The sequence below is a fragment of the Nonomuraea glycinis genome (genome assembly GCF_014646515.1).
Taxonomy (GTDB): Bacteria; Actinomycetota; Actinomycetes; order Streptosporangiales; family Streptosporangiaceae; genus Nonomuraea; species Nonomuraea glycinis.
Genome location: NZ_BMNK01000009.1, coordinates 225493 through 279535 on the forward strand (window position 1 = coordinate 225493; position 54043 = coordinate 279535).

60 protein-coding genes, 1 tRNA gene and 1 pseudogene (2 of these 62 running past the window's edge) are annotated in these 54043 nt (G+C 69.4%); 25 read left to right on the forward strand and 37 right to left on the reverse strand.

From position 1 onward, the window contains the following. From IEY87_RS25600 to IEY87_RS25610, 3 genes are all read left to right on the forward strand, one after another. Positions 1-86: the final stretch of a LysR family transcriptional regulator gene (locus tag IEY87_RS25600; RefSeq protein WP_189141313.1), read on the forward strand. 853 nt of this gene lie to the left of the window's left edge; the window shows 86 of its 939 coding nt (coding positions 854-939); the start codon falls outside the window, past its left edge; it ends in the stop codon at positions 84-86. Between the two features lie 310 nt (positions 87-396). Next, positions 397-3603: an AfsR/SARP family transcriptional regulator gene (locus IEY87_RS25605; RefSeq protein ID WP_189141314.1), complete on the forward strand. Its 3207-nt coding sequence runs from the start codon at positions 397-399 to the stop codon at positions 3601-3603. A gap of 150 nt (positions 3604-3753) precedes the next feature. Beyond that, positions 3754-4356, forward strand: coding sequence for a hypothetical protein (locus tag IEY87_RS25610; protein ID WP_189141315.1), 603 nt, complete (start codon positions 3754-3756; stop codon positions 4354-4356). Between the two features lie 19 nt (positions 4357-4375). On the opposite strand, the gene IEY87_RS25615 is transcribed toward IEY87_RS25610, so the two are convergent. The 3 genes from IEY87_RS25615 to IEY87_RS25625 form a co-directional block, all read right to left on the reverse strand. Further along, positions 4376-4765 (reverse strand): hypothetical protein, encoded by a 390-nt coding sequence (locus IEY87_RS25615; protein WP_189141316.1) that lies wholly within the window; start codon positions 4763-4765, stop codon positions 4376-4378. 192 nt (positions 4766-4957) lie between these two features. Beyond that, positions 4958-5695: a hypothetical protein gene (locus tag IEY87_RS25620; protein WP_189141317.1), complete on the reverse strand. Its 738-nt coding sequence runs from the start codon at positions 5693-5695 to the stop codon at positions 4958-4960. 678 nt (positions 5696-6373) lie between these two features. After that, positions 6374-7804, reverse strand: coding sequence for a M20/M25/M40 family metallo-hydrolase (locus IEY87_RS25625; RefSeq protein WP_189141318.1), 1431 nt, complete (start codon positions 7802-7804; stop codon positions 6374-6376). Positions 7805-7865: 61 nt separating this feature from the next. Here IEY87_RS25625 and IEY87_RS25630 point away from each other — a divergent pair, with 61 nt between their 5' ends. Both IEY87_RS25630 and IEY87_RS25635 read left to right on the forward strand, forming a co-directional pair. Next, positions 7866-8738: a hypothetical protein gene (locus tag IEY87_RS25630; protein WP_189141319.1), complete on the forward strand. Its 873-nt coding sequence runs from the start codon at positions 7866-7868 to the stop codon at positions 8736-8738. Between the two features lie 877 nt (positions 8739-9615). Next, positions 9616-10593 (forward strand): ankyrin repeat domain-containing protein, encoded by a 978-nt coding sequence (locus IEY87_RS25635; protein ID WP_225277658.1) that lies wholly within the window; start codon positions 9616-9618, stop codon positions 10591-10593. Positions 10594-10634: 41 nt separating this feature from the next. On the opposite strand, the gene IEY87_RS25640 is transcribed toward IEY87_RS25635, so the two are convergent. The 3 genes from IEY87_RS25640 to IEY87_RS25650 form a co-directional block, all read right to left on the reverse strand. Continuing rightward, complete coding sequence (locus IEY87_RS25640) at positions 10635-11432, reverse strand: hypothetical protein (protein WP_189141320.1); 798 nt, start codon at positions 11430-11432, stop codon at positions 10635-10637. Positions 11433-11899: 467 nt separating this feature from the next. After that, positions 11900-12838: an SDR family NAD(P)-dependent oxidoreductase gene (locus tag IEY87_RS25645; RefSeq protein WP_189141321.1), complete on the reverse strand. Its 939-nt coding sequence runs from the start codon at positions 12836-12838 to the stop codon at positions 11900-11902. Next, the gene (locus tag IEY87_RS25650) at positions 12835-13449 is read right to left on the reverse strand and encodes an NAD(P)-dependent oxidoreductase (RefSeq protein ID WP_189141322.1); all 615 of its coding nucleotides are present in this window, start codon (positions 13447-13449) and stop codon (positions 12835-12837) included. The genes IEY87_RS25645 and IEY87_RS25650 overlap by 4 nt, the downstream gene beginning before the upstream one ends. 100 nt (positions 13450-13549) lie before the next feature. Between IEY87_RS25650 and IEY87_RS25655 the strand changes: the two genes are divergently transcribed. Beyond that, positions 13550-13972, forward strand: a complete 423-nt coding sequence (locus tag IEY87_RS25655) for a MarR family winged helix-turn-helix transcriptional regulator (RefSeq protein ID WP_225277659.1) — start codon at positions 13550-13552, stop codon at positions 13970-13972. A gap of 334 nt (positions 13973-14306) precedes the next feature. Then, positions 14307-14813 carry a DUF2716 domain-containing protein gene (locus IEY87_RS46760; protein ID WP_225277660.1) on the forward strand — a complete coding sequence of 169 codons (507 nt, stop codon included), beginning with the start codon at positions 14307-14309 and terminating at the stop codon, positions 14811-14813. Between the two features lie 378 nt (positions 14814-15191). Here IEY87_RS46760 and IEY87_RS25665 read toward each other — a convergent pair whose 3' ends face one another. Together IEY87_RS25665 and IEY87_RS25670 are read right to left on the reverse strand one after the other, a co-directional pair. Continuing rightward, on the reverse strand, positions 15192-15464 hold the full coding sequence (locus tag IEY87_RS25665; protein ID WP_189141324.1) for a hypothetical protein: 273 nt from the start codon (positions 15462-15464) through the stop codon (positions 15192-15194). Between the two features lie 46 nt (positions 15465-15510). Beyond that, positions 15511-17064: a serine/threonine-protein kinase gene (locus tag IEY87_RS25670; RefSeq protein ID WP_189141325.1), complete on the reverse strand. Its 1554-nt coding sequence runs from the start codon at positions 17062-17064 to the stop codon at positions 15511-15513. Between the two features lie 370 nt (positions 17065-17434). On the opposite strand from IEY87_RS25670, the gene IEY87_RS45980 reads away from it, so the two are divergent. From IEY87_RS45980 to IEY87_RS25685, 3 genes are all read left to right on the forward strand, one after another. Then, complete coding sequence (locus IEY87_RS45980) at positions 17435-17848, forward strand: SDR family NAD(P)-dependent oxidoreductase (RefSeq protein ID WP_225277661.1); 414 nt, start codon at positions 17435-17437, stop codon at positions 17846-17848. Beyond that, positions 17770-18606 carry a hypothetical protein gene (locus IEY87_RS25680; protein WP_189141468.1) on the forward strand — a complete coding sequence of 279 codons (837 nt, stop codon included), beginning with the start codon at positions 17770-17772 and terminating at the stop codon, positions 18604-18606. The genes IEY87_RS45980 and IEY87_RS25680 overlap by 79 nt, the downstream gene beginning before the upstream one ends. 166 nt (positions 18607-18772) lie before the next feature. Beyond that, the gene (locus IEY87_RS25685; protein WP_189141326.1) at positions 18773-19165 is read left to right on the forward strand and encodes a phosphohydrolase; all 393 of its coding nucleotides are present in this window, start codon (positions 18773-18775) and stop codon (positions 19163-19165) included. A 35-nt stretch (positions 19166-19200) separates the two neighbouring features. On the opposite strand, the gene IEY87_RS25690 is transcribed toward IEY87_RS25685, so the two are convergent. From IEY87_RS25690 to IEY87_RS25700, 3 genes and pseudogenes are all read right to left on the reverse strand, one after another. After that, positions 19201-19782 (reverse strand): SMI1/KNR4 family protein, encoded by a 582-nt coding sequence (locus tag IEY87_RS25690; protein ID WP_189141327.1) that lies wholly within the window; start codon positions 19780-19782, stop codon positions 19201-19203. A gap of 34 nt (positions 19783-19816) precedes the next feature. Beyond that, positions 19817-20292, reverse strand: a pseudogene (locus IEY87_RS25695) (NUDIX hydrolase). Continuing rightward, complete coding sequence (locus IEY87_RS25700) at positions 20292-20699, reverse strand: DUF5919 domain-containing protein (protein ID WP_189141328.1); 408 nt, start codon at positions 20697-20699, stop codon at positions 20292-20294. Before IEY87_RS25700 ends, IEY87_RS25695 begins: the two are co-directional and overlap by 1 nt. Positions 20700-20931: 232 nt before the next feature. On the opposite strand from IEY87_RS25700, the gene IEY87_RS25705 reads away from it, so the two are divergent. Next, positions 20932-21930 (forward strand): tyrosine-type recombinase/integrase, encoded by a 999-nt coding sequence (locus tag IEY87_RS25705; RefSeq protein ID WP_225277662.1) that lies wholly within the window; start codon positions 20932-20934, stop codon positions 21928-21930. 86 nt (positions 21931-22016) lie between these two features. Here the strand turns inward: IEY87_RS25705 and IEY87_RS25710 are convergent. The 4 genes from IEY87_RS25710 to IEY87_RS25725 form a co-directional block, all read right to left on the reverse strand. After that, positions 22017-22089 (reverse strand) — tRNA-Thr (locus tag IEY87_RS25710). 21 nt (positions 22090-22110) lie between these two features. Next, the gene (rlmB, locus tag IEY87_RS25715) at positions 22111-23070 is read right to left on the reverse strand and encodes a 23S rRNA (guanosine(2251)-2'-O)-methyltransferase RlmB (RefSeq protein ID WP_189141329.1); all 960 of its coding nucleotides are present in this window, start codon (positions 23068-23070) and stop codon (positions 22111-22113) included. A gap of 43 nt (positions 23071-23113) precedes the next feature. Continuing rightward, a complete protein-coding gene (gene cysS / locus IEY87_RS25720) occupies positions 23114-24505 on the reverse strand; it encodes a cysteine--tRNA ligase (RefSeq protein WP_189141330.1) in 1392 nt (463 codons plus the stop codon). 43 nt (positions 24506-24548) lie between these two features. Next, on the reverse strand, positions 24549-24935 hold the full coding sequence (locus IEY87_RS25725) for a PPOX class F420-dependent oxidoreductase (RefSeq protein WP_189141331.1): 387 nt from the start codon (positions 24933-24935) through the stop codon (positions 24549-24551). Positions 24936-24990: 55 nt separating this feature from the next. Here IEY87_RS25725 and IEY87_RS25730 point away from each other — a divergent pair, with 55 nt between their 5' ends. After that, positions 24991-26379: a DUF2637 domain-containing protein gene (locus IEY87_RS25730; protein WP_189141332.1), complete on the forward strand. Its 1389-nt coding sequence runs from the start codon at positions 24991-24993 to the stop codon at positions 26377-26379. Between the two features lie 127 nt (positions 26380-26506). Here IEY87_RS25730 and IEY87_RS25735 read toward each other — a convergent pair whose 3' ends face one another. The 4 genes from IEY87_RS25735 to IEY87_RS25750 form a co-directional block, all read right to left on the reverse strand. Beyond that, positions 26507-26776, reverse strand: coding sequence for a GlsB/YeaQ/YmgE family stress response membrane protein (locus IEY87_RS25735; protein WP_189141333.1), 270 nt, complete (start codon positions 26774-26776; stop codon positions 26507-26509). Positions 26777-26872: 96 nt separating this feature from the next. After that, positions 26873-27160, reverse strand: coding sequence for a GlsB/YeaQ/YmgE family stress response membrane protein (locus IEY87_RS25740; RefSeq protein WP_189141334.1), 288 nt, complete (start codon positions 27158-27160; stop codon positions 26873-26875). A 159-nt stretch (positions 27161-27319) separates the two neighbouring features. Beyond that, positions 27320-27781, reverse strand: coding sequence for a 2-C-methyl-D-erythritol 2,4-cyclodiphosphate synthase (gene ispF, locus IEY87_RS25745; RefSeq protein ID WP_189141335.1), 462 nt, complete (start codon positions 27779-27781; stop codon positions 27320-27322). 17 nt (positions 27782-27798) lie between these two features. Next, positions 27799-28281, reverse strand: a complete 483-nt coding sequence (locus IEY87_RS25750; protein ID WP_189141336.1) for a CarD family transcriptional regulator — start codon at positions 28279-28281, stop codon at positions 27799-27801. A 240-nt stretch (positions 28282-28521) separates the two neighbouring features. Here IEY87_RS25750 and IEY87_RS25755 point away from each other — a divergent pair, with 240 nt between their 5' ends. Next, positions 28522-29100 carry a copper chaperone PCu(A)C domain-containing protein gene (locus tag IEY87_RS25755; protein WP_225277663.1) on the forward strand — a complete coding sequence of 193 codons (579 nt, stop codon included), beginning with the start codon at positions 28522-28524 and terminating at the stop codon, positions 29098-29100. A gap of 52 nt (positions 29101-29152) precedes the next feature. On the opposite strand, the gene IEY87_RS25760 is transcribed toward IEY87_RS25755, so the two are convergent. Together IEY87_RS25760 and IEY87_RS25765 are read right to left on the reverse strand one after the other, a co-directional pair. Beyond that, on the reverse strand, positions 29153-29851 hold the full coding sequence (locus IEY87_RS25760; protein WP_189141337.1) for a winged helix-turn-helix domain-containing protein: 699 nt from the start codon (positions 29849-29851) through the stop codon (positions 29153-29155). Further along, positions 29848-31020, reverse strand: a complete 1173-nt coding sequence (locus IEY87_RS25765) for a sensor histidine kinase (RefSeq protein WP_189141454.1) — start codon at positions 31018-31020, stop codon at positions 29848-29850. Before IEY87_RS25765 ends, IEY87_RS25760 begins: the two co-directional genes overlap by 4 nt. A gap of 132 nt (positions 31021-31152) precedes the next feature. Here IEY87_RS25765 and phoU point away from each other — a divergent pair, with 132 nt between their 5' ends. Continuing rightward, entirely contained in the window at positions 31153-31797 is a 645-nt protein-coding gene (gene phoU / locus IEY87_RS25770; RefSeq protein ID WP_189141338.1) for a phosphate signaling complex protein PhoU, read from the forward strand. Positions 31798-31839: 42 nt separating this feature from the next. Here phoU and IEY87_RS25775 read toward each other — a convergent pair whose 3' ends face one another. The 4 genes from IEY87_RS25775 to mshA are packed head-to-tail and all read right to left on the reverse strand — an operon-like array spanning position 31840 to position 35125. Beyond that, complete coding sequence (locus IEY87_RS25775; RefSeq protein ID WP_189141339.1) at positions 31840-32583, reverse strand: phosphoglyceromutase; 744 nt, start codon at positions 32581-32583, stop codon at positions 31840-31842. A gap of 10 nt (positions 32584-32593) precedes the next feature. Then, positions 32594-33343, reverse strand: a complete 750-nt coding sequence (locus IEY87_RS25780) for an SAM-dependent methyltransferase (RefSeq protein ID WP_225277665.1) — start codon at positions 33341-33343, stop codon at positions 32594-32596. 11 nt (positions 33344-33354) lie between these two features. Beyond that, the gene (locus IEY87_RS25785; protein WP_189141340.1) at positions 33355-33837 is read right to left on the reverse strand and encodes a type III secretion system chaperone family protein; all 483 of its coding nucleotides are present in this window, start codon (positions 33835-33837) and stop codon (positions 33355-33357) included. Between the two features lie 10 nt (positions 33838-33847). Then, entirely contained in the window at positions 33848-35125 is a 1278-nt protein-coding gene (mshA, locus tag IEY87_RS25790; protein ID WP_225277666.1) for a D-inositol-3-phosphate glycosyltransferase, read from the reverse strand. A gap of 104 nt (positions 35126-35229) precedes the next feature. On the opposite strand from mshA, the gene IEY87_RS25795 reads away from it, so the two are divergent. Continuing rightward, positions 35230-35973, forward strand: coding sequence for an SDR family NAD(P)-dependent oxidoreductase (locus tag IEY87_RS25795; protein ID WP_189141341.1), 744 nt, complete (start codon positions 35230-35232; stop codon positions 35971-35973). After that, positions 35966-36766, forward strand: coding sequence for a class I SAM-dependent methyltransferase (locus IEY87_RS25800; protein WP_189141342.1), 801 nt, complete (start codon positions 35966-35968; stop codon positions 36764-36766). The genes IEY87_RS25795 and IEY87_RS25800 overlap by 8 nt, the downstream gene beginning before the upstream one ends. 46 nt (positions 36767-36812) lie before the next feature. On the opposite strand, the gene IEY87_RS25805 is transcribed toward IEY87_RS25800, so the two are convergent. Then, positions 36813-37331 carry an O-acetyl-ADP-ribose deacetylase gene (locus tag IEY87_RS25805; RefSeq protein ID WP_189141343.1) on the reverse strand — a complete coding sequence of 173 codons (519 nt, stop codon included), beginning with the start codon at positions 37329-37331 and terminating at the stop codon, positions 36813-36815. A 54-nt stretch (positions 37332-37385) separates the two neighbouring features. On the opposite strand from IEY87_RS25805, the gene IEY87_RS25810 reads away from it, so the two are divergent. From IEY87_RS25810 to IEY87_RS25830, 5 genes are all read left to right on the forward strand, one after another. Next, entirely contained in the window at positions 37386-37742 is a 357-nt protein-coding gene (locus IEY87_RS25810) for a BlaI/MecI/CopY family transcriptional regulator (RefSeq protein WP_189141344.1), read from the forward strand. Beyond that, positions 37739-38644 (forward strand): M56 family metallopeptidase, encoded by a 906-nt coding sequence (locus tag IEY87_RS25815; RefSeq protein ID WP_189141345.1) that lies wholly within the window; start codon positions 37739-37741, stop codon positions 38642-38644. The genes IEY87_RS25810 and IEY87_RS25815 overlap by 4 nt, the downstream gene beginning before the upstream one ends. A 59-nt stretch (positions 38645-38703) precedes the next feature. Further along, on the forward strand, positions 38704-39198 hold the full coding sequence (locus IEY87_RS25820) for a helix-turn-helix domain-containing protein (protein WP_189141346.1): 495 nt from the start codon (positions 38704-38706) through the stop codon (positions 39196-39198). Positions 39199-39201: 3 nt separating this feature from the next. Then, a complete protein-coding gene (locus tag IEY87_RS25825) occupies positions 39202-39609 on the forward strand; it encodes a hypothetical protein (RefSeq protein ID WP_189141347.1) in 408 nt (135 codons plus the stop codon). A gap of 115 nt (positions 39610-39724) precedes the next feature. Beyond that, positions 39725-40093 carry a DUF2516 family protein gene (locus IEY87_RS25830; protein ID WP_189141348.1) on the forward strand — a complete coding sequence of 123 codons (369 nt, stop codon included), beginning with the start codon at positions 39725-39727 and terminating at the stop codon, positions 40091-40093. Here IEY87_RS25830 and IEY87_RS25835 read toward each other — a convergent pair. After that, on the reverse strand, positions 40078-40638 hold the full coding sequence (locus tag IEY87_RS25835; protein ID WP_225277683.1) for an SGNH/GDSL hydrolase family protein: 561 nt from the start codon (positions 40636-40638) through the stop codon (positions 40078-40080). The genes IEY87_RS25830 and IEY87_RS25835 overlap by 16 nt on opposite strands. A gap of 174 nt (positions 40639-40812) precedes the next feature. Between IEY87_RS25835 and IEY87_RS25840 the strand changes: the two genes are divergently transcribed. Continuing rightward, the gene (locus IEY87_RS25840; RefSeq protein WP_189141350.1) at positions 40813-41547 is read left to right on the forward strand and encodes an alanyl-tRNA editing protein; all 735 of its coding nucleotides are present in this window, start codon (positions 40813-40815) and stop codon (positions 41545-41547) included. A gap of 93 nt (positions 41548-41640) precedes the next feature. Here the strand turns inward: IEY87_RS25840 and IEY87_RS25845 are convergent, their stop codons facing one another. Beyond that, a complete protein-coding gene (locus IEY87_RS25845) occupies positions 41641-42405 on the reverse strand; it encodes an ankyrin repeat domain-containing protein (protein ID WP_189141351.1) in 765 nt (254 codons plus the stop codon). 68 nt (positions 42406-42473) lie between these two features. On the opposite strand from IEY87_RS25845, the gene IEY87_RS25850 reads away from it, so the two are divergent. Next, positions 42474-44090 carry a DUF2207 domain-containing protein gene (locus IEY87_RS25850; RefSeq protein ID WP_189141352.1) on the forward strand — a complete coding sequence of 539 codons (1617 nt, stop codon included), beginning with the start codon at positions 42474-42476 and terminating at the stop codon, positions 44088-44090. Here the strand turns inward: IEY87_RS25850 and IEY87_RS25855 are convergent. After that, positions 44087-45106, reverse strand: a complete 1020-nt coding sequence (locus IEY87_RS25855; RefSeq protein WP_189141353.1) for an asparaginase — start codon at positions 45104-45106, stop codon at positions 44087-44089. The two genes, IEY87_RS25850 and IEY87_RS25855, sit on opposite strands and share 4 nt — an antisense overlap. Before the next feature lie 59 nt (positions 45107-45165). Here IEY87_RS25855 and dtd point away from each other — a divergent pair, with 59 nt between their 5' ends. After that, the gene (gene dtd, locus IEY87_RS25860) at positions 45166-45591 is read left to right on the forward strand and encodes a D-aminoacyl-tRNA deacylase (RefSeq protein WP_189141354.1); all 426 of its coding nucleotides are present in this window, start codon (positions 45166-45168) and stop codon (positions 45589-45591) included. 47 nt (positions 45592-45638) lie between these two features. On the opposite strand, the gene ygfZ is transcribed toward dtd, so the two are convergent. The 4 genes from ygfZ to IEY87_RS25880 form a co-directional block, all read right to left on the reverse strand. Further along, positions 45639-46577, reverse strand: a complete 939-nt coding sequence (gene ygfZ, locus IEY87_RS25865) for a CAF17-like 4Fe-4S cluster assembly/insertion protein YgfZ (protein WP_189141355.1) — start codon at positions 46575-46577, stop codon at positions 45639-45641. Between the two features lie 9 nt (positions 46578-46586). Next, the gene (locus IEY87_RS25870; RefSeq protein ID WP_189141356.1) at positions 46587-47000 is read right to left on the reverse strand and encodes a Fur family transcriptional regulator; all 414 of its coding nucleotides are present in this window, start codon (positions 46998-47000) and stop codon (positions 46587-46589) included. 284 nt (positions 47001-47284) lie between these two features. After that, complete coding sequence (locus IEY87_RS25875; RefSeq protein WP_189141357.1) at positions 47285-47581, reverse strand: DUF2470 domain-containing protein; 297 nt, start codon at positions 47579-47581, stop codon at positions 47285-47287. Between the two features lie 4 nt (positions 47582-47585). Then, on the reverse strand, positions 47586-48089 hold the full coding sequence (locus IEY87_RS25880; RefSeq protein ID WP_189141358.1) for a heme-binding beta-barrel domain-containing protein: 504 nt from the start codon (positions 48087-48089) through the stop codon (positions 47586-47588). A 44-nt stretch (positions 48090-48133) separates the two neighbouring features. Here IEY87_RS25880 and IEY87_RS25885 point away from each other — a divergent pair, with 44 nt between their 5' ends. Next, positions 48134-48496: a DsrE family protein gene (locus tag IEY87_RS25885; protein WP_189141359.1), complete on the forward strand. Its 363-nt coding sequence runs from the start codon at positions 48134-48136 to the stop codon at positions 48494-48496. Between the two features lie 117 nt (positions 48497-48613). Here the strand turns inward: IEY87_RS25885 and IEY87_RS25890 are convergent, their stop codons facing one another. From IEY87_RS25890 to IEY87_RS25905, 4 genes are all read right to left on the reverse strand, one after another. Then, complete coding sequence (locus IEY87_RS25890) at positions 48614-49327, reverse strand: type 1 glutamine amidotransferase (RefSeq protein WP_189141360.1); 714 nt, start codon at positions 49325-49327, stop codon at positions 48614-48616. Next, on the reverse strand, positions 49317-50546 hold the full coding sequence (locus IEY87_RS25895; protein ID WP_189141361.1) for a MurT ligase domain-containing protein: 1230 nt from the start codon (positions 50544-50546) through the stop codon (positions 49317-49319). Before IEY87_RS25895 ends, IEY87_RS25890 begins: the two co-directional genes overlap by 11 nt. A gap of 83 nt (positions 50547-50629) precedes the next feature. Next, on the reverse strand, positions 50630-53656 hold the full coding sequence (locus tag IEY87_RS25900; protein WP_189141362.1) for an ATP-binding protein: 3027 nt from the start codon (positions 53654-53656) through the stop codon (positions 50630-50632). Between the two features lie 81 nt (positions 53657-53737). Then, positions 53738-54043: the final stretch of a hypothetical protein gene (locus tag IEY87_RS25905; RefSeq protein WP_189141363.1), read on the reverse strand. It continues 1659 nt past the right edge of the window; only the last 306 of its 1965 coding nucleotides appear in the window; the start codon falls outside the window, past its right edge — the gene reads right to left on this strand; the stop codon is at positions 53738-53740.

Genomic DNA, 54043 nt, shown 5'->3' on the forward strand with positions numbered 1-54043 from the left:
GCCGCGAAGACGTCAACCCGCTGGTCGGCCGCTTCCGCCAGTCTGCACAGACCTACCTCACCCGTCATTCGGCCGGCCTACGCTGATCGTTTGGCTCACGGCAAGACGTCCTTCGTCTGCCCCGGATACGACCTGCCCTGACTTCAGCGTTTACCAGAGGGCGGGATCATGGTCGACCCGCCGACGAGAATCACCCGGTCAGTGCCGTTCACGTCCTTGAACGCGCGGCCGAACAGTGCCGCAATCCTGGAATTCGGCCCGGGTGACCTTGCGGCCCAAGTCCGATACGGTCGGGGACGGAGAGCCGGAGGCGAATACTTCCCAACCGTTTCTCCACCCAGTGGACCGCCGGAACAGGCCGTCCGAGTTAACAGTGCGTCCAGCCAAGGGAGCACGATGAGCTTCGGGATATTAGGTCCGCTGACGGTGTGGCGAGAGGGTCAGCCGCTCGATCTCGGCACGCCCAAGGCGCGGGTGCTGCTGGCGGTTCTGCTGTGCCAAGCGGGTAATCCTGTCTCGGAAGATCAACTGGTCGCGGCACTGTGGGGCAGCACTCCGCCGAGGAGCGCCACCAAGAACGTGCAGACCTACGTCCACCGGCTCCGGCGGCACCTGGGCGATCCGGCTCGCGTCGTGCGGCAAGGCTCCGGCTATCTGGTGCCGGTGGCCCGGGATGAGCTGGACGCGGCGAGGTTCGAGTACCTGGCCCGCTCGGGGCTGGCGGTGGAGGCCGCCGACGAGCCGGAGGAGGCGACCCAACGCCTGCACGAGGCGCTGAGTCTCTGGCGCGGGCCGGCTTTCACCGGCATGACCGATGTCCCGATGCTGGCCGCGGAGGCCGCTCGGTTGGACGAGGTCCGCCTGTCGGTCCTGCAGTCGCGGATCGCCGTGGACCTGAGGCTGGGACGCCACGCCGGGCTGCTCGGCGAGCTGACCGCGCTCACCGGCGAGTACCCGCTGCGGGAGCGGCTGCGCGCGCAGCTGATGCTGGCGCTGTACCGCTGTGGCCGGCGCGCGGACGCGCTCGCCGAGTACGCGCGCGCCCGCAGGACCCTGATCGAGGAGACCGGTCTGGATCCGACTGAAGAGCTGCAGGACCTGCATCACAGGATCCTCACCCAGGACCCCGCGCTCGACCTCGTTCCTCGCATCATCACGACGATCACGGGCTCCCTCGGGAGGCCGGACGATGAACCTGCCGCGCGCCTGTCGGATGAGCCGAGCGAGAAAGCGCAACCCGCGTACGCCAACGCCACAACCCCGATGCCCCAACCTCAAGCGGCCCCCACCCCCGCCGAGTTACCGCCGGACATCGCGGACTTCACGGGCAGGGACGGCGAGATGGAGGACCTCACCGAGGTCCTCACGAAGCCACGGCCGGGCACCGTCGCCATGGCCAGCATCGCGGGTCTGGGCGGCCTGGGCAAAACCACCCTCGCCGTGCACGTCGCGCACCGCATCGCGGATCGCTTCCCCGACGGCCAGCTCTACGCGGACCTGCGCGGCGCCTCCGCCGACCCTGCCCGCGCGGAGGACGTGCTCAGCCGGTTCCTGTTCGCGCTGGGCGTCAGCGCCACCGGCATCCCCGATTCCCTGGAAGAACGCGTGGCGCTCTACCGGAGCTGCCTGGCCGGACGCAGAATCCTCATCCTGCTCGACAACGTCGCCGGGGAGGAGCAGGTGCGGCCGCTCCTGCCCGGAGCTCCCGGCACGGCCGTGCTCCTCACCGGACGTGTCCGGCTGATCGGTCTCGAGGGCGCGAGCCTGCTGGAGCTCGACGTCCTGCCGTCGGCCCAGGCCATAGGTCTGCTGAGCAAGATCGTCGGCGACGAACGCGTCCAGGACGACCCGGGCGCCGCTCTGGAGATCACCCGGTTGTGCGGCCGGGTCCCGCTGGCGGTCCGCATCTCGGCGGCCAGGCTCCTCGGCAGAAGGCAGTGGAGCCTGGCCCACCTCGCCGACGTCCTCGGGGAGGAACGGCACCGGCTGGACGAACTCGTGGCGGGCGACCTCGACATCCGCGCGGGATTCGAGATGAGCTACCGTACGCTTCCCGCGGGCGCGCAGCGGGCCTTCCGGCTGGCCGGGCTGCTCGACGCGCCCGATTTCGCTTCCTGGGCGGTGGCGGCCCTCCTGGACGTGCCGGTACGGCAGGCGGAACGCGAGATCGAGACCCTGGTCGACGCCCATCTGCTGACCATCACCAGAACGGACGAGACGGGCGGCCTCAGGTACCGGTTCCACGACCTGCTCCGGTTGTACGCGCGGGAGCGGGCGCAGCGCGAGGACTCCGAGACCGAGCGCCGGGCCGCGCTCCAGCGGGCCCTGGGGGCGTGGCTGGCGCTGGCGGAGGTCGCGGCCGACCACGTGCCGGGCCCCTGCTACGCGCCCATGCACAGCGACGCGCCGCGCTGGCGGCTGCCCGCTGCGGTCTCCGGCCCACTGCTGGCCGACGCGATGGCCTGGTTCGACGCCGAGCACACCGCGCTGCTGGCGGGGTCCTCCCAAGCGTGCGAGGCGCGCCTGACCCAGCTCGCCTGGGATCTCGCGGGATCCACCGAGACGTACCTCAACGTGCGCGGCCTGTACGACGGCTGGAAGCGCACGCACGAGCAGGCGCTCGCGCTCTGCCGGGAGACCGGCGACCGGCGCGGCGAGGCCGTGCTGATGCGCGGCCTCCTGGAGGTCACCACCTGGAACTCGCCGGCGGGCCCCGGACCGGCGATGCTCCGGATGCGGGCCAGCGCTTCGCGGCTCCTCGACCTGTTCACCCTGCTGGACGATCCGGTCGGGGTGGCCGACGCCCTGGCGGTCCTGGCCTGGAGCATGACGGCCGACGGGAACGGCGACGCGCAGGCGCTCGCCCTGGCCGAGCGCGCCCTGCGGACGGCCACCGACGCGGGCTACCTCGGCGGCCAGGCGCGGGCCTACCACGTGATGGCGATCATCCACGGCGAGGACGACCCGCAGGCCGCGCTCACAGTCCTGGAGCAGGCGGTGAAGGTCGCCGAGGCGCTCGGCAACCCTCACTACACCGCGACGGTCACCCAGTTCCTCGGCGCGGCGAAATCGTTCTGCGGTGACTTCACGGGCGGCCAGGAGCTGCTGGAGCGCTCCTTGAGCATGGCCCGGCGGTTGAACTACCGCTACCTGGAGACGTTCACGCTGCTCTACCTGTCGAAGCTGTACGTCTCCATGGGGGACGAGCGGGCCAGGGCGACCGCCGAGCTGACGCTGGCCAACAGCGAGGCCGGGAACTTCGGCCACTACATCGCCGACTCGCTCAGCGTCCTCGGCCAGTTGGACCTGGCCGAAGGGAACGTGCCCGCCGCCATCGCCACCCTCGAACGCTCGGTCCGGGCGTGGCGGACCCGCGGCTCGATCCCCTACCTGGCCCGGACGCTCCGCGCGCTCGGCGACGCCCACGACGCCGCCGGCGACCACCGCACGGCCAGGGCCGTCTGGGAGGAGGCCCGCGAACTGTTCCACGGGATCTCGCACGAGAACGGCATACGAACGCTGGACGCCCGGCTCGCGAAACCCCAGGACCACACGATCGCGTACGACGAAGCCCGGTCGGCCGCGACCGGCGGCAACGCGTGACACCCGGCTCCGCCGACGGTCTCGATCAGCTGATCTCGGCTGTGCTCCCGTGCCGGCAAGTCCGCTGACCTTCCGCTTGCTCCCCTCGAACCTCCAACCTGCCGACGAGCTCCTTTCGCACTCCAGCGCAGTGCCTGGATACTGGCGGCCATGGTCATCGTCGACGTCGTCCTGGAGACCTACGACGCGGTGGACTTCACGGCCTGGCCGATCGCGGAGCCGTCGAGCGACCGCCTTCTCGCCCTGTCCGGCCGGATGTCCTCCGTCGACGTCGGGACGGCCATGGCCGTCATCTTCAGCTACAACAAAATCCCCGTCACCCACGCCGCCGACCTGACCGAGGCCCACCTGGACCAGCATCTCGCCGAAGCGGAAGCCCTGATCGCCCCGGGCGGGCTGCGCTTCCGCGACACCACCACGGACGTCAGCATCGCGCCCGGTTGCTGCTTCGGCCTGGAGAACTGGCGGGACTGGTGGGACGTGACTCGCGGGCAGGAACCATGGCTCGGCCACGACCCCACGCCCCACATCACCCACCTGGGTCAGGTCATCCGGCTCCAGCAGGACGATGGGGACTCCCCGTCCGTCGAGATCACCCGTGGCGAGCTCGCCGGCCTGCTCACCACAGCCCAACAGCACTTCTCCGGGTTCCTCGACCTCGCCCGGCCATGGGCGACGCGCACCACCCCAGGGCTGGCCGACCAGCTCATCACCGCCCTCGACCAATACTTCATGATCACCGTGACGGAGTAGCCGAACGTCAAGGTCGCGATCACTTCGCCTGCTCCAGACCAGGTTCCCCGCTCTGAGCCGCCCTCCGACGGGCCCCGATCCCCACGGCCAGCAGAACTGCCGCGCTGCCGTAGCCAAGCGCTGGGAGAAGCTGCCACAGCAGCCACAGGAGCCTTCCATCCCAGCCCGCGCAGTCGAGCATCCTGGAGTACGACAGCGCGAGGAACACCCAGTCAAACGCAACCACCAGCATGACCGAAACAGCCAGCGTTCCCACCACCGTACTGAGCCGGCGCCCCGCCCAGGCAGCGAACGTACCTGACAGCAGAACGCTCATGGAGGGCAGACCGTTGAAGACCAGAGCCCCCTCGAACGTGACTGCCACGGGCTCGCGCAGACGCTCCCACGTCCGTTCGAGGTCGGACTGCATCTCGGTCGGGCTCAGCGACAGCGGTCCGCCACATGCCACGCTCCCATCACCAGGGATGAATGCCGGCAGCCACAAGGACAGGAAACTCAGGGCGCACACCGCCAGTGCGGCTGACCACCATCGCAAGTAGCGCCACCGGAGCATGACCTGCCTCTCCCGCCAGCGTGGCCACCTATCCGGCCGCAAATCGTTCTAGTACTTCTTTCCCCACCGGCCGTATCTCAACAGGAGGTAAACGACCGGCAGCACGAGCACCAGCAGCCGGGCGGGGTCGTCGCGGATGTCGTCGAACCAGAGCAGGCTCAGCAGGCCGACGCGCAGGGATTCGTCCCCGATGAGGAGCGGGGCGAGGGCCACCAGCCCGTACACCACCAGGGTGTCCATGGCCGCCGTCAGCGCGCGCCGCCCAGAGATCGGTGGCGTCGGGGAGTCGGACGCGAGCAGCACCAGCAGGGCTGCCGCCAGCAGGCACAGCTCCCAGAGCCCCCAGCCGCCGGACAGAGCCTCGAACCAGTCCGGGCTGAACATGGGCAGCGAGCCGGAGCAGATGCCGTCCCCCCGGTAGTCGGCCGAGAGCGGCCGGACAAGCGCGATCAGCGCCAGCACCCAGGCAGCACGCGGTCCCGCCGTCGCCGAATGCCGCCGCACGAGGGCGACCAGCACGGCCAGCACAGGCACGGCCCAGATCATCGCGAGTTCGGTGAGTGCGGTGAGGTCGTCGCGCAACGGCAGAAACGGCGAACGGTCGATCGAGTCGTACAAGCGTACGCAGCCCACGATGCCCTCGGTAAAGCCCCCGTAGTGCTCCTCGGACAGGCTGGACGCCGTGAACAAGGAGGACCAGTCGAACCAGCTCTTCCAGGTGTCCCAGGTGGGGTAGGCCGCGGCGGCGAGGGCCGCCATCCAGGCTAACGGGGCTGAGGGTGACACGTCAGGGGCTCCTTTTGCTTCTGGCGAACCCTACCGGTGATCTTGAGCAGCGAGCGTTGCGGCTGTTGGGCAGCGGCGCGCTCAGCATCTGGACGAAGGGGGCACAAGACCGCAGCAGACAGCACCCTGCATAGACAGGTGGCAAGAACCGACGGAGTCGGCCCGCGGCAGTTCCGAAAAGGATCAAAGAGGCAGCAAGGCCCCCAACAATCTTCATGGGCGTTCGCAGGCGTCCGCCACCTCGCCTGACGACATCCTCGCCATACGTCCCCGTCCGCCGCAGTTCATGATCGTCCGCTCGGGTGGCTCCCACTGAGTCGGCAGTTACGCGCGCCGTTCAGCTCGACGAGCAGGTCGTCGGGGCATAACACGCGGCGGCGCGGCAACCGCGGTCAGAGCGATCGGTCAGTACGGCGCGGCGAGCGTGCGGCGACCGGCCCCGGTGTGCCGCCGCCGTCCGGGACCGGTCCCCAGGCCACACGCCCGGACAACGGGCGGGTCGCCGACTCCGTGCGGACCTGGGAGGCGCGTCTGCTGCGTGACCCTGCCTGGCACGCCGCCTTGGAGCGCGAGGAGGTCGAGGTCGCCAGAGACCGGTGATGCTGACCCCGGATGGCACCGCGAGCGGGACGGGGTGTGAGCACGAATGCCGCCGTTCAGGCGTCATGGCGGATCAGGTCAGGCCTGCCCGCCGGCGCGGGCGTGCGCGTCGAGGAGGTGCGCGACCGCTTCGGTCACCTGTACGGCGAACGGGATGTGCAGCCATTCGTCCGGCACGTGCGCGTTCGAGTCCCCACCGAGCGCGCCCGTGACGACGAACTGCGCCCGTGGGTACCGCCTGCCGAGCATCTCCATGAACGGGATGCCGCCGCCGATGCCCATGCTCTGGCACGGCTTCCCGAACACGCGATCACCGACCTGCCGCAACGCCGAGGCCAGCCAGGGGGCCAGGACCGGCGCGTGCCAGCCGTTCATGACCATGAAGTCGCCGACCTCGACCTGCGCCCCGTACGGCACGTCGGTCGTGAGGATCTTCTCCAGCGCGACCCGCGCCGCCTCGGCGTCGGCCGAGGGGGGCAGGCGGAAGCTCAGCCGGAGGGAGGTCCAGGCCCGCAGCACGGCGCCCGCCACCGCGGGGTCCGGGAGCCCGCCGGCGCCGGTCACGGACAGGGTCGGCCGCCAGGTGTTGTTGAGGACGAGCTCGACGTCGTCGTCGGAGACTCGCCTCATTCCCGGCCGCAACGGGAACCGGGGCACGGCGACCTCCGGATGGAGCGCGACGAGCTCCGCCGCCTCCGCGCGCCGTTCCTCCGGGATGGGCACCACCATCTCGGCCACCTTGACCTCGCCGGTCTCCGGGTCCTCCAGCCGATCGAGCAACTGGCGCATGACACGGAACGAGCTCGGCACGACGCCGCTCCCGAGCCCGGAGTGGACGCCCGTCTCGAGGACGCGCACCGTGACGGTCGCCTGCACCGCGCCGCGCAGGCTGGAGGTCAGCCACAGCCGCTCGTAGTCTCCGCCGCCCCCGTCCAGGCAGACCACCAGCGACACCTCGCCGAGCCGACCGTCGAGATGCTCCAGGTACGCGGGCAGGTCCGGGCTGCCGGACTCCTCACCGGTCTCCAGCAACAGGACCGCCCGGGCGTGTTCGCCGCCTGCCCCCCGTACGGCCTCCAGCGCGGTCGTGGCGGCGTAGCCCGAGTACCCGTCGTCGGCGGAACCGCGGCCGTAGAGCCGGTCGTCGCGGATCACCGCCTGCCACGGGCCCAAGCCCTCCGACCAGTCGCCGAGCGGCGGCTGCTTGTCGAGGTGCCCGTACAGCAGAACGGTCCCGGTCGCCGCCGCGCCCGGCGTCGCGGGCACGTCCACGAGCAGGAGCGGGGCGCGGCCGTCGAGCTGCACGACGTCGCACCGCGCGTCGGGCAGGCCCCGCGACGCCACCCAGCCCCGCACGTGCTCGACGGCGGCCCGCAGATGACCGTGCTCCTCCCAGTCGGCGTCGTATCCGGGCGACACGGCGGGAATCTCGACCAACCCGGAGAGACTGGGCAGCACGTCCGTCGCCCAGGCCGCACTGATCGATTCGCGAAGTTTCTGATGGTCCATGCGGTAATACTGGCAAACTGGACTTCCCCTCCTAGCGTGGAGACCTGACCTAAGGAGAAGGTTGGGTCGTGGAGAGACCAGACGCAGGTTCGATCCGGAGTTCCGGGCGGGCGCGGTGCGCATCGTGCGGGAGACAGGTAAGCCGATCGCGCAGGTCGCGAAGGATCTGGCGGCCGGACCCTGCCCGACGACCGGACACTGCCCCGCTGCTGACATCCTCGGCATGTTGATCACTGGATTCGAGGACTACCCCCTCGTCGATGGCTCCCATCTTTTGGACGATCCGGTGTTCTGGGCCCTGCATGCGCTGCAGATCGGGGTGATCGGGCTCACTGACATCGAGGAAGCATTCGGAGTGGACATCGGCGACGCCGCAGAGATCGAAAATGGTGTGTTCGATCACGACCATTGGCCCGTCTTCACCGTCCCTCTGCGCGGCACAGGCAACATCCACATCATCTACCGGAACCTGGACGGCGACATGGGCCTGGATTACGTCCTAACGCATCCTGACTGGCCCCACGATCTCCACCTCGCCGCAGTCGACGGAGGTTTCATCGGCCCCGGTCTGTCCTGGCCCGAGCTCACCACCATCGCCAGCCACCCACCGACTCCTGGTGCCGGAATACTGTTGGACGCTGCTCGCCGACTGCTCATCCTCCTGCCCGCCCTCGGTGACGCCGACCTACCCGACACCGCTGTCCCGACCGTCGCTGCGGCACTCTCCGCATTGACCAACAGCCCAGACCCCGACCACATCGCGGAGATCCTTCTTCACAGCGCCAAGGCATACTGGCAACCCGCCACCTGGCAGCAACTGAACAACGGCGCGATCATCTGCGACGAGTCCCACAGCCCCCGCTGCCTCGGCGCCCCGGGAGCGTTCACCCCCGCCCAAGCCATCGCCGTCACCCACACCCTCACCGGCACCTGAGGCCGCACCATTGGAAGTACCTGGTGGATAAGGACCCCCTGGACCAGATCCCGTACCAGCTTGTGTCGCGCGATGCTCAGCCACCTTGCTCAACCCCGGACCTTCTGTCACAAGGGCAGGGCAGGTGTCTCGTCTGTGCGCGACAGTCCTGTTCAAGTGAGTGATCGTGGAGCGCCGGCATGTGATCGGGTAAGACGGCGTTGCTGTACAGCACAGCTCATCCCCAGGCTTCGCGGGGAAAACGGTTGGGCCACCGACGAAGGTGATGTCGCGGACCTGGCCACGCTCGCGCATCTCCGTCACCGCAAGACGGCTGCCTATCCGCGCCAGACGGAGCACTCGGCAAGATCCAATCCAAGGACTACCGTACGGCTGCTGGGGACGATGACATCGCGTGGATTCACGTACGCCTCCCCGATGAGTGGGATTTCGTCGCCAGTGAGGTAGATCTGCTGAGAAGTTGGATGGCGGGCCCGCTCACAGAACGCTTCGTGCCGGAGTTCACGATGGCGTCCCTGGACGGGCAGATGAAGTTGAACACCACCGTCTGGGGAAACGGCACAGTCAGCACCATCGTCATACGCCCGCATGACGCCCATACGCAGCACGGTGGTTGAACTGAACGAGAAGCCGCCCAGACCTGGAGCGCTAGGAAAAAACGTCCTGTGAGGAGTGCGCCATACGTTAGCAACGGGAACCTTGCGAGTCCGCGAGTGTCCGATTACTGATTTCGTTCAGCCTCTCACCGCCCGAATCGACTTGGGCTCCGAGGCCGTCGTCCCTGTCGACTCGCCTCCCTTGACCGGCCCGAATCTGTCGGTCTCGTACGCCATCATTGGCGACACCTGTATCCGGTGCGTGCCCCTCAAGGAGTGCCATGGTCGTCGATGACGGACCCGGATCACCCGATGACGGCCGAGACGATCAGACCGATCCTGGCCCCGTCCACACCTGGCCTGAGATCGACGCAGCCCCAGACCCGGAGCAGTATTTCCTGCTGCACGATGCAGCCGAGAACGGCTCGCCCGAGACGGTCGCGGAGCTTGCCCAGCACATCGACGATGTCGACTTCGTTGACGATGATGAGGAGGAGCATCCCGGCCGTACCGCGCTCTGGACAGCTGTCTTCGCCAATCGTCCCGACAATGCGCGCATCCTGGTGGCCGCCGGAGCGGACCCGTGGCGGCCCATGATGAACGGCTGGTCCCCCGGACGGCTCAGCCTGGCCGGCCCCACCCCCACTCTGTTCAGTATCCCGCCTGGACTAACCGGTCTATCTCCAGCCGAGACCGCCGCCGTAACTGAGGCCAGACGTCTGATGGCCGCGCTGAGGGATCTCAGCTATTTCGGGCTGGGTATGGCCTGCGTGGCCAACCTCACCGCGGCCGAGGCGGCACGACGGCTGGAAGCCGTATCGGCCGACGTTGAGGACGTTGCAGCGATCATCGAGAATCTCGGGTCGCACCTCGACAACAGCCCGACCGTCGTCGGCGTCACTGATGTACCGGGCGGATGCGTCGTCAGCCAACCATGGGGACCCGTCCCCAACAAGCCAGGAGTCGCCAAGCGCTTGTCAGCGGGCACCGTCTGCTACGGAATGTACGACAATCCCAAAGGCGGCCATCACGGAACGGTCTTCCGTGACGGCGTCATGGAGGAAGGGGACACCCACCCCGGCGGTGGCGGCGTATACCCGGACGACCCCACCGAGGAGATCCTCGCCACCTATCTCTACCACCACCACGCCGTGGCCTACTGCTGTGCCCGCATGAGCTTGCGTTTGACCGACACCAGGGCGATCACCGGTCCACCTGACATGTGGGTGAGACTCTCCGAACGGGACTGGTGGCACTGATCAAGCAGCGTGATCCGACCATTTCTACGACAGTTCAAGCATTAGTACTTTCCCTGATCTTTCAACCACGCCATCCACTGGCTCTTCTTGGGCTTTGGAAGGTCCGGGTGGTCGAGCAACCACAGAAGATAACGCGCCCGTAAGCGGAAGATCTCTATAGGATCGTCAGCCGGCCCGGCCAGCAGCGGACGTAGGCGTACGCCGCCGATCGCCCTGGCCAGCACGGCATAACGCACGTCCTCGCAGCGATGCTCACGCCGTACGGCCAGGCAAACCAGACGCGCGAGTTGATCGATCACCTCGGCCGGCAAATACGGCAAGGCCATGGTCAGGTCCTGCAGAGCGGCGCCCTTCATCCCCCAACTCTTGGCGGCGGCCATCCACTCATACGGATAACGGGACTCCCACTCCTCAGGGGACGGGATCCGCACCAACCCCGTTATCTCGGCGAGCGCCTGACGGGCGAGACACCGAACGTCAACCCAATCAGGATCAGTAGCGAGACCGCTGGGAGTCCACTTAGCAGCGTTGACTTCACCGCTCATCATGGCTAGGCGGTCATCGACGCGCTCCAGCAAGTCATGGAACCGCGGCGACAGCAATCCTGGAAATTGCTCGTCCACACTCCAGACCACCCATCCTCTCGCCCAGTCGAAGTCGAGGGCCAGTTCGTCCTCACACCAGCCGTGCCGCCGACACCACGCCACCTGCTCTTCGGCAATTGCAGCAAGCATCACCAACGTTTCAGCCAGGCGGAGCACCCGCGTCAGCACACCCGGTTCTTCCTGTGCATAGGTCATGGCACGGCCTTCAAGCTCGCCAACGTAGATCAGATGCATCGTAGCCATGGCCACAGGCAGGAAAGAGCCGGGAACGGGTGGGTGCGGAGTGAACGGCTGCCAGCGCGGCGACCTTCTGTCCTTCACTCCCCGCTCTTCCACAAATTGAGCGCATGGGGTTTCCAGGTCGATTGGAGGGCGGTGCGCTTCAGCGTGGCTGGTTGGTGGGTTCTGTTGTCTGGGGGTGGGTGGCGGCCAGGCTGGCCAGGAGCTTGAGCCGTTCCCCGAGCCGTCGCCGAGGCCATCTGCTATGCCCTCGGCCAGCCGGCCGACGTCGACCTCAACACCCTGACCGTCCGGCCGGTCGGCCAGCCCGTCTGAGGGAGATCTGACACCCTGTGGCGTCGCAGCCGGTCATGAGCCGTGGTGTTCCCATCGGAAGTGAGACAGCCATCCAGGCAGGTGGCCAGAGAATGTCTGCGACGGGCGGAGAATACAGATCACTCGATCAACGGTTCCTGCCGTTACTACCCCCCTGAGATGGTGTGCGGGTCAGCGTGGTCCTGGTCGGCAAGACCGGTCAGGACCGCGCTGGCCTGCCAGAGTCGCTCCTGCACGGCGATGTCGTACGACGGTTCTGGCGTGCGGCGTGGGCGCTGGTCGGCGAAGAACGCGCCGCTCACCTGCGCGACGTCGGGCGAGGTCGCCAGATGTACGGCGGTGCGCGCGCCCTGGGCGGGAGTGAGCATGAACGGCCGGGCCAGCGCGGCGACCGGTTTGAGCATGCGGGGCACGCTGTCGGCGATGATGGCGGTGGCCACGATGCCCGGGTGCAGGGCGTTGACCGTGACTCCGGTGCCGTTCAGCCGTCTGGCCAGGGCGTATCCGCACATGACCATGGCCAGCTTGGCGTTGCCGTATGCCTGCATGGGCCGGTAGGCGCGTTCGGACTGCAGGTCGTCCAGGTCGATGGTGGCGGTGCGGCGTGGACCGATCCGGTAGGTCCTGGTGTCGGTGATGGCGTCGGAGGCCACGTTCACCACGCGCGCGGGGGCGCCGGCGATCAGCCGGTCCAAGAGCAGGTTCGTCAGCAGGAACCACGACAGGTGGTTGACCGCCAGATGCAGCTCGATCCCGTCGGTGCTGAGCCGGCGCTGGTGGAAGTGCGCTCCGGCGTTGTTGACGAGCACGTGTAGGTGCTCGTGCTGTTCACGGAAGGCCGCGGCCAGCTCGCGGATGGCCCGCTGATCGGACAGGTCGGCCGCCAGGGGGTGCACGTCGGCGTTGCCGGTGGCCGCGCTGACCTGATCGCGCAGCGCGCGAGCCGCCTGCATGCTTCGGCAGACGAGCACGACGGTGGCGCCGCGGCGGGCCAGCTCGGTGACGATCACCCGCCCCATGTCACCGCCCGCACCCGTGACTAGGCACACCCTGCCCGCCATGGGTCCCGTGGCCGGGCCGGTCATGCCGCGATCCGAGGTGCCTGGCCGACATAGGCGTCCTCGGCTGCCGCCCGCAGCAGGAAGTCGGCCAGGTCCGCACGGGAGATCCGCGAGGTCAGCGTAATCTTCAGCTCGGTGCCGACGCGATAGCGGCCGGTGTGCGGGCCGTCGGTGAGCGCGGGCGGGCGCACGATCGTCCACCGCAGGTCGTCCGCCTGACGGATCAGCGTCTCCATCGTGTCCTTATCGCGCATCTTGGCGCCCAATAAGGTCCGCAGAGTCATCACGTACGGCGAATGGTCGCGGCTTTCGGCCGCCCCATGAGCGCTCACCACAAGCAGCCGGGCGGCGGACTTGGCACGCATGGCGGCCAGGATCGCGCGGACTCCGTCGGTGCAGGCAGGTTGCCTCGCCGAGCCCGCCAGCGCGCTGATCACCACCTCGCGGCCGTCCACCGTGGCGTCGACGGCGCCCTGGTCGGCCAGTTCCCCGACGACCACGTGCAGCCGTTCGTGCGAGATCGGCAGGCGTGCGCTGTCGCGGACCATGGCCCGAACCTCGTGCCCCGCCTCCACGGCCCGCACCACGACCAGGCGGCCGGTGGCGCCCGTCGCGCCGAACACGGCGATCTTCATGACTTCTCCTCATCCCCTCACCCTGATGGTTGGACACTCCAATCGTTGAAGCAAAAGCTTGGAGTTGTCAACCATTGGAGTCTCGTATTATTTTGTGGAGGTGGAGGACGCCGAAACACCGATCTATGACCTCATCGATCTGACCATGGGCCTGGCCGGACGCACGCAGGCACTCGTCACCGAAGTCCTTGCCGAGCTCGACCTGACCCACGCCCTGGCCAACGCCATCTGGCAACTCGGCGGCGCGCGTACCCCGCCCTCGATGCGCGAACTGGCCCACGACCTGCGCTGCGACCCCTCCACCGTCACCTTCCTGGCCGACCGGCTGGAACAACGGGGCCTGGTCACCAGGACCGTCGACCCCACCAACCGCCGCATCAAGATCCTCGCCCTGACCGACAGCGGCCACCTGGCCAGACGCCGCCTTGTCGAGGCCATGACCCTAGGCTCCCCTCTCGCCCGGCTCTCCCCCGACGACCAGCGCATGCTGCGCACCCTGCTGTCCAAGGCGATGACCGCCTGACAGTCATGATGGAGACGAGCGCTCCCCACCAGGGTCTGACCCAGCGACCGACTGACCTCGGGGTCCGCAACCGAATCTGCCGACCAGGGCGAGATCGTGCCGGGTGACCAGGGTGCTGGGGTGCTCGACCCCCCGGACGCGCTCGCGGACGGATGGCGAGCTGGTCGCGGGCGGCGACCGTATCTCCCGCTCCCCCCGTCCAGCGGGTGAGGTCGTGCCGACTCGCAGATCAGCGTGACTCATCCACCGCGAACACCGCCGCGCGGGTCGGCGGGGCCAGATACAGCCCGACCACATCGCGGATCTTGTCGATCAGCAGCGGGTGGTTCCCAAGGTGGCTCCCAGGACCGCCTACTCGTACAGGTGGGGTAGCCCAGCACCGGACAAGGTCCGATTCCAAAATCTGGAGTCGGGCCTTTCGGGTTCACAGCCCCAGATCCCATGCCGAACAGCACGACCTGGACCACCCACCGTATGGTCATCCCGTGGCCACCCCCGCCTGGGAGCAGATCCAAATCGAGCTACGAAGACGGCTGGGCTCCATTCGACGCACGTTTCGCCTTCCGGCCGTACTCATAGAAAGGACGGTGAACCTGCGATCAATGAGCCCACCCCTTCTTTGACCATCGACCTGGCCCCGATTTTCACCAGTTCCCCGGTTGAGTTCGCCGTGGCCAACGACGCCGCCAATGCCCTTGGCCTGCAGGCGATGAATCGCGCCTTCGCCGAGTCACACCGCCTGCTCGTGCTCGACTGGCAGCACCCGAGCTGGTGGTTCCGGCCCTACCACCATGCCCTCACCGACACCGCCGACCGGCCCGTCGGAGTCTTCCGAGGCTAGGCATGGCGTGATCCTAGATGAGACCGGTCGGGCGACCGCGCCGCCACGGCTGCAACGAGCCCTCCGACGGCGTCTGGACATGGTTATGGCGACGTTCGATGGTGCGGCGGGGTGGCCGGGCGGGACCGATCCGGAGAGGCCGCACGCCCGCCCGGACCGTCCAGCGGGCGGCGGCTTGATGACATAGGGAAGGTATGAATCATGGGCCGCCCTGCCCGGCTGCCGAACGGCCTCGCAACCGCTGGTCGGCCGGCTCGGCCATGCTGTCTGTCACCGCATTGGCTCCTGCCCGCTTGAGACTCTCGGCCTTCCTGGCTTGTCGGCGTAGGCGATGCTGCGGATTCCTGCGTTGCTCGCGGCTTGGCCGGCCAAGGTGATTCAGTCGTGCACCGGCTCATGGGAGTCCACCACCAGTACGACGGCGCCGCCAACATGGTCCACAGCACTCAGCCAGGCGAAACGTGCCGCAGTCCCATCCGGACTGGCCATCCCGTCGATAAAGATCCCGACATCACCCGGACCGTCTACAACCGAGACTGTGAAACCTGCGAGAAGCTGCCAGCCATCGCACGCTGATGGCGCACCTCCATTGAGCTCGAACGCGGGAAGCTGCTCGACAGGATCGGCCGAGACAAGGCTGAGTGTCGGCATAGGACCGTTGAGGTGCTGGCGTTCTCACGGGGGATGTGAACTGGGGTCAACTCGGGGGCTGTGACGGACCGAGATTGTTGAAGTAGCAGGCGTCGGAGAGCTCGGTCAGGTGCTTAAGCTTGTCCTTCCTCACGGCCTGCTGATACGTCTCGGGGTCATCAGCACGAAGCGCCTTGAGGGCCTTCTCAGCAGTGTCGATGTCGTTCTGGAGCGCGGTCTTGAGCGCCGGACGAATCGCCTTGGCCAGATTGGCTTTTTGAAGGTCCACGATTTCGGTCAGGACGTTCTCGGTCGGCGGAAGCGGCACCGTTCCGCTCAGCGGGACGTGGGTCCACCTCTCCATGACGTCGGTCTGGTTCTCGCACCCGGGCGGCATCCCCTGCCCTTCCGCGCCGGATTGTTCCGCAGCGGGTGCCGTTTGGACTGCTTCCGTGCCGGATGAATCGGCCTGCGGGGCCTTGGTTCCATCTCCTAATGTGGCCACGACAATGACAACCGCGGCTATCACTGCTGCGAACACTGCGCCACCTGTGATAAGCATCTTGCGATTCCGCAGCACGCCAGGACCGGACCGTGACTGGTCGTCGAAGGCGGGCACCTGCTCCTGCAACGTGGGCGGCGGCGGAGGAGGGACGTTCTCGGTGCGGGTCGCTGAACCGGCTGGTGCGAGCGGTGACGATGACGCCGGGGCGGGGCCGGTGCCCTGGAAGAACTGCTGCGGCGGCACGGAGTCAGGACGGGCCGATGCCGCAGGGCTGTTCGGCACCCGAGGCAGCTCAAGGGCATCAATCATGGCCAGAGCCTCGGCGGCGGTGGGGCGGTTAGCCGGGTCCTTATCCAGCAACCGGGTGATCAGCGTCCCAAGCCCGCCGGCATCGCGGGGAACGGGCGCTTCCCCCAACAGCACAGCAGTGAGCGTCTCTGTCGGGGTATCCCGGTGGAAGGGGGACACTCCCTCCAACGCTTGATACAGCGTCACTCCGAGCGAGTACAGATCGCCCGCACCGCCGCTGTCCACGCCGTTGAACCGTTCCGGCGCGATGTATTCCAGCGAGCCCATCAGCCCACCGCTCATCGTGAGGGCGGTGTCTCCCTGTTTCACAGCGATCCCGAAGTCGGTGAGGAGCACGCGGCCACCTCGGGCGATCATCACGTTCGCCGGCTTCACGTCCCGGTGCACTATGCCGGACGCGTGTGCCGTGCTGAGGGCGTCTAACAGCCCCTTGGCGGCCAGTGCGACAGCGTGGGCCGCCAACGGGCCATCCTGGAGAATCTGCTCAGCGAGGGTACCGCCGTCGACGAGTTCCATGACGATCCACGGCGCTTGATCCTCGATCACCACGTCGTGGAGGGTGACGATGTGCGGATGCGACCGCAGCCGGGCAGCGTTGCGCGCCTCACGCTCGGCGCGTCGAAGCCGCTGCGCATGCTCTTCGTCAGAGGTGGCCGACGGGAGCCGAATCTCCTTCACCGCCACATCTACGTCGAGAGATTCGTCGTGAGCCTTCCAGACCCGTCCGAAGCCCCCGCCGCCCAAAATAGACTCCAGGCGGTACCGCCCGCCGATCAGACGTCCTGGTTGTGTCTGCGCGGCCACCATGCTCCCTCGTCTGCGCCCAAGTTCTGGCAGCCTACCCGTGCGTGTCCGTGCGATTCTGCCGAATGTCCGGACTCGCTGGTACCTACTAGGCATCTCCTTGCTGGAGGCGGGCCGATTGGCCGGCGGGCAAGATCGGGCCGGGCTGCTCGGCTGTCGGATAGCTGACGTGACCCCCATGCTCGCAGGCGGGTGGCACAGGACGCGGCCGGTGGGGCCATCGTCGAAGCGCACCATTGAGCTTGCTGGCCGACGTTGCCGCCGCAGATACCGCCATGCCCAGTGCCGAGGCCCGACGGAGGAAGGCCTTGGCGGCGATCGCCCGACGCACTTCACCGCAGCAACAGCCGGTCCACGAACAAGGAGCGAATCCATGAGATTCGACGACCATCGCGTTGTCATCACTGCTGCCGGCCGCGACCTCGGGCGAACTCTGGCCATCCGGCTCGCAGACCTCGGCGCGGAGGTCTTCCTGTCCGCACGCAGCCTCGCTGCCACTGAGCATGTCCGCGATGAGATCTGCGACCGAGGCCATCGGCAGGTCCACGCCTATGCCTGCAACCTGACGGATCCCGCCTCAACGACCGGTTCTTCATCGAGCGCAGCGCCGACCAGCGCCGAACCGAACAAGAACTGCCGCTGCAACTGCCCGCCAGCCTGGCCACGGTCGTCTCCGAAACAGTTCCTATGCCCTCGGCGTCGAGGCGAGTGGATGCAACGGCCGCGGGCGCAGGGGCGCTGGTGGAGCAGCCGTCCACGCCGGTCTGTGACGATGCGGTGCCGGTGACCGAGCCGCGGCAGGTGCAGGCCATCGAGGTCGACCGGATCGTGCCCGACTCGGGCAACCTGCAGATCGCCGGCCAGCAGGTCTGGCTCGGCCCCGACCGCGCCGGCATGTCCATCACCTTGTGGATCAGCACCGCGCACCTGCACGTGCTCACCGTCGGCGGCGGCCGCCTCAAGACCGTCGCCTCCCGTCTGACCAGCAAAGACCTGGCCGTGATGCTGGAACGAGGCGATGCACGCCCGGCCGGCTCCACCCCGGTGCAGGTCCTGGCCGAAGGCCATCCGGCGGTCGAGATCGACCGGATCGTCAGCACCATCGGCATCGTCAGCCTGGCCAGCCGGGGCCTGTGCGTCGGCTCGCACCTGGCCGGCCAGCGCGTCACCCTGCGCCTGGACGGCATCACCGCCCAGGTCATGGACGGCGAGCGCACCCTGCTGCGCACGCTGCGCTGCCCGCTGCCGATCACCGCCTGCCGGCGGCTGCGAGGCGCCCGTCCCGCCAGCCCGCCACCCACACCATCCACCAAGCCGGTCACCCTGCACCGCGTGGTCTCCAGCCGCGGCGGCTTCCAGGTCGTCGGCCAGAAGATCCAGGTCGGCCGCGTCCACGCCCGCAAGATCCTGGACGTGACCGTCGACGACACCCACATCACCGTCCACGACAACGGCGAACCGATCCGCATCGTGCCCCGAACCACCACCCAAGAGATCACCAGATACAAGTCGAAAGCGCATACTAAACAGCGAAAGACCAGCTAGGAGTGTCAAGCATCATCCGACGCCAAAGCGTCAAGCATCAAGTGAGACTAGACAGGCTGCCCGTAGCTGTGACTGTAGGTGTCTGTGAGCTATTTGGGGCAGGGCTGGGCAGTGGTCCAGATGTGGGTCATGCTGCTGAGGTAGGTGGCTGCTCGTCGACACCGGCATGCACCAGCTCGACGGCGCCCGCTACCTACGCGACGTCGCCCAGGCCGATGAGCGGCTGTGCCGTCTGGTGGCCTACCACTCGTGCGCGGACAACGAGGCTCGGCAACGGGACCTGTTCGACATCCTGGCCAAGGAATTCGACCAGGAACGGCCCGACCTGGCCCGAGCGCTGACCTACTGCGACATGACCACCAGCCCGGACGGCCGGCACCTGGACGTACGCTACCGGCTGGCCGAGATCCACTCCCGCTACGGCCCCGACCACGTGGTCAGCCATTCGATCACCGACGCCACCCCGTGCATCGTCTCGTCGGTGCGCGCAGTGGAGGCCGCGCTCGCCAACGAGACAAGGACAGGACAGAACCCGGGCACCGTCGACCGGATGACGTGAAGCTTCGGCGGGTGGGCTCGGGATCGACATTGATGTCAGCCGCTGTCCGAGGTGGTGGAGGAAGCTGATTCCTCGGGCGCGAACTCGGGATTCATGCCAGTCATCAGATCCCAGAACGAGCGGTATTCGATCACTCCTGGATGCCAGGAAGCCAGGTCAAACGCTTGCCACTCGCCGTCAGGCTCCACGACGCGCGGATTGAGGAGACAGACCTGACCCTCGATGTACTCCGAGATGTAGAGCGTGTCTCCCACGGGCTCGCCCCAGATCTCAGCGAGTTCCGGATCTATGTCACGGGTCCAGCCGACCTCGGCCACGGGCAGCAGCCGCAGGCACGAACGGCTTTCCTCATCCCAGCCGTTGGAAACCTGGAGAAACTCCCTGTAGCTCGGCGGAAGACGCATGCTGAGACGCTCCTCATGATGCGCCAGCTCTGCCTCACTGGCGCCGGTCGTCCCGAGCCAGTCCGGAGGCCGATGCGCCTCCACCAGGTGCCGCGATCCCGGCGGCGTAGAAGCTTCGCTCTGCGCGTGCTCCTGGTGAATTCTGCGGTTCACAGTTTGTAGAAGATCGGCCCAGGGATAGCGCGGACCATCGGGGGCGTGGGGGGTGATCATGAGACGTACCATACGGCGACAAGATCGATAAGGGCTATCCGATGTGCGGTAGGCGGGTGCCGGTCAGGTAGTGCTCGATCCGCAGCCGCATCGAGCGGTCCATCTGGAGCCCGGCCACCTGGTCGCGGGGCACCCAGCGAACTTCGCGGGACTCGTCACTCGGCGTCGGCTCGCCGCTGACCAGGCGGGCGGTCAGGACAATGGAGAACTCTTGTCGCGCCTCGCCGTTGCTGGTGTAGAGGATGACGTGGCGGGGTCGCTGTAGGTGCCGACCAGGCCGGTGATCTCGCAGGTGATGCCGGTCTCTTCCAGCGTTTCGCGTACGGCGGCCTGCGGGATGGACTCGCCCAGGTCGATGGCTCCCCCGGGCACGGCCCAGTTGTCGTTGTCGGTGCGGCGGATCATCAGCAGGTCGCCGGCCTCGTTGGTGACGATGACGTTGACCGACGGGACCAGGCTGTTGGGCTCGGGTGCGTCGGGGTCGTCGTAGAAGTCGATCCGTCGTGCCATCAGGACTCCACCGGCTTGGCCTGTGCCCATACCTTCTCGAAGCTCTCGGCGTAGGTGGCGACCATGTCGCCGCCGGCCACCCGCCGTAGGTGTAGAACCGGCGCGTTGCCGGCGCGGGTGCCGTACACGTGGGTGTTGATCAGGTACTCGTCGTCGGCGCGGTAGATCGAGTTGTACAGCACCGTGCGGTGCAACCGGATCTCGACGTTGTCCAGCCCGGTGATCGGCCGATAGAGCGCCAGGGCGCTGCGGATCTGCGACGCCATGCCGTCCCCCACACCCTCATCCGCTCCACGCTGGGCAACCTCGCCCGAGTCCGGGTCTCCCAGCAGGATGCGGACCCGTACACCGGCCCGCGCCTTGTCGGCGAACAGCCGGACCATGCCGCCGTCGTCGGCGAGGAACAAGCCGCTGTAGAGCCGATCTCTTCGGACGCCGCACCGAACAGTCGTCCCCAGATGTCCCGGGGCACTCCCCACCGGTGCGGATGGATCGTGATCACCTCGCTCTGCGAGGCGGAGGTCACCTGTTCCACGCTGGGTAGGCGGCTTCGCCACGGAGGACGACGCCAAGGCCGCCCGCGACGAGGCCCGCGTCAAGGCACGGCGCGGCGAGTACATCGACCGCAACACCATCACCGTGGCCGAATATCTCGCCGAGTGGATCGAGGGGCACGCGGTCGAGATCAAGCCGCACACCCTCAAGGGCTGCCGCGACATGATCCGCCTCTACATCAATCCGCGCATCGGCACCGTCCGCCTCCAGGCGCTTCGCCCCTCAGCGATCACCAGGCTCTACCGTGACTTGCTGACCAGCGGCGGCAGGAAGAGTAGCCCTCTCGCCCCGAACACCGTCAAGCACGTCCACACGGTGCTCCGGAAGGCCCTGACGGACGCCGTCCTCGTGGACGAGCTCCTTCCCAACAACCCCGCTGAACGGGCCAAGCTCCCCCGAACCCAGTCCACAGAACCCGGCATGATGTGGACACCCGCCCAACTCCGCGCCTTCCTCGACATTGCCCGGGGCCACCGCCTGTTCGCCTTCTTCTACCTCGCCGCCTACACAGGCGCCCGCCGGGGCGAACTGCTCAACCTCCGCTGGACAGACGTCGACCTCGACAAGCCCCAGATACACATCACCGGGACAGCGGCGGTACTCGACCGCCAGCGCGTAGAAGGCACCACGAAGAGCGGCCGGTCCCGCGTCGTGTCCCTCGACCTCAGCACGGTCGAAGTCCTCCAAGACCACCGTGCACGCCAGGATGAAGAGCGCCACAAGCTCGGCGACTCCTGGAAGGGTGGCGACGCGTACGTATTCACTACCGGCTGGGGAGACCCGCTCTTCCCCGATACGCCCAGTTCGCTGATGCCCAAACTCACCGAGGCCCACAACAAACAGAACCCTGAGAACCAGCTTCCTCACGCCCGCCTACACGACCTCCGACATATCCACGCCACCACACTGCTTCTGGCGATCGTACCCGTCCACGTTGTGGCGGCCCGGCTCGGCCACGCCGACCCAGCCATCACCCTGCGCGTCTACGCACACGTCATCCACGAGCAGGCGGCGACGGCTGCGGACGCCTTCGCCAAGGCGATCAACGAATGCTGGGAGCCACCCGGGAGCCACCGCTGTTAGCAAGGGTGTTAGCAAGATCTCGACATTGTCCTGACAAACAGAAAGCCCCTGACGGCATAACGCCTGTTCAGGGGCTTCCGCATCAGAGCCGACGTGGGGAATCGAACCCCAAACCTTCTGTTTACAAGACAGATGCTCTGCCGATTGAGCTACGTCGGCACGGCCTACCAGTGTAGACGGTCAGCGACGTCGATGACGAGCTACCTCGTACAACGTCACCCCCGCCGCCACCCCCGCGTTCAGCGACTCCGCCGCCGCCCGCATGGGAATCCGGGTCACGACATCACAATGCTCCCGTACCAGCCGCGAGAGCCCCTTCCCCTCGGAGCCCACCACGACGACCAGCGGCTCCCCCAGCAGCTCGACGTCGCCGATGTCGACCCGGCCCTCGCCGTCCAGCCCGATCACGAACAGTCCGGCCTCGCGGTATTCGCGCAGCGCGGCCGTCAGGTTGGCGGCGCGGGCCACTCGGAGGTTGGCCAGCGTGCCCGCGGAGGTCTTCCAGGCGCCGCCGGTGACTCCGGCGGAGCGCCGGGACGGGATGAGCAGGCCGTGGGCGCCGAAGGCCGTCGCCGAGCGGGCGATGGCTCCCAGGTTGCGCGGGTCGGTAACGCCGTCCAGGGCCACGATCAGGGGCACCTCGGCCGCGTCGTGGGCGAGCTCGACCAGCTCGGAGGGGTGCGCGTAGTCGTAGGCCGGGATCTGCAGGGCCACGCCCTGGTGCACGGCTCCCTCGGTGAGGCGGTCGAGCTTGTCGCGGGAGACTTCGAGCAGGGCGATGCCGCGCTCGGTGGCGACCCTGACCGCGTCGCGGACGCGGTCGTCGTTCTCGAGGCGCTGGGCGACGTACAGAGCGTTGGCCGGGACGCCGGCGAGCAGGGCCTCCAGGACGGGGTTGCGGCCGCCGATGTATTCGGGGGCGTCCTCGGAGCGCTTGGGCTTGGCCGCGCCGGGGCGCCGGGCGCCGCCGCGGTCCTCGCGGGCGATGCGCTCGGTACGGGCCTTGTCCTTGAACCAGTGGCGCATCTCGGCAGGCGGGGTCGCGCCCCGGCCCTCGAGCCCGCGGCGCACCTGCCCGCCGGTGCCCTTGGACGGGCCCTTCTTCTTCGCGGGCCTGCCCGACGATCTCCCAGCTGCCATGGCACCAAGGGTACTCGGGCCACCGGCCAGCTCATGCCGAACGCTAGCGGCCGAGCTCCCAGCGGGCCCCGTGCGGGGTGTCCTCCACCACGATGCCCGCCGCCGCGAGCTGGTCCCTGATGGCGTCCGCCGCCGCGTAGTCCTTGCGGGCGCGGGCGGCCTTGCGCTGCTCCAGGGCCACCGCCACGAGTGCGTCGACCACCGGCTTGAGGTCCGAGCCGGCCTCGCGCCACTGCGGGGCGCGCGGGTCGAGGCCGAGCACGTCGAGCATGTTCTGGGTCTCGGCCAGCAGGCGGGCGACCGCCTCCTTGTCCCCCTTGGCCAGGGCGACGTTGCCCTCGCGGACCACCTCGTGCACGACGGCGAGCGCCTGCGGGGTGCCGAGGTCGTCGTTGAGCGCGTCGACGAACGCCTGCGGGAGCGGGGCGTCGGCGTCGACGTCGTGGATGACCTCCGCCGCCCGGGTCACGAACCCCTCGATCCGCTGGTAGGCCGCCGCGGCCTCCAGCAGGGCCTCCTCGGAGTAGTCGATGGCGGAGCGGTAGTGCGGGGTCGCAAGGTAGTAGCGCAGCTCGACCGGGCGGACCTTCTGCACCATGTCCGGGATCAGCAGCGAGTTGCCCAGCGACTTGCTCATTTTCTCGGCGCCGATCTTGAGCATGCCGTTGTGCATCCAGTAGCGGGCGAAGCCGTCGCCGGCCGCCTGGGACTGGGCGAGCTCGTTCTCATGGTGCGGGAAGACCAGGTCGATGCCGCCGCCGTGGATGTCGAACGTCGGCCCCAGATATTTGGTGGCCATCGCCGAGCACTCCAGGTGCCAGCCGGGACGGCCGGGACCCCAGGGCGTGGGCCAGGTGGGCTCGCCGGGCTTCTCGCCCTTCCACAGGGCGAAGTCGCGCGGGTCGGCCTTGCAGGACTCGTCGTCGGTGTCGGCGGCGGGCCGCATGTTGGCCAGCTTCTGGTTGGACAGCTTGCCGTATTCCTGCTCGTACGACATCACGTTGAAGTAGACGTCGCCACCGGCGGCGTAGGCGTGGCCGCGCTCGATGAGGCGCTCCATCAGCACGATCATCTCCGGCACGTGGCCGGTCGCGCGCGGCTCGACGGTGGGCGGCAGGCAGCCGAGCGTGTCGTACGCCCAGGTGAAGGCGCGCTGGTTGCGCTCGGCCACCACGAACCAGGGCACGCCCTCGGCGGCCGCCACTCGGATGATCTTGTCATCGATGTCGGTGACGTTGCGGCAGAACGTCACGTCGTATCCGGAGCGCGTCAGCCAGCGGCGCAGCACATCGAAGTTCACGCCAGACCGGATATGCCCGATATGGGGAGGTGCCTGCACCGTGGCGCCACACAGGTAGAGCGACGCCCGGCCGGCTTGGACCGGAACGAATTCACGAATGGCGCGCGCGCTGGTGTCGTATAGGTGCAGGCTCACGAACGCAAGGCTAACGCCTCAGCCCGCCTCACATGCCGAATAATCATCCCCGCAACGTCACCTTGTCCGGCTGGATACGCACAATGAGCCGCTCAGCGCCCGGATGCTCCTTCCAGGGGTTTCCGGTGTACTTGTGCGCCAACTCCTGAATGAGCGCGCCCTCCGGGTCGTCCTGCACGGTCACCCGGCCGCGCACCTCCACATAGCGGTAGGGGCTGTCCGGGTCGATCACCAGGAGGCTGACGCGCGGATCGCGGTCGACGTTGCGCGGTTTGCGCCGCCCCTTGACCGTGGAGAACAGCACCTCGTCGCCGTCCGTACGCACCCACACGACCGTCGACTGCGGCCCGCCGTCCGGGTTGAGGGTGGTCACCACGGCGTGGTTCGGCGCGTCGAGGAGTTCGCGAGCGCGGGCGGGAAGCTCAGTCATGTGTCTCTCCCTTGATCGGTCCTGATCCCTATTGTTCTGTAGGCTCGACAGCGCCATGGAAGTGACTCCCCCCTCTACGCTGCGCCGCCTGGGCATCGCCTTGGCCGGGCTCGCCGTCGCCGCCCTCACCGGGGCCGCTTGCGTGCTGTCGTTCGACGATCTCCGCAGCCTCGCCGTGCGCGGCGAGGGCAGACCGGACCTCGCCTACCTCTATCCGGCGGCGTTCGACGCCCTGCTGGTCGTCGCGCTGATCAGCGTGCTGCTCGTACGCTCGGCCCGGACGCTGGTACGCGTCCAGGCCGCGCTCGTGCTGGTCCTGCTGATCGTCGCGGCCGCCGCCGTGGACGTGCTGGCCGCGCTGCGCTACGACTTCCCAATCCCGCCGACCGCGGTGGGCGTGGCCGTCGCGCCGTGGGTGATGCTGGCCGTCGCCTTGTGGCTGTGGTTACTGCTGATCAAGCATGTGCAGGCCCGCAGATCCTCCCCGACCAGCGACGACGGTACGGATCCGCACGACATCGTGCCGTTCGACGCGGGCGTACGCACCGAGGCGGCGCCACGGCCCGGCGGGCACCATGAGGGCCCGCCGCCGCTCGTCACGCCGGCCGACGCCGTGCCGCCGCCCAGGAGGGCGACTCCGCTGGAATCGACCCCGGTCGTCGGCCCGACGGCCGCGCCGGAGACCCCGCCCATCTCGGAGCAGGTCACCCGCTGGCACACGGCTCCCGAGCCCGCACCGGACCCGCGCCCCGACCACCCGGGCGACTCGGAATCGGCACGCGGACCCGAGCGAGACGAGCAAGACCGGCGAGACGACACTGCGGAAGCGGCGTTGACGTCCGACACCCAGCCCAACGCCCGGCCCGAGGCCGAGCCGACGCCGGAAAGGCCAGAGAGGGCAGAGAGGGCAGAGAGGCCAGAGCCCGAGTCCGCCGCCACCTCCCAAGCCGCCTCTGAAGCCGGCCCAGAACCCGTGGCAGAAGCCGGCCCAGAAACCAAGCCCGAGGCCGAGGCCGAGCCCCAGGCCGAGCCCCAGGCCGAGCCGCAGCCCAAGTTACGGCGCCCGGTTCGCTGGGGTGACCGTGTCAAGCCGACCGACGTGCTGGTGCATCCCCGCCAGAGCAGGGTCGCGGAGAAGGACGTCGACACCCAGCCGGTCGCCGTCATCGCCGACATACCGTCCGCACGCGAGAACGTCCCGGCGGCAGCCTCCCAAGAGGGCCGCGACACCGCCCCCGTACCGGATCCCGACCACGGCGCGGAGGCAGCCGACGATCACGAGCGCGGCGACGCCGGCGTTTCCGGGACCGCCGGAGCGGCCCGCTCACGAGACGAGTCGCTGGAGGACACGGCCCCGCACCCGGTCCTCCCGGACTCCGGCCCCGCCCAGGACGCCCCCTCAGGCCGCCTGCGCAGCACCCCGCTCCCACCGGAAGACGACTGACCCAGGACCAGGACCCAGGACTCACGACTCAGGCACAGGCGAGGACAGGGGAACGCGAAAGGCCCGCTCGGCCTTGCCGAGCGGGCCTTAACGCAGGTCGCCGTGTCGTTTGGGGTACGGCACGCCGTCAGACGTTGCTACCACGTCGTAGCCCCGCGACGAGGCCGACGCCGACGATGGCCAGCACGACCTGCATCACGAGCTCGATCCAGTCGATGCCGGGGGTCGTCTCGACGCCGAGCACCTGAGCGAGCAGCGTGCCGACCAGGGCGGCCACGATGCCGACAACGATGGTGAGTATCCAGCCGATGGCCTGCCGGCCAGGAAGCAGCAGACGACCGATTGCACCGATCACGGCACCGATCAGGATGGCGCCAAGGATGGACTGGATTGTCATGACACAAACCTCCCCGTGAGGGTGAGCCGTTCATCCTCACGGGTGGTGAAATACCCGCTCCCGAGCCTTTATGCGCGGGAATGTTGTTTAAGCAGGTCAGATGGTAGTTCGGCCGGTTCCGCCGGTCTTGCCCTGCGCCATTTTCGCCACGATCGCGACACCGATCACGGCCAGGACGAGTTGAAGGATGTGCTCGATCCAGTCGATCCCTCTGGTGTCGGCCCAACCGAACGCCTGGGCGATCAGGGTGCCGAGCAGGGCGGCCACGATGCCTACGATCAGCGTCAGGCCGATGGACATGTTCTGCCGGCCGGGCACTATCAGCCGGGCCAGCGCGCCGACGATGGCACCGATGACTACTGCGGAAACGATCGCGCCGATCATGTGGTAGCTCCCCCCGAGACGTTCACATGTCTGGAGGAGACTTACCCGACAAAAGCGCAGATCATCCCTGGTAGACGGCGATCCGTACCGCGCCAGTAACGGACCGCCGCCGTCCAGGGGGTGCGGACCGGAGTCCGCCCATCTACAGACGCCCGACGCCTACGGATGGTTGACCACGAGCGCGGTGGCGACGGCGGCGACGCCCTCGCCGCGCCCGGTGAGACCGAGCCCGTCCGTGGTGGTCGCGCTGAGGCTCACAGGAGCCCCCAGAGCCGCGCTGAGCGCCTTCTCGGCCTCCTGGCGCCGGGGAGCCAGTTTGGGGCGGTTACCGATCACTTGGACGGCCACGTTGCCGATCTCGAAGCCCGCCTCGCGTACCTTGCGGGCGGCCTCCTCCAGCAGGGCGAGCCCGGACGCGCCCGCCCAGCATGGATCGGCGGTGCCGAACAGCCCACCGAGGTCGCCGAGGCCGGCGGCCGAGAGCAGGGCATCGCAGGCCGCGTGCGCGGCGGCGTCGCCGTCGGAGTGTCCGGCCAGGCCGGTCTCGCCGGGCCAGTGCAGGCCGGCGAGGTGAAGCTGCCGACCAGATGCGAACGGGTGGACGTCGACCCCGACGCCCACCCGTGGAAGCTTCGTATTCAGGAGTTGAGAACCTCGTCGAGCAGGGCTTCCGCCTTGTCCTCATTGGTCTTCTCGGCAAGAGCCAACTCGCTCACCAGGATCTGGCGGGCCTTGGCCAGCATGCGCTTCTCCCCAGCGGACAGGCCGCGCTCGCGGTCCCTCCGCCACAGGTCGCGAACGACTTCAGCGACCTTGTTCACATCGCCGGAGGCGAGCTTCTCCAGATTGGCCTTGTAACGACGAGACCAGTTGGTCGGCTCTTCCGTGTGCGGCATTCGCAGGACATCGAAAACCTTCTCAAGGCCTTCCTGACCAACAACATCGCGCACACCGACGAGTTCTGCGTTTTCGGCTGGCACCTGGACGGTAAGGTCGCCCTTGTCGACCTTGAGCACCAGGTAGGTCTTTTCCTCACCCTTGATGGATCGCTTGGTGATTGCTTCGATCCGAGCAGCCCCATGGTGGGGGTAGACGACAGTGTCGCCGACCTGGAAAGTCATGTGACAAGTACCCCTTCCGCTGTACTCCAGAGTACCACGCGTCCACAGCCTCCCGGAACAGTGAAATCATCATAACTGCAGGTCAAAGGCGCATATTGGGGGTTGACAACCCGTCAACTCTATGAATCGCATATGGGGACATAGCTAATGACCTGCAGGGGTGCGGATATGACCTTGGAATCAGGTCGATATGGTGGGCGCTGCACATCCCGCATGCGCTAGACCCTAGGAGAACCCGTCGTGACCAGCCGTCGCTGGATTGTCGCCGCCGCCGCGTTCCTGGTAGCCCCTGTTGTGGCCGGCTGTTCTGTCGGATTCGACGCCAACACCGCCACGCCGTACGCCCCGGCCGAAGGTTCCGCCCTCATCGAGCAGGGCTCCTACGGCAAGCAGAGCATCCACATTCCCCAGGCGTTCATCCTTGGCCCTGACTCGGGCGGGCAGATCCCTTGGCGCGGGTCCGTCCCCGTTTACCTGAACATTCTCAACTCCGGGAGCACTCCGGACACTCTGACGGCGGTCAGCGCCGGCGCCGCGGCCCAGGCCAAGCTCACCGCGCCCGTCCAGCTGCCGAGCAACCAGCTCGTCAACACCGGCAAGCCGGCCCCCCAGATCATCCTGGAAGGCCTCTCCAAGGGCCTCAGAGGCGGCGAGAGCATCCGCCTGGACCTCCAGTTCGCCAACGGCGGCACCGTGTCCATGGACGTCCCCGTGGTCACCCGCAGCCGCGAGTACACCGCCTACCCGGCCGTCCCCGGCGCCATCCCCGCCCCGACCCCCACCGCGACCCCGGAAGCGGCCGAGGAAGAGGCCCACTGACGAGCGAAAACCCTTGTTCAGGTACGGGCTCCGTACCTGAACAAGGGTTTTCTCAAGCGGCTTCCTCGGTGGCGTCGAACTTGTAGCCGAGGCCGCGCACGGTCAGGATGCAGCGCGGGTTGGACGGGTCGGCCTCGATCTTCGCGCGCAGCCGTTTGACGTGCACGTCGAGCGTCTTGGTGTCACCGACGTAGTCGGCGCCCCAGACGCGGTCGATGAGCTGGCCGCGGGTCAGCACCCGGCCGGCGTTGCGCAGCAGCACCTCCAGCAGCTCGAACTCCTTGAGCGGGAGCTGCACCTGCTCGCCGCGGACCGCCACGACGTGCCTGTCGACGTCCATCCGGACCGGGCCGACCGCGAGCACGGCCGTCTCCAGCTCTTCCACCACGTCGCCCTGGCGGCGCAGCACCGCGCGGATCCGGGCCACCAGCTCGCGGGAGGAGAACGGCTTGGTCACGTAGTCGTCGGCGCCCAGCTCCAGGCCCACGACCTTGTCGATCTCGCTGTCCTTGGCGGTCAGCATGATCACCGGGACCTTGGAGCGCTGCCGTAGTGAGCGGCACACCTCGGTGCCGGACAGGCCGGGCAGCATCAGGTCGAGCAGCACCAGGTCGGCGCCGCTGCGGTCGAAGGCGTCGAGCGCGTCGGGGCCGGTCGCCGCGATCGAGACCTCGAACCCCTCCTTGCGCAACATGTAGGAAAGGGCGTCGGAGAAGGACTCCTCGTCCTCCACGACCAGGACTCGGGTCACGGGGCGACCTCCAGGGGAATCGAGGGTGGTGCGGCCAGGGCCTTGCCGCCGAAGGCGGGCAGTCGGAGAGTGAACGTGGAGCCGGAGCCTTCCTTGCTCCACACGGTCACGTCGCCCGCGTGGGCCGCGGCGACGTGCTTGACGATGGCCAGGCCGAGCCCGGTGCCGCCGGTGGCGCGGGAGCGGGCGGCGTCGACGCGGAAGAAGCGTTCGAAGATGCGTTCCTGCGACTCTTCGGGGATGCCGATCCCCTGGTCGCTGACGCTGACCTCGACGCTGCCCCCCGCGGGTCTGGCGCTGATCACGACGCGGGTGTGCTCCGGGCTGTAGACGATGGCGTTGTCGATGAGGTTGCGCAGCGCGGTGATCAGCAAGTCGTCGTCACCCCAGATGCGCAGGCCCTCGGTGCCGCCGGTGACGAGCGTGATGTCCTTGGCGCCGGCCCTGGTCTTGCAGTAGTCGATGGCGACCTGGACGGCCTCGTCGATGGAGACCTGCTCAGGGGTGGGGATCGCCTCGGCGCCCTGGATCCTGCTCAGGGTGATGAGGTCCTGCACCAGATAGGTCAGCCGGGCCGCCTCGTGCTGCATGCGACCGGCGAAGCGGGTGACGGCCTCGGGGTCGTCGGCGGCGTCCTGGACGGTCTCGGCCAGCAGGCTCAGCGCGCCGACCGGGGTCTTGAGCTCGTGGCTGACGTTCGCCACGAAGTCGCGGCGCACGGCCTCGACCCTGCGCCGCTCGGTCTGGTCCTCGGCCAGCACCAGCACCTGGCCGTAGGAACTGAGCGGGGCGACGCGGACCGCGAAGTTGGTGTTCTCATGTCCGAACTTGTGGGCCGCGACGTCGACTTCCGTCTCCCGGATCTCGCCGTCCCGGCGTACCTGTCTCGCCAGCGCGAGCAGCTCCGCGGCCATCAGGCGGTCGCCTTTGACCAGCCCGAACGCGCGCGCGGCCGAGCTGGCGCGGAGCACGTGATCCTGCGCGTCCAGCACCACCGCGGACGAGGGCAGCACCGCCAGCACGGACGCGATGCCCTGTGGCAGTGCCCCGGCCTCGGTCTCGGCCCCTTCGCCTGGCTTGGTGCTGGGGGCCTCGATCTGATTGCGGTAGAACAGCACCGCGAGAGCCCCCACCACGAAGCCGGCCAGGGCCGCGAAGCTCATGGCCATCTCACTCATGTTTACGATGGTAGGCGGCGCCGGCCCGGGGACACCCCTCTCACCTGGGGATGAACCCGCCTTTCCCGGAAAGTTCACCTAGTCGTCGAAGTTCGTTCATCGACCGCCACATACGGTGACGGCATGCGCGACGCGTACCACGAAGAACTAGACGCCCTCACTGACAAGCTGGTCGAGATGACCCGTCTCGTCCGCTCGGCCATCTCCCGGGCGACCATCGCCCTGCTGGACGCCGACCTGCAACTGGCGGAGAGCGTCATCTCCCGCGACGCGGAGGTCAACGCGATCTTCGAAGAGATCGAGACGACCATCTTCGACCTGATGGCCAGGCAGCAGCCGGTGGCCATGGACCTGCGCCTGGTGATCACGGCGCTGCGCATGGGCACCGACCTGGAGCGCATGGGCGACCTCGCGGTGCACGTGGCCAAGGTGGCCCGCCTGCGTCATCCGGACTCGGCCATCCCGGCGGAGATCCGCTCCACCATCCTGGAGATGGGCCAGATCGCCGAGAACCTGGTCACCAAGGCCGGCAGCAGCGTCGCCGCCCGGGACGTGGACTCGGCCATGGAGCTGGAGCAGGACGACGACGCCATGGACCGGCTGCACCGGCGGCTGTTCAAGACCATTCTGGCCAAGGACTGGTCGCACGGCGTCGAGCCCGCCATCGACATCACGCTGATCGGGCGCTACTACGAGCGCTACGCGGACCACGCGGTGCGGGTGGCCACGTCCGTCGTCTATCTGGTGACCGGCACCAGGACCGCCTGACGGCGGCGAAGGGGGCGCGGACCGCCCCCTTCGACGGAAGCCCTATCGCCCCTGGTTGGCGACGGCCTCGATGGCCGCCTTGGCCGCCTCCGGGTCGAGATACTCCCCGCCGGGACGCAGCGGATGGAAGTCGGCGTCCAGCTCGTAGCGCAGCGGGATGCCGGTGGGGATGTTGAGCTGCGCGATCTCCTCGTCGCTGACGCCGTCCAGGTGCTTGACCAGGGCGCGCAGCGAGTTGCCGTGCGCGGCCACCAGGACCGTGCGGCCGGCCGCGAGGTCGGGGACGATCTCGTCGTACCAGTAGGGGAGCATCCGGTCGACGACGTCCTTCAGGCACTCCGTGCGGGGCATCAGCTCGGAGGGCAGCAGGGCGTAGCGGCGGTCGCCGGCCTGGGAGTATTCGTCGTCGTCCGCGATCGGCGGCGGCGGCACGTCGTAGGAGCGCCGCCACAGCATGAACTGCTCCTCGCCGAACTCCTCGCGGGTCTGCGCCTTGTTCTTGCCCTGGAGCGCGCCGTAGTGGCGCTCGTTCAGCCGCCAGCTGCGCTTGACCGGCAGCCAGCGCAGGTCGGCCGCGCCGAGCGCGAGCTGGGCCGTCTGGATGGCCCTGGTCAGCAGGCTGGTGTGCACGACGTCGGGGTGGACGCCGGCCTCGGTCATCAGTCTGCCGCCCCGGCGGGCCTCGTCCTCGCCCTTGGCCGACAGGCTGACGTCCACCCAACCGGTGAACAAGCCCTTCGCGTTCCAGTCACTCTCGCCGTGCCTCAGCAGCACCAAAGTCGCCATACGGCCAATCCTACGGTTTGCGGGCGACCCCGCAGAGAATGTACGGCGCGGCTCCGGGCTCGCGGACCGGTTCGGGGGCGTCCGGACGCCACTCGGCCAGGTTGACCACGCCGGGCGGTAGGAGGTCGAGGCCGTCGAAGAAGCCGGTGATCTGGTTCGGCCGGGCCGGGCCGCCCTGGTAGATCTGGTCCACGGCGGGCTGGACGTCCCCCGCCATGTGCGACAGGACGAGATGGCTGCCCGGCGCCAGGGACGCCATGAGGTCGGAGATGATCGACCGCGCATCGCCGGCGACGACGTGCACGATGGTCAGGAGCAGGACCGCGACGGGCTGGTCGAGGTCGAGGTGCTCCTGGACGCCGGGGTGGCCGAGGATCTCCTTGGGGGCGTTGAGGTCACCGTGCAGGAATCGGGCGCCGGGGATGCCGTGCAGCAGCCTGCGGGCGTGCGAGACGACCTCCGGGTCGTTGTCCACGTAGACGGTCCGGCAGTCCGGGGCCACCTCGTGGACGCACTGCCGGGTGGGCAGACCGGCGCCGATGTCGATGAACTGGCGGACGCCCTGCCGGACGAGGAAGCGTACGGCGCGGCCGAGGAAGGCCCGGTTCTCGCGGGCTCCGGTGCGGACGCCGGGCAGGATCTCCAGGACACGGCCGGCCGCCTCACGGTCGATGGCGAAGTTGTCCGTACCGCCCAGGAGGTGGTCGTACATCCGCGCGACGTTCGGCTGAGCGTGTCCCAAGTTGCCTGGTTCGGTCACAGCCCAAGATCTTAGTCACGGTCGGGATCGGCGAAGCGGGCGAACGCCCGCAGGTTGGCCAGCGACTCGCCGCGCTTGGCCCGCCACTCCCACTCGCGCCTGATGGACGAGGCGAAGCCCAGCTCCAGCGCCCGGTCGAACCAGTCGTCCGCGTAGGTCAGCACGCAGCCGAGCAGCCGGTCGATCTCCTCCTCCGAGACCGCCGCCAGTGGGGTCCGGCCGACGAGGTAGACGTCGCCGACGGGGTCGAGGGAGAAGTGGACGCCGTACATGCCGCCGTTCTTGCCGAGCAGCCACCGGTAGAACTCGGCGTGGTTCTCGTCCGGCTGGCGGCAGAAGAACGCCTCCACGTGCAGCGCCCGCTCGCCGACGATCAGCCAGACCATGGTGGCGAGCTTGTGCTGCCCGGGCAGTTTGACCAGGAACGCTCCCGGCCGCGGCTCGTCAAAGGAGACGTCCGCGGCGGTGAGCGCGGCTTCGACGACGGCGCGCATGCCGTACAGCCTATGAGTTGATCGCCACGGGCTGCCGGTGCAGGTGGGCGATCGCCTCGGCGTAGACCTCCATGAGGCGGGAGGAGGTGGCCTGCCAGCCGAAGGCGGCGGCGTGCTCGCGGGCGCCGGCCGACAGGGCGGCGCGGTGGCGCGGCTCGGTGACGAAGCGGCTCAGCGCCCTGGCCCAGTCGTGCGGGTCGTGACCGTCCACGAGCAGGCCGGAGACGCCGTCGCGGACCGCGGTGCGCAGCCCGCCCACGGCGGCGGCGACGACCGGGGTGCCGCAGGCCTGTGACTCTAATGCGACCAGGCCGAAGGACTCGCTGTGCGAGGGCACCACGGTCACGTCGGCCGCGCGGTACCAGTCGGCGAGCTCCGGCTGCGGCGCGGGCGGGACCAGCCGGGTCACATCGGCGATGCCGAGTTCGGCGGCCAGTTCGGTGAGGATCGAGGGCCTGGCCAGGCCGTTGCCCGACGGGCCGCCCACGCAGGCGACCACCAGGCGGCCGCGGAGCGAGGGGTCGTCGATCAGCATCCGGGAGGCGGCGCGCAGCAGCACGTCGGGGGCCTTCAGGGGCTGGATCCGGCCCACGAACAGCAGCAGGTACGCGTCCATCGGCACGCCGAGCCGGCGCCTGGCCTCGTGCTGTGAAGCGGGCTGGAAGACGGTGAGATTGACACCGGGGTTCACCACGGCGACCCGCTGCTCGGCGGCGCCGTACAGCTCGATGAGCTCGCGCGCCTCGTCGCCGGTGTTGGCCACCAACCGGTCGGCGATCGCCACGACCTGCTCCTCGCCGACCACGCGGGCCTGCGGCTCGGGCTTGTCGTCGTCGGCCAGCAACCGGTTCTTGACCTTGGCCATGGTGTGCATGGTGTGCACCAGCGGCACGCCCCAGCGCTCCTTGGCCAGCCAGCCGACCTGGCCGGACAGCCAGTAGTGCGAGTGGATGACGTCGTAGCGGCCCGGCTCGTACATCGCCTCGGTGCGCAGCACCTCGGACAGGAACGCGCACAGCTGGCCGGGCAGGTCGGCCCGGTCCATCTCCTCGTACGGCCCCGCGGTCAGGTGGCGGACCACGACTCCCGGCGCCAGCTCGGCGACCGGTGGCAGGTCCCTGGCCGTGGCCCTGGTGAAGATCTCCACCTCCACGCCCAGCTCGGCCAGCCGTCTTGCCGACTCAACGATGTACACGTTCATCCCACCGGCGTCGCCCGTCCCGGGCTGCTCCAGCGGCGACGTGTGCATGCTGATGGTCGCGACCCGATCGACCCGTCGTCGCCTCACCCGACATCACCTCCAACCGAAGTAGAACCATTCAGATCTTTCCGGCATTCCCTGCCAGGGGTCACAGCGGGTGGCATCCGGGAGGGCCTGGCAGGATATGGCGCATGAAGAGAACTGCTGTGGTCACGGGCGCGAGCAGCGGGATCGGCGAGGCGACGGCGCGGCGGCTGGCTGCCGAGGGCTACGACGTGGTGGCGGGCGCCAGACGGCGCGAACGGCTCGACAAACTAGCCGCCGAAGTACCCGGGATCAGGCCTGTCACACTCGACGTGACCTCCCAGGACTCCGTCGAGGCGCTGGCCGCCTCGCTGGCGCGGTGCGACGTCCTGGTCAACAACGCGGGCGGCGCGTTCGGCACGGAGACCGTGGCCGAGGGCCGGCTGGACGACTGGCAGCGGATGTACGACACCAACGTGCTCGGCTCCCTGCGCGTGACCCAGGCGCTGCTGCCCAAGCTGGTCGGGTCCGGCGACGGCGTGCTGGTGATGCTGACCTCCACGGCCGGCCTGGTGTCGTACGAAGGCGGCGGCGGCTACTGCGCCGCCAAGCACGCGCAGAGCTCGATGGCCGAGACCCTCCGGCTGGAGCTGGTCGGGCAGCCTGTCCGCGTCGTCGAGATCGCGCCCGGCATGGTGCGCAGCGAAGGCTTCGCCGTCACCCGCTTCCGCGGCGACGAGGCCGCCGCCGCGAAGATCTACGAGGGCGTGCCCGACCCGCTCACCTCCGACGACGTGGCCGACGCCATCGCCTGGTGCGTCACCAGGCCCGCGCACGTCAACGTCGACCGCCTGGTCCTGCGCCCCCGCGCCCAGGCCGCCCAGCACAAGGTGCACCGCGTCAGTGGTTAGGCCCGTCGGGGCGATCACCCGGGGGACGACCGGCCACAACCGGCTGCGGCGCGCGGACCGGTGGGTCGCCGCCGTGCACGGCTCCGCGCTGCGCGCCGCCCACCGGCCGCTGGTGGTGGACCTGGGGTACGGCGCCTCGCACGCCACGACGCTGGAGCTGTTCACCCGGCTGCGCGTGGTCGTGCCGGGTGTCGAGGTCGTGGGCGTGGAGATCGACCCGGCCCGGGTCGCGCTGGCCAAGCCGTACGAGCGTGCGGGGCTGAGCTTCAGGCTCGGCGGGTTCGAGCTCCCGGTCGCCCGGCCGCCGGCGCTGGTCCGCGCCTTCAACGTCCTGCGGCAGTACGGCGAGGCGGAGGCGTGGCACTACTGGGACGTCCTGCGGGACCGGCTCGCCCCGGGCGGCCTGCTGGTGGAGGGCACCTGCTCGGAGACGGGACATCGGGCGGTGTGGGTGTGCCTGGACGGCGACGGGCCCCGCACGCTGACGTTCTCGGCCCGCTTCGACGCCTTCGACCGGCCGTCGGACCTGGCCGACCGGCTGCCCAAGACGCTCATCCACCGCAACGTGCCCGGGGAGCCGATCCACGCCTTCCTGCGCGACTTCGACCACGCCTGGGCGGTCAGCGCGCCGTACGGGGTTCATGGGCTGCGCCAGCGCTGGCTCGCGGCGGTCGGCGCGCTGGCCGGGTCCTGGCCCGTCGCGAACCGGCCACCGCTCGGCGGCCCGCGCCGCTGGCGGCTGGGCGAGCTGACCCTCCCCTGGTCCGCCGTCGCACCGGACGCCGGCAGCTGAATCGCGGCCTGGATCGCGGCGTCAGCCGTCTCGCTTGGAACGCGGGTCAAGCCACCTCGTTCAAGAGCGCGGCCTGGAACGCGGCGTAGGCGGCCTCGTCGAACAGCACGAAACGCACCTCCTCGACGGGCGTCCCGGCCGCGCGGACCGTCCGGATGGCGACGCGCGCCCCGTCGTCGAGCGGCCAGCCGTAGATGCCCGTGGAGATCGCCGGGAAGGCCACCGTCGCCGCCCCCAGGGAGCTCGCCACCCGCAGCGACTCGCGGTAGCAGGAGGCGAGCAGGTGCGAGCGGTCCTCCGTCCTGGAGTGCACCGGTCCGACGGTGTGGACGACCCAGCGGGCCGGCAGTCTGCCCGCCGTCGTGGCGACCGCCTGGCCGGTCGGCAGGCCCTTGCCGTACTGCGCGGCGCGCAGGTCCCGGCACGCCTGGAGGATCTCCGGGCCGCCGCGGCGGTGGATGGCGCCGTCGACCCCGCCACCGCCCATGAGGGAGGAGTTGGCGGCGTTCACGACGGCGTCGACCTGCTGCTCGGTGATGTCGCCCCGAACCAGGGTGATGTGCATCTCTCCAGCATCCCGGATGGCTGCTCGACACGCCGTAGTACTACGCTGGAGAGTGTGAAGGGTCTTGGGGAGCTTGAACGCAGCATCATGGACATCCTGTGGGCGGAGAGCAGCCCGCTGACCGCCCGCGAGGTCGGCCGGCTCATCGCCGATCGCGACCTGGCCCCGACGACGGTCATGACCGTGCTCGACCGTCTCACCCGCAAGGGCTTCCTGCGCCGCACCCGCGACGGGCGCGCCTGGCGCTACGAGCCCGCGGAAAGCCGCGACAGCTATGTGGCTGAGCTTATGCTTGAGGCTCTGGGCATGACCGGTGACCGGTCCGCCGCCCTGACCCGCTTCGCCCAGGCCGTCTCTGGGCCCGAGGCGGAGGTCCTGCGCAGAGTCCTTACGGAGCTGGAGGAAGAGTGATCACGGCAGTGGTGCTGGCCGCGCTCGCCCTGGCGTGCGCGATCGGCTCCTGGCGTCTCACGACCGCCCGCTGGACCTCCCGCGCGCCTCGCACCGCCATCATCCTCTGGCAGTCGCTCGGGGTCGCCTGGGGGCTGGCCACCACCGGCGCGATGCTCGCCTTCGGCGTGCAGCCCTACGAGATCGGCGTGCTGTCCGGTCTGCTCGCCTTCGCCGACGGCCAGGGGCCGAGCCTGGCGTGGGATCCGCTGCACGTGCTCGCGATGATCGCCGGGTTCACCTCGCTCACCGTGCTCGTCGTGGTGCTGATCTCGGCGGGGGTGCAGGCGCTGCGGGCCCGCAGGCGGCACCGCGTGCTGCTGGCGCTGATCTCCCGTGACGATCCCGGCGTGCCGGGCGTGCGGGTGCTCGACCATCCGAGCGCCGCCGCCTACTGCGTGCCGGGCCTGCGCTCCCAGGTGGTGGTCAGCGAGGGCGCGCTCAAGCTGCTGTCCCAGGACGAGCTGACCGCCGTGCTCGCGCACGAGGCCGCGCACGTACGCGAGCGGCACGATCTGGTGCTGCTGCCGTTCGCCGCGCTGCGCAGGGCGTTGCCCTGGGCCAAGGTGGTCCGCGAGGCGCAGGAGCAGGTGGAGCTGCTGGTGGAGATGGCGGCCGACGACCGGGCCCGGCGCTACTGCTCACCGCGCCGGCTGGCCACCGCGCTGCTCAGGTTCGGCTCCGCGGGTGCGATGCCGACACCCAGCGGGATGCTGGGCGTGCACGCGCACCATGTCATGGCCCGGGTGGACCGGCTGCTCAAGCCGGGCCCCGAGCTGCCCGTGAGCCTGCGTTACGGAGTGCTCGCCCTGTCCGTGACCTTGGTCACCTCCACCCCCTTCCTCTGGATCATCCAGCTCTAGCGCTTGCAGCAGCTACCACTCTGTTTGCATTTGCAAGCACGGTGCGGCACACTGGAGGCATGGCACTACCGAAGGTCGGCTCGATCGGCGAATACATCCGTGAGCAGCGGCAGCAGGCGAAGATCTCGCTTCGCCAGCTCTCGGCCGCGGCGGGGGTCTCCAACCCCTACCTCAGCCAGATCGAGCGCGGGCTGCGCAAGCCGAGCGCGGAGATCCTCAACCAGATCGCCAAGGGGCTGCGCATCTCCTCGCAGGCGCTCTATGTGCAGGCGGGCCTCATCGAGGACCGCGAGCCGCCCAGCGACGTGGTCGCCACGATCAGGGCCGACACTCTTCTGACGGAGCGGCAACGTCAGGTGCTGATCGACATCTACGAGTCGTTCCGCAAGGAGCATCTCGCCGGGGATGAGCAGACCTCCCAGAATGCCCATCCCCAGCGCGACCCCGAAACGGACGACGAGCGGCCGCTGCCCCCGGAGTTGCTCGCCGCACTTGAGCCCTATGCGGCGAGCGCGGGCAACGGCACCGTCAACCAGGAAACCAAGGAAGGTTAACCCATGACTCTGGCCACTGAGGTCAAGAAGCTGACCGATTCCAAGCCTTTCTACGCCATCGCCGGTGTCGGCGACTTCGCCGCCGAGAAGCTGCGCGAGCTGCCCGAGCAGCTGCAGAAGCTCCAGTCGCGGCGTGCCGAGCTGGCCAAGGACCTGCCGGTCCGGGCCCGCGGCTACGCGGACAAGGCCGAGGGCATCGCCAAGGAGTTCCCGGAGAAGGCCCGTGAGTACGCCGACGTGCTCGGCCACCGCGCGGTCGAGGCCTACGAGGGCCTCGCCACCAGGGGCCGCAAGGTCGTCAGCAAGACGACCGGCGAGGCCGCCCTTGAGCTGGAGGAGCTGTCGGAGGCCGCCGAGCCGCCCGTCGCCACCCCGGTGAAGAAGACCCGCACCACCAAGACCCAGTCCTGACCCGGCCGTAGGCCCGGCTCTCACGAGAGCCGGGCCTTCGTTTTGTGGCTCCCGTGCGCGGGGGGCGCCTATTAGGCTGGTGCCGACTCATCGCGGCATCGGGCGGAGCCTGAACATGGAAATCATCAACCTCGTCTTCAACTTTCTCTTTCTCGTGCTCTCTGTGATCATTTTCGGCATGGCGGCGTACGCGCTGGCGCATGCCGTACGCGTGTCGAACGACGCGTTCGTGTCGGCGGGAAAGCTGCAGAAGAGCATCTGGCTGATCATCTTGATCCTGGCGACGCTGTTCTCGGCGGCGGGCGCCTATGGCTACCTGACGAGTTTCCTCGCCTTCGGCGGCGCCGTCTTCATCGGCATCGGACTGGGGATCTTCTCCATCATCGCCGTCATCGCCGCCACCATCTACATCGTGGACGTCAAGCCCGCGGTGAAGGGCATGGGCGGGCGCGGCGGCAATCAGGGGCCCTACGGACCCTGGTAAGGCAGCCGGCTCAGAGCTCCTGCCAGCCACGTGCCCAGCCGTGCGTGCCCGGCGTGCGTCGGATGGACGCCGTCGGGCAGCGTCATCTCCGCCTCCCCGTCCGCGGCCCAGCGCTCGCGCATCGGGTCGAGGAACGGCACCGCCTGACGCTCCGCCACCTCCGCCAGGGCGTCACGCACCCGATAAGCCTTCGCCGGGGCGCGCCCCATCCAGATCGGGCCCACCATGACGACCTCGGCCCGTGGCCAGGTGGCCCTGGCGTCCCGCAGGAGTTCGGTGGCCGCGCGCCGCACCTTGGGCGCGGACCAGCGGCAGTCGTTGTGCCCGCCGGAGATCACCAGCACGTCGGGTGCCGGCCGCCAGGCGAGCTCCGCCTCGAACGACTGCTGGAACGTACGTCCTACGCGCCCTTCACTGAGATAGCCGGTGCCGCCCGCGCCCGCGATGATCGGCTGCCAGCCGAGCAGGCGGGCGGCCTCGCTCGCGTAGGCGCGCCAGCGAGGGACCGGCCCCGATCCGACGGTGAAGCTGTCCCCGACGAACATCACCACCGGCGGGCCCTGCGGAATCGACGTCTGGAGCGCGATCTCGGGTGTCGCTGCCGCCGTACTACAGGCTGATGTTGTCCCATAAATCGCCATTAGTGCGACTGCCTGGGCGATGAAGGGGCGATGCATCAGACCACGCATGTACCACCTCGCAAGCTCTAGGCTGCCGGTATGACCAGCGATCTCCACGGGCGTACGCAACGGCTTGAGCTGTCCGACCAGAACCTTCGCGACTTCGAGGCCGTCGTCCTCGACTCCACCCCTGAGGGCATCGTGGTGAACAGGTCGGCATTCTATCCGGGGGGCGGCGGCCAGCCTGCGGATCACGGAGTTCTCCTCTGGCAAGGGGTGGAAACGCGCATCGTCGGAGTACGCAAAGGCGACGATCTCCACCTGATTCCGGCAGAGGACGACCCGATCCCGCCGGTGGGCACGGTGGTGCGGGCGGCGGTGGCCGACGAGCGCCGCACCGCCCTCATGCGCACCCACTCCGGCCTGCATGTGCTCTGCGGGGTCGTCTTCCGCGACTACGGCTGCCTGGTCACCGGGGGCAACATGGAGCCGATGACCGCACGGATGGACTTCAACCTGCCGGAGGTGCCCGCGGGCTTCAAGGAGGCGGTCGAGGCGGCCTGCAACGCCGAGGTCCTCGCCGACCGGCGCATCGACGTACGCGTCCTGCCGCGCGAGGAGGCGTTCGCCATCCCTGACATCATCCGGACCGCCACCAACCTGGTGCCGCCGGAGGTGCAGGAGGTCCGCATCGTCGACATCGACGGCCTGGACACCCAGGCGGACGGCGGCACCCACGTCGCCTCCACCAAGCAGATCGGCCGCGTCAAGGTGACCAAGGTGGAGAGCAAGGGCCGCGGCTTCCGCCGCCTGCGCATCGCCATCTCCGACTGACCGAGCCACCTCAGCGCTTGATCGGCCGCGCGCCCCAACTCAGCACCCTCTGATGGCCGCCCCGCCTCAGCGCCCCTTGATCGGCGGTGCTGCTCAGAGATCCTGGTACGAGTGGGCGCCCAGACTGCGTAGCCAGGCGGCGACGGCGGTGAAGCCGTGGCGCTCGGCCGCGTCCAAGGGCGTCAAAGGCTCCCAGGGCGGCACCCAGTCCACCGTGGCGCCCCGCTCCACCAACTGCTCCGCCACCTGGCGCTGACCGCCGTGGCAGGCGTACCAGAAGGCCAGGTTGACCTCGCCCTGCTCGGAGACCGTGACCTGGTCCAGGAGGCCGAGCGCGGCGGCGTGGTGGGGCTCGACGGCCGCGCCGCGCGCCACCAGCCGCCTGGCCGCGCCCCACTGCGCGAACGCCACCGCGTCCGCCAGCGCCGTCCCGCCCGCGATGACCGCGCCGCGCGCCTCGATGTCGGCGTCCGCGTCCAGGAGGGCGTCCAGCGCCTTGACGTCGTCACTGCTCGCCGCCCAGTGCAGCGGCGTCTCGGCATGCTCGGCGTATGTGCCGCCGCGTTCACCGTTGTCACCGCGTTCGCCGTGCTCGCCGTGCTCGGCGCGGTCGGCGTGGTCGGCGTGGTCGGCGTGGTCGGCGCCGAAGGGGGCGTTGATGTCGGCTCCCGCGGTGGCGAGTGCGGCGATCGTCTCGGCGACATTGGGGAAGTGGCCTGGCCAGTCGGTGGCCACGTGCAGGAGCGTACGAGATCCGTCCACCCGGGCGGTGGCCAGTGCCGGATCCGACGCCAGCAGTCGCCGGAGGGCGGGCACGTCGCCCGATCGGATCGCCTGGACCGCGCTGTGCTCGCTCATGGGCGCCTCCTTAGCGTCTGGAGTCCATCCTCGGGGGTTGTCGGGTTGAACCGCTAGCATGTGCGGCCATGACGGGTTTCAGGCACACGCTGGCCGCGCTGGGGGCCATCACTCTGGCAGTGGTCCCCGCGACCGCCACTCCCGCCATGGCGGCGGCAGGGATCACCGACGAGGTCACGATGACCCTCGGCAAGGGTGGCACCCTGCATGTCGTCGAGAAGATCAGCGGCGCCGAGGGGCCGCTCAAGCGGACGTTCCTGACCAGGACGCGCTACGACGACACCAGCGACCGACTCTACGAGATCTCCAACGTCAAGGGCGGCAAGCTCACCGGCGACGTGCTCACCGTGACCGCGCCCGCCACCGTCGAATACGACGTCAAGGGCGCCGTGACCGCGACGGGCGGCATGGAGGAGCTGCGCTGGTTCGCGGTCAACGGCTGGGACACCGCCGTCGCCAAGGCCACCGTCAAGGTCAACGGCCCCGGCCAGGTGCAGAGCCTGTCGTGCTTCGCCGGCGAGCTGACCTCGGCCATCGGCTGCACCTCGGCCTCCATGGACCACGTCGCCACCCAGGCCGACTTCGAGCAGACCGGCCTCGCCCCGGGTCAGGCGCTCACCGTGGTCGTCGGCTTCCCGCAGGGCGCCAGCGGCGGGCAGCCGATCATCGACAAGCGGTTCTCGCTGGCCAACGCCTTCGCCCTCAGCCCGGTCACCGGCGGCGCGCTGGCCGCTCTGCTGGTGCTGCTCCTCGGCGGCCTGGCCGCGCTCTACTGGACGCGTGGCCGGGACGCGCGGATCGCCGACCACGAGAAGGGCGCGGTCGACCCGATGCGGGACGGGCACTTCTCCCCGCCGGACGGGGTGCGGCCCGGCCAGATCGGCACCCTGGTGGACGAGCAGGCCGATGTGGTCGACGTGACGGCCACGATCGTGGACCTGGCCGTGCGCGGCTATCTGCGCATCGACGAACAGGAGCGGCAGACGTACGACGCGCCGGACTGGATGCTCGTCAAGCAGCCGCACGCGCCCGTGACCGCACTGCTCCCCTACGAGCGGACGCTGTACGACGCGATCTTCGACGGGCGGGACGCGGTGCTGCTGTCGCAGTTGTCCGGCTCGTTCGTCGCCCATCTGGGCAAGGTCCGCGACGCGCTCTACACCGACGTGGTCCGGCAGGGCTGGTTCGCCCGCCGCCCCGACGCCGAGCGCACCCGCTGGACCACGATCGGCGTCGTCGCCATGGTCGTGGGCATTGTCGCCACGGCCGCGCTGGCCTGGTTCACCACCTACGGCCTGATCGGGCTCGCCCTGATCATCGCGGGCGGGGCGCTGTCCGTGGGCGGGCAGTACATGCCGGCCAAGACCGCCAAGGGCTCGGCGGCGCTGGCGCACACCTTAGGGTTCCGCGAGTTCCTCTTCTCGGGCGACCTGGGTGACGTGCCGGAAAAGCAGCGGGTGGAGCTGTTCTCCCGTTATCTGCCCTATGCCGTGATCTTCGACGGAGTGGAGCACTGGTCGCGCGTCGTCGCATCGGTCACGGGCAACGGCTCCCCCTCCGACAACCTCTACTGGTACCACGGGCCGGCCGAGTGGGACCTGTCGAAGTTCGCCGGCTCGATGCGTACGTTCACCACGACGACCTCAGGCGCGATCTCGGCCACCCGCCAGTTCCGCACCCTCTAGCGGACGCGCAGCTCGCCGACCGGGCGGCCGCCGCCCAGCACGGGCTGCGCGGCCAGCGCGTCCAGCTCGGGCGAGGTGAGTCCGAGCGTGCGCAGCGCCGCCACGGTGAGCGGGGTACGCCCGCGCCCGGCGCCGTCCTCGACCTTGATGACTCCGGCGCGCCCGTCCTCGAACACGAAGGCCTGGAAGCCTTCCGCCCCGGCCTTGACCAGCAGACCGGGCAGGGCACGCATGAGGGCCGCCTCAGGCCGGTGAGTGCCGGACGTCCACTCGGGATGGGTACGCATCGCGTCGAAAACGGCCCGCGGCCCGGTATCCCCTTCCGCACTACCCTCCGGACCGCCGACGGAACTGCCGAGAGGCCGGCTGCCACCCTCTGAGCCGCCCTCCGGGCCGCCGACGGGAGTGCCGGCGGGCCGAGTGCCGTCCTCTGTGCTCAGTGCGAGCGCGGCGAACGCTCTGGCCACACCCAGCATCGAGATGAAGAACAGCGGCGCCCCGCACCCGTCCACCCCGGAGGCGAGCACCCGTTCGCCGGTCAGTTCCTCCACGGTGGCGCGGATCGCCCGCTGCAGCGGATGCGGCGGCTCCAGGTACGTCTCCAGCGGCCAGTCGTTGCGCACGCAGGTGGCCAGCATGGCGGCGTGCTTGCCCGAGCAGTTCATGTAGACGCGGCCCCGGTCGGTGACCGTCCGGTCCTCGGGGTAGTCCTCCGGGCACCGCAGCGCCGACTCCCCCAGCCCGGCCCCCGCGAGGATCCTCCTGACGCCCTCGACGTGATAGGGCTCCCCCGCGTGGGAAGCGCAGGCCAGGGCGAGCAACTCACCGCTCAGGCCGAGCCCGGCGCGGAGCATGCCGAGCGCCTGCAGTGGCTTCATCGACGAACGGGGTGAGGCCGGCACGTGCACCGCCCCGTGCACCGCGACGGGCGTGCCGGTCGCGTCCAAGGTCAACATGCGCGCCTGGTGCCTGGACTCCACGAACCCGGACCGTACGACCTCCACCACCAGCGACATCTGCCACCCCTTTCGCCCTGAGTCTACGGAGCGCCACATCTGGGCCAGAATGGGATCCCATGCGAGCAGTGGTGCAGCGAGTGAGCTCAGCGTCCGTGACGGTCGACGGGCAGGTCATCGGCGCGATCGACGAGCCGGGCCTGCTCGTGCTGGTCGGCGTCACCCACGACGACACGCGCGCGCAGGCGGCCAGGCTCGCCGCCAAGCTGTGGGGGCTGCGCATCCTGCACGGCGAGAAGTCCTGCTCCGACGTCTCGGCGCCGCTCCTGGTGATCAGCCAGTTCACCCTGTACGGCGACACGCGCAAGGGCAGGCGACCCACCTGGCAGGCCGCCGCCCCGGGACCCGTCGCCGAGCCCCTGGTGGACGCGGTGATCGAGGAGCTACGCGGGCTCGGCGCTCACGTGGAGACCGGCAGCTTCGGCGCCGACATGCGGGTCTCCCTCGTCAACGACGGCCCGATCACCCTCGTCCTGGACATCTGACCGCTCGACGCGACAGCCCGATCGCCTCGCCCCGTCACGTCTGAGCGTCAGCGGATGCGGCGGCGGAGGGCTGGGTCGATGGTGACGTTGCGGCCCGCGTCCGGCGGGACGATGACCTCCTGGGCGGCGGCGACGCCTCCCGCCAGGAGGGTGGCGTCCACCGGAACGGTCCGCTTGACCAGGGCCAGGGCGATGGGCCCCAGCTCGTAGTGGCGGGCGGCGGAGCCGACGGTGCCGACCTCCTGGCTTTCGAAGATCACCGGTGCGCCGTGCGGCGGCAGCGTGTCGACGCTGCCGTCCAGGTGCAGGAAGACCAGGCGGCGCGGCGGGTGACCCACGTTGTGCACCCGGGCGACGGTCTCCTGGCCGCGGTAGCAGCCCTTGTTGAGATGCACGGCCGGGCCGATCCAGCCCACCTCGTGCGGAATCGTCTTGTGGTCGGTGTCGAAGCCCGCCCGCGGCCGGTGCTCCTCGATCCGCAGCGCCTCGTAGGCCCACAGCCCCGCCAGCGGCCTGCCCAGATGGTCGGGGAGCTCGGCCCGCGGCACCAGGTAGTCCTCGGTCGCCGACGACAGCACCGCCAGATCCTCGACCAGGGACACCTCCACCCGCAGCATGAACCGCATCCGGTCGAGATAGTCGATCAGCGTCGCCGAGGCGCCCGGCTCGACGTGGGCCAGCACGGCCGCGCCGTCGTCCACCAGCGTCAGGTGGTGCTCCAACCGGCCCTGCGCGTCGAGTAGGAGGGTCTGCGTCCACTCACCGGGGGCCAGCGCGTCGAGCTTCTGGGAGGTCAGGTCGTTGAGCCATTTCAGCCGGTCGGCCCCCGCGATGCGGATCACCTCACGGTTGCTGCGGTCCACGACCGCCTCACCCTTGACCAGGACACGCTGCTCGGCGAACAGGTCGCCGTAGTGCGCCGCGACGTCGGCGTCAGGACCGTCGGCGGGGACAGCGCCGGGCAGATCGAGCAGAGGGCTACGCATGCCTCCAGGTTAACGGCACTTGCGACAGCGTCCGAAGACGGTCAGGTGCCGCACATCGGCCTCGAAACCCAGCTCGTCGTCCAGCCCTTTGACCAGGCCCTCCGCCAGCTGCGGACGCACCTCGCTCACTTCGCCGCAGCCCCGGCACACCAGGTGCACGTGATCGGCCTCGGCCGCCAGGTGGTAGGTGGGAGCGCCGTGGCCGAGATGGGTGTGCGTCACCATGCCGAGCTCTTCGAGCAGTTCCAACGTGCGGTAGACGGTCGAGATGTTGACCCCGCGGGCGGTCTGACGGACCTTGACGCAGATCTCCTCGGGAGTCCCGTGCTCCAGCTTCTTGACCGCCTCCAGCACGAGCTGCCGCTGTGGAGTGACCCGATAGCCCTTGGCGCGAAGCTCCTCATGCCACTGCGTCTCCGTCATGTCCCGAGTGTACGGCTGATGGATATTCGCTTGCCTCGTCCGCGCACGACCGCATAGCTTCGGCAGTACGCGGAAAGGAGGTGGTCCAAACAATGGTGAATCATTATTGGACTAGCGAGGTGGTTGTCCGCTAACGACGCGGACTTGTTGCTTCGGGTCGTTCGCGAGTACGAGGCAACCACCGGGGCCCCTGGCAGCCGGAGGACGGGATCCCATCCCGGCCTTAGTCCATCCGGCCCACCTGCTCGGCAGGTGGAACGTCGCCTGGGGCCCTTCTTCAGCTCTCAGTGCTCTCCCCTGGCGGGGATGCCCAGCTCATGGCAGGCGTCGCGATAGAGGCGGACCACCGCCATCCGCACCTGGGCGCGCTCGGTCAGGCTCTCGCCCCACGCCACCCTGACCTGCTCGCCGCCGTCGACGGTGAACTCGATGGCCTCCCCGTCGACCCCGCTCGTCACCGCCGTGGTCGCCTCCGGCCGACCGCCGAGACCCCGCACGATGATCAGGGCGTCGTCCGCGTGATCGTCGTTCATGTGCCGCTTGATCGCGTCGACCGCGTCCGCGGTGAACGGAGAGCTCATCTGCTCAACCCACCTTCTTCAGCTCCGCCGACATGTGCGACGTCAGCGGCCGCCCCATGGCGGCCATGTCGTACGCCCACATCAGATTTCCCTTGACGAGGCCGTACAGGCGGCGGCCCGCGGTGTATTCCTTGGCCGTCGTCGTGCGCGCCACCACGTCCGTCTGCAGGTCGATCTTGTGGAAGACGACCTCGCCGACGTAGATCTCGACGACGCCGGTCGGGTGCGCCAGCAGCACCTCCAGCTGCCGGTCGGGCTGTGCCCGCCAGTAGCCCGACTCCGTGGCCAGCGGCTTGACCCGGTTGCCGTCCTGGTCCAGGAGCCAAGTGCGGCTCACGTACGTGAGAAAGGGCTTGCCGTTGTGCCCGAACTCGATCTCCTGGCCGAAGTTGAAGCTCTCGATCGTCGGATAGCCTCCGACGCCCGCGCCCTCCCACCGGCCCAGCAGAAAGGCGATCGGCTCCAGGTCGGGGTGCACCGGCACCGGCTCCTCGTGTTCTACTCCCATGGCCCCCAACCCTATTGACTCCGCCGGGGACTAGGGTGACGGGCATGGCACGATCACTGGTGATCAAAGTGACAGCAGGCGCCGACGAACCCGAGCGCTGCAACCAGGCGTTCACGGTCGCGGCCGCCGCCCTCGCGAGCGGCGTCCCGGTGTCGCTCTGGCTGACCGGCGAGGCCGCCTGGTTCGCCGTGCCGGGCAAGGCCAAGGAGCTGACCCTGGAGCACGCCGTCCCTCTGCCGGACCTCCTGGACGCCGTTCTCGCGGGCGGCCGGGTGACCCTGTGCACGCAGTGCGCGGCCCGCCGCGACATCACCGTCGACGACGTGATCGACGGCGTACGCATCGCCGGCGCTCCGACGTTCGTCGAGGAGGCCGTCGCAGAGGGCGCGCAAGCGCTGGTCTACTGACCGAGGCGGTCACTGGGCGAGGACGGTGCCGAGACCGACCGACGGTCAGCGGGCGAGCACAGTGCCGCAACCGACCTGCGGTCAGCGGGCGAGCACGGTGTCGAGACTAATCGGCGGTCACTGGGCGAGGACGGTGTCGAGGCGTTCCTGGCGGAGTTGCTCGTAGCGGGTGTCGTCCAGCGGGGCGAGCTCGCCGGCCCGCCAGGTGAGCAGCAGGTCCGCCAGGGCCGGGTTGCGGGCCAGGGCGGGGCCGTGCAGGTAGGTGCCGACCACGTGGCCGGCGTAACAGCCTTCGAAGCCGTCGCCGTTGCCGACGCCCTTGATCGTCTGGGACAGGGGCTTGACGCCGGGACCGAGGCTGGTGACGCCCATGTGGTTCTCGAAGCCGGTCAGGGTGGGCAGGCCGAGGTTGGCGTCCACCTCCGCGACCAGTTCGCCGACGGCGCGGGCGGGGCCGCGGGTGCTGGCGATGTCGAGCAGGCCGATGCCGTCGACCGGCTGGCCTTCCTCGCCGCCGAACGTGCTGCCCATGATCTGGTAGCCGGCGCAGACGGCGAGCATCGCGGCGCCGTGCGCGATGGCGCGGTGCAGGCCGCCGTCACGGCGCAGGCGCTCGGCCGCGAGGATCTGGGGACGGTCCTCGCCGCCGCCGATGAGGTAGATGTCACCCGATTCCGGCACCGGGTCGGCGGAGCGGACGTGGATGGTCTCGGTCTCGATGCCCCTGCGCTGTGCCCGGTGCTCCAGGACGAGCACGTTGCCCTGGTCGCCGTAGGTGCTCAGCAGGTCAGGGTAGATCCAGACGATGCGCAGGGCGCTGTCAGACGGCACGACCGAACTCCGATCGGATCTGCTGGAAGGCGGTGTAGTTGGCGATCACGTCGACGCGGCCGGGCGGCTGCATGGCCAGCGCCTCTGTGAAGGAGGTGCAGGTGGCGAAGGGCACGTCGGCCACTTCGAGCCGCAGCGCCAGGTCGAGCCGGCGTTCGCCGGTGATGAACACGGGACGGCCGCGCAGGATGCGGTAGTCGACGTCCCACAGCCAGGAGGTGTCGCGCCCGTCGGGGCCCTTGGCGTTGACCGACAGGATGATCGGCAGGTCGGGGTCGCTGACGTCGAACGCCTCCAGCCAGCCGGCCGGGTTCTTGGCCAGCAGCAGCCGCGCCTGGCGGCCGTCCCGCTCGACCGTGGTGTAGCGGCCGGCGACCGAGGTGACCTCGCGCAGGCTGGGCAGCGCCTGATCCACCGGCAGGCCGAACGCCTCGGCCACGGCCAGCGCCATCGCGGCGTTGGAGCGGTTGGCCAGGCCGGGGAGCTGGATGTCGAGCAGCCACCGCTCGCCGCGCGGGTCGATGACCGCGTCGTCGTCGAGGATCCACTCCGGCTCGGGCCGGTGGAAGGTGCACTCGCGGCAGGCCCAGTCGACGCCCTTGCGCTCCAGCGGCCCGCCGCACTCCGGGCAGCTCCAGGAGTCTTCCTTCCAGCGCTGGCCGCCGGCGACCCAGGTGACCTTGGCCGCGGTGGAGGCGCCCCAGGTGACGAGCGGGTCGTCGCAGTTGGCGATGACGTGGGTGGGCTTGCCCGACAGGGCCTTGCGCCACTTCTGCGCCAGCAGCCAGATCTCGGCGGCGCGGTCCATCTGGTCGCGGCTGAGGTTCATCAGGCAGACGACGCTCGCGCCGGTGGTGTCGAGGACCTCCGGGAGGTATTTCTCGTCCACCTCCAGCACGCCGTAGGGGGCGCCCTTCTGCTGCGACAGCGCGGAGACGTGCCCGGCGGGCATGTTGGCGCCGAAGGCGTTGGTGGCCACCTGCCCCAACCGCAGCAGCGCCGAGGTGATCAGCCGGGTCGTGGTGGTTTTGCCGTTGGTCGCGCTGACCAGAGCCAGCTTGCGATCTCGGGCGAGCTGGCGGAGCAGGTCGGGCTCGAGCATCAGGCCGACCCGCCCGCCGATCACCGAGCCGTCACCGCGCCCGGTCATCCTGGACAGCGTCGCGGCACTGCGGCCCAGGGCGCTCGCGAGCTGAGCCCGCAGTGGAAGCTGGGTCATGTACAGGGATCCTAGTCGGCATTGGGGACCTGACACCGCCTTCTGAGGGTCGGCGACACGTCCGATTCGGGTGATTCGCCAAGTCAGCCGGATTCGGCGAAGGTGATCTCCGGAGTGCCGCCCTGCTCGAACGGGAGCACGAACCTGCGCGGCCACGACAGGACCCCTTCCAGCCACCCCGCTCCCATCGTCTGGCCGACGTGGCGCAGCCGGGCCTGGGCCTCGATCCCGACGGCGACCGTGGTGATGTCCCGCTGGACGCTCTCGCTCTCGTCGTCGCCCAGGATGACCCGCCACGCCAGGGCCCTGTTGTGGTCCACCTCCATCGACAGCGGGTGGTGTCGCAGGGCCTTGGCGCGGTGGCCGAGCAGCTCGGTGCGCGCGAGGTCGGCCGAGCCGCCGCCGTTGCCGCCGACCGCGCCGTTGCCGCCGCCGTTGCCGCCGACCGCGCCGTTGCCGTTGCCGTTGGGCTGCTGGCGGAAGAGCGCGTACTCCATCGGCGGCGCGGGGCTGCGCAGGTCAGGGGCCGGCCTGCCGTACGGGAAGAGTCTGTCGACCTCGTGCAGCCAGCGCACCTGCGGGATGACCCACGAGGCGCCGGGGCGCTCGCCGCCGGTGTCCAGGGTGGCGAGCAGGCGGGTGGCCGTCTCCGCGGCCTTCTCGGTGAGCAGCGCCGGGTCGAACCAGCTCCGCAGCGACCAGGCGCGCCGCTGCACCGCGCGTTCGACCAGGGTGGCCAGCAGGCACTCCCGGCGCCGGGCCGGCAGCTCGGCCCAGGCCGCCGCCAGCGAGCGCGGCACGCCGGGCAGCGGCCGGTTGCTGACGAAGGCGAGCACGACCGTGTCGCACCAGATGCGCAGCCAGGCCCACTCGGGCGCGTCGGCCAAAACGTCGGCCTCGCGCAGCTCGACCAGCGTGCACGCCTGCCCGGTGCGGCACTGGCCGCCGCAGGCCGCCGACCTGCGGCCCCGGATCGGCGGGGGCGGGCTGGTCAGCAGCTTCTCGCGGCTCTCGCCGAGCGGCACGCGCACGCGCAGCGGCCGGTCCATGCCGTCGGCGAACACGGCCGCGTCGCCCGGCGGCAGCGACACGACCTGGCGGGACTGCTCCTCGCTGAGGTTCATCGCCGCGCCGACGAGCTGCCTGTCGTCCTCGGCGGGCAGCCGGTGTACGACCTTCAGCGCGGTGTTCTTGACCACGTCGGAGACGAGCTTGGTGGGGATCTGCTCGGCCACCACGATGCCCTCGCCGTACGCCCTGATCTCGGCGAGCATGCCGGCGAGCAGTTCGACGGCGTGGGTGGCGGCCCGTCCGGCGCCGCGGTCGCGCAGCAGCCGGTGCGCTTCCTCGATGACGATGACGTGCCGCAGGTCGGTGGACTTCTCCTGCCTGGCGCGCATCCGGAGGTGCTCCACGATCCTGATGATCAGCGTGCCCATGAGGAACGCCTTGTCCTCGTCGTTGGCCACGTCCTCGATCGCCAGCACCACGTTGCGCCGCAGCAGCCCGCCGATGTCGGCCGGGTGGCCGCCTTCGAAGAAGCGCCCGGCCGAGCCGACCCGCAGCGAGCGCAGCCGGAGCGAGATGAAGCCCTCGACGTCGGCCTGCACCTCGCGGCCGTAGCCGATCTCCTTGATCACGTCCATGGCGTGCTGCTGGAGCTGCTCCAGGGTGGGCACGCTGGGCGGCACCTTGGAGCCGGGCACCGCGCCGCCGGTGACCACGTCCCAGCCGGTGGCCTCGTAGACCCGCTGCAGCGCCAGCGACATGATCTGCGGGAACGGCTCCTCGGCGTCGAAGGCGGCCATGAACAGCGCCCGCACCATGTCGATGTGCGCCTGGACCGGGTAGCCAGGCTCCGGCTCCAGCGGGTTGATGCTGAACGGCACGCCGGAGGGCGCGGACGGGTTGATCACGGTGACCGTGCCGAGCGACTCGACGCGCCCGGCCATGGCGGCGTACTCGGACTTGGCGGCCTCGATGGCCAGCCACGGGATGTTCGCCTGGCTGAGCTGCTCCAGCAGGTGCCTGACGGTCTGCGACTTGCCGGAGCCGGTGGCGCCGGTGACGAAGGCGTGCCGGTTGAGCGTCGCCAGCGGCACCCGGAACGAGCCGACGGCGCGGTCCTGGCCGTCGAGGATCTCGCCGAGCTCCAGCTCGCCGCCCTCGGCCTCCGAGGTCACGTCGAAGAACCCGGAGTCGAGCACCCGTACGCCCGGCACCTCGCGGCGGGGCAGGCCGGCCAGCGCGGCAAGGGCCCCGGCCGTCGCGGCGAACGGGGCGGCGGCGCCGTCGGCCGGGTCCTGCATGGTGATCGCCAGCGCGTCCGCCAGGGTGTAGACGGATCCCTGGGCGCTGCGCAGCCGGTAGGGGTGGTGGCTCATCTCGACCGACCCGACCAGCACGGGGGCGATCTGGCGCAGCTCCTCGGCGGTGGCGCCGCCGGCCAGCACCCGCGTGTTCCACAGGCCCGCCTCACGGAAGGCGTCGAGCTCCTGCATCCGCCGTTCGGCCCGCTCGGCGTCGAACCTGGACCGCTCGGAGGCGTCGCCGTACTGCCTGAGCACGTTGAGCTGGGTGCGCAGGTGGGCCACCTCGGCGTCCAGCAGGTCGGTCGGCTCGGCCACGACCAGCCAGGCGAACGGCCGGGACATCAGCGTGACCAGCGTCGACTCGAACAGCGTGGGCCGTTTCAGCTCGTCGGGGTCGCCGCCGTACTCGCGCCGGCCGCCGAGCGGCGGCGCCTGGCGGCCCGGGCACGGCGTCCACACCAGGTCGGCCAGGTCGGCGAGGTACTCGTCGTCGAGCTCGACGCCGCGCGCGCCGCCCGGGAAGAGCAGCGGCTGCGGGCCGCCCGGCCGGCTGGGCGCGTCGTGCGCCCGGCGTGGCTGGCGCGGCGGTGACAGCGGCCCCGCGTTGGTGATCAGTTCGAGCGGCGCGCCGGAGCCCCGGGAGAGCCAGCCGATGACGAACGGCCGGTCGCGCTGCGCCGCCGAGAGCACGGCGGGCAGCACGGTGACGAAGTCCCACTCTGCCGACGAGCTACGCGAGGGTGCGGCGATCGACTGGATTCGGTACCAGGGACCGCTCAGCGACACACTCGACTGCATTTCATCCCCCCACAGACGGTTGTTAGTAAAACTCCGCCGCCCGTCAGCGCATCACCTCGACATTGACCATTTCATTGACCGTCATTGCCTGTCCTTGCGCCAGTCCAGGCGTGGCGGTGGTGGCCCGAGGTTGGGCGGGGGCTCCGCGTCGCCGCCACCGTCGCCGTTGCCGCCGGCGCGTTCGACGGCGAGGCCGGATGCGCGGACGTCGTCCAGCTCGCCGAGCGTGGTCTTGGGGAAGGTCAGTATGGCCGGGTTCGCGTCTGCCAGGCGGACCCGTCTGCCGTCCGCGGTGGCATCGGTGACGATCACGGACGTGGTGGGCAGCTGCTGGAGCTGGTGCGGCTCGACGAGGAACTCCCGCGAGCGCTGCAGCACCCGCTCCTT

Excerpts from the sequence above, each read along its gene's own strand:
- IEY87_RS25605 (WP_189141314.1), top strand. The coding sequence starts at position 397 with ATGAGCTTCGGGATATTAGGTCCGCTGACGGTGTGGCGAGAGGGTCAG.
- IEY87_RS25610 (WP_189141315.1), top strand. The coding sequence starts at position 3,754 with ATGGTCATCGTCGACGTCGTCCTGGAGACCTACGACGCGGTGGACTTC.
- IEY87_RS25615 (WP_189141316.1), bottom strand. The coding sequence starts at position 4,765 with ATGCAGTCCGACCTCGAACGGACGTGGGAGCGTCTGCGCGAGCCCGTG.
- IEY87_RS25625 (WP_189141318.1), bottom strand. The coding sequence starts at position 7,804 with ATGGACCATCAGAAACTTCGCGAATCGATCAGTGCGGCCTGGGCGACG.
- IEY87_RS25635 (WP_225277658.1), top strand. The coding sequence starts at position 9,616 with ATGGTCGTCGATGACGGACCCGGATCACCCGATGACGGCCGAGACGAT.
- IEY87_RS25640 (WP_189141320.1), bottom strand. The coding sequence starts at position 11,432 with ATGCATCTGATCTACGTTGGCGAGCTTGAAGGCCGTGCCATGACCTAT.
- IEY87_RS25645 (WP_189141321.1), bottom strand. The coding sequence starts at position 12,838 with ATGACCGGCCCGGCCACGGGACCCATGGCGGGCAGGGTGTGCCTAGTC.
- IEY87_RS25650 (WP_189141322.1), bottom strand. The coding sequence starts at position 13,449 with ATGAAGATCGCCGTGTTCGGCGCGACGGGCGCCACCGGCCGCCTGGTC.
- IEY87_RS25665 (WP_189141324.1), bottom strand. The coding sequence starts at position 15,464 with ATGCCGACACTCAGCCTTGTCTCGGCCGATCCTGTCGAGCAGCTTCCC.
- IEY87_RS25670 (WP_189141325.1), bottom strand. The coding sequence starts at position 17,064 with ATGGTGGCCGCGCAGACACAACCAGGACGTCTGATCGGCGGGCGGTAC.
- IEY87_RS45980 (WP_225277661.1), top strand. The coding sequence starts at position 17,435 with ATGAGATTCGACGACCATCGCGTTGTCATCACTGCTGCCGGCCGCGAC.
- IEY87_RS25685 (WP_189141326.1), top strand. The coding sequence starts at position 18,773 with ATGCACCAGCTCGACGGCGCCCGCTACCTACGCGACGTCGCCCAGGCC.
- IEY87_RS25690 (WP_189141327.1), bottom strand. The coding sequence starts at position 19,782 with ATGATCACCCCCCACGCCCCCGATGGTCCGCGCTATCCCTGGGCCGAT.
- rlmB (WP_189141329.1), bottom strand. The coding sequence starts at position 23,070 with ATGGCAGCTGGGAGATCGTCGGGCAGGCCCGCGAAGAAGAAGGGCCCG.
- IEY87_RS25725 (WP_189141331.1), bottom strand. The coding sequence starts at position 24,935 with ATGACTGAGCTTCCCGCCCGCGCTCGCGAACTCCTCGACGCGCCGAAC.
- IEY87_RS25730 (WP_189141332.1), top strand. The coding sequence starts at position 24,991 with ATGGAAGTGACTCCCCCCTCTACGCTGCGCCGCCTGGGCATCGCCTTG.
- IEY87_RS25735 (WP_189141333.1), bottom strand. The coding sequence starts at position 26,776 with ATGACAATCCAGTCCATCCTTGGCGCCATCCTGATCGGTGCCGTGATC.
- IEY87_RS25740 (WP_189141334.1), bottom strand. The coding sequence starts at position 27,160 with ATGATCGGCGCGATCGTTTCCGCAGTAGTCATCGGTGCCATCGTCGGC.
- IEY87_RS25750 (WP_189141336.1), bottom strand. The coding sequence starts at position 28,281 with ATGACTTTCCAGGTCGGCGACACTGTCGTCTACCCCCACCATGGGGCT.
- IEY87_RS25765 (WP_189141454.1), bottom strand. The coding sequence starts at position 31,020 with ATGGCCATGAGCTTCGCGGCCCTGGCCGGCTTCGTGGTGGGGGCTCTC.
- phoU (WP_189141338.1), top strand. The coding sequence starts at position 31,153 with ATGCGCGACGCGTACCACGAAGAACTAGACGCCCTCACTGACAAGCTG.
- IEY87_RS25775 (WP_189141339.1), bottom strand. The coding sequence starts at position 32,583 with ATGGCGACTTTGGTGCTGCTGAGGCACGGCGAGAGTGACTGGAACGCG.
- IEY87_RS25785 (WP_189141340.1), bottom strand. The coding sequence starts at position 33,837 with ATGCGCGCCGTCGTCGAAGCCGCGCTCACCGCCGCGGACGTCTCCTTT.
- IEY87_RS25795 (WP_189141341.1), top strand. The coding sequence starts at position 35,230 with ATGAAGAGAACTGCTGTGGTCACGGGCGCGAGCAGCGGGATCGGCGAG.
- IEY87_RS25805 (WP_189141343.1), bottom strand. The coding sequence starts at position 37,331 with ATGCACATCACCCTGGTTCGGGGCGACATCACCGAGCAGCAGGTCGAC.
- IEY87_RS25820 (WP_189141346.1), top strand. The coding sequence starts at position 38,704 with ATGGCACTACCGAAGGTCGGCTCGATCGGCGAATACATCCGTGAGCAG.
- IEY87_RS25825 (WP_189141347.1), top strand. The coding sequence starts at position 39,202 with ATGACTCTGGCCACTGAGGTCAAGAAGCTGACCGATTCCAAGCCTTTC.
- IEY87_RS25830 (WP_189141348.1), top strand. The coding sequence starts at position 39,725 with ATGGAAATCATCAACCTCGTCTTCAACTTTCTCTTTCTCGTGCTCTCT.
- IEY87_RS25835 (WP_225277683.1), bottom strand. The coding sequence starts at position 40,638 with ATGTTCGTCGGGGACAGCTTCACCGTCGGATCGGGGCCGGTCCCTCGC.
- IEY87_RS25840 (WP_189141350.1), top strand. The coding sequence starts at position 40,813 with ATGACCAGCGATCTCCACGGGCGTACGCAACGGCTTGAGCTGTCCGAC.
- IEY87_RS25845 (WP_189141351.1), bottom strand. The coding sequence starts at position 42,405 with ATGAGCGAGCACAGCGCGGTCCAGGCGATCCGATCGGGCGACGTGCCC.
- IEY87_RS25850 (WP_189141352.1), top strand. The coding sequence starts at position 42,474 with ATGACGGGTTTCAGGCACACGCTGGCCGCGCTGGGGGCCATCACTCTG.
- IEY87_RS25855 (WP_189141353.1), bottom strand. The coding sequence starts at position 45,106 with ATGTCGCTGGTGGTGGAGGTCGTACGGTCCGGGTTCGTGGAGTCCAGG.
- dtd (WP_189141354.1), top strand. The coding sequence starts at position 45,166 with ATGCGAGCAGTGGTGCAGCGAGTGAGCTCAGCGTCCGTGACGGTCGAC.
- ygfZ (WP_189141355.1), bottom strand. The coding sequence starts at position 46,577 with ATGCGTAGCCCTCTGCTCGATCTGCCCGGCGCTGTCCCCGCCGACGGT.
- IEY87_RS25870 (WP_189141356.1), bottom strand. The coding sequence starts at position 47,000 with ATGACGGAGACGCAGTGGCATGAGGAGCTTCGCGCCAAGGGCTATCGG.
- IEY87_RS25875 (WP_189141357.1), bottom strand. The coding sequence starts at position 47,581 with ATGAGCTCTCCGTTCACCGCGGACGCGGTCGACGCGATCAAGCGGCAC.
- IEY87_RS25880 (WP_189141358.1), bottom strand. The coding sequence starts at position 48,089 with ATGGGAGTAGAACACGAGGAGCCGGTGCCGGTGCACCCCGACCTGGAG.
- IEY87_RS25885 (WP_189141359.1), top strand. The coding sequence starts at position 48,134 with ATGGCACGATCACTGGTGATCAAAGTGACAGCAGGCGCCGACGAACCC.
- IEY87_RS25895 (WP_189141361.1), bottom strand. The coding sequence starts at position 50,546 with ATGACCCAGCTTCCACTGCGGGCTCAGCTCGCGAGCGCCCTGGGCCGC.
- IEY87_RS25900 (WP_189141362.1), bottom strand. The coding sequence starts at position 53,656 with ATGCAGTCGAGTGTGTCGCTGAGCGGTCCCTGGTACCGAATCCAGTCG.